General features: G+C 66.4%; 48 protein-coding genes, 1 tRNA gene and 2 pseudogenes (2 of these 51 running past the window's edge). 34 read left to right on the plus strand and 17 right to left on the minus strand.

All coding sequences use genetic code 11. From position 1 onward, the window contains the following. On the minus strand, window positions 1-635 hold the 5' portion of the coding sequence (locus BLS85_RS10690; RefSeq protein WP_218128385.1) for an ABC transporter substrate-binding protein. 505 nt of this gene lie to the left of the window's left edge; the window shows 635 of its 1,140 coding nt (coding positions 1-635); its start codon is at window positions 633-635; the stop codon falls past the left edge of the window. A 200-nt stretch (window positions 636-835) separates the two neighbouring features. On the opposite strand from BLS85_RS10690, the gene BLS85_RS10695 reads away from it, so the two are divergent. Further along, a complete protein-coding gene (locus tag BLS85_RS10695; RefSeq protein WP_092786085.1) occupies window positions 836-1,831 on the plus strand; it encodes a phosphotransferase enzyme family protein in 996 nt (331 codons plus the stop codon). Window positions 1,832-1,887: 56 nt separating this feature from the next. Continuing rightward, window positions 1,888-3,222, plus strand: coding sequence for an aspartate aminotransferase family protein (locus BLS85_RS10700; RefSeq protein ID WP_092786087.1), 1,335 nt, complete (start codon window positions 1,888-1,890; stop codon window positions 3,220-3,222). 25 nt (window positions 3,223-3,247) lie between these two features. On the opposite strand, the gene BLS85_RS10705 is transcribed toward BLS85_RS10700, so the two are convergent. Then, window positions 3,248-4,072, minus strand: a complete 825-nt coding sequence (locus BLS85_RS10705; RefSeq protein WP_092786089.1) for a DeoR/GlpR family DNA-binding transcription regulator — start codon at window positions 4,070-4,072, stop codon at window positions 3,248-3,250. 98 nt (window positions 4,073-4,170) lie between these two features. On the opposite strand from BLS85_RS10705, the gene BLS85_RS10710 reads away from it, so the two are divergent. Continuing rightward, window positions 4,171-4,842: a cysteine hydrolase family protein gene (locus BLS85_RS10710; protein WP_092786091.1), complete on the plus strand. Its 672-nt coding sequence runs from the start codon at window positions 4,171-4,173 to the stop codon at window positions 4,840-4,842. A gap of 146 nt (window positions 4,843-4,988) precedes the next feature. Here BLS85_RS10710 and BLS85_RS10715 read toward each other — a convergent pair whose 3' ends face one another. Next, on the minus strand, window positions 4,989-5,687 hold the full coding sequence (locus BLS85_RS10715; RefSeq protein ID WP_176793611.1) for a GntR family transcriptional regulator: 699 nt from the start codon (window positions 5,685-5,687) through the stop codon (window positions 4,989-4,991). Window positions 5,688-5,834: 147 nt separating this feature from the next. Here BLS85_RS10715 and BLS85_RS10720 point away from each other — a divergent pair, with 147 nt between their 5' ends. The 8 genes from BLS85_RS10720 (at window position 5,835) to BLS85_RS10755 (ending at window position 16,175) form a co-directional block, all read left to right on the plus strand. Next, window positions 5,835-7,274: an aldehyde dehydrogenase gene (locus BLS85_RS10720; RefSeq protein ID WP_092786095.1), complete on the plus strand. Its 1,440-nt coding sequence runs from the start codon at window positions 5,835-5,837 to the stop codon at window positions 7,272-7,274. Between the two features lie 44 nt (window positions 7,275-7,318). Beyond that, complete coding sequence (locus tag BLS85_RS10725; RefSeq protein ID WP_218128386.1) at window positions 7,319-8,347, plus strand: NAD-dependent epimerase/dehydratase family protein; 1,029 nt, start codon at window positions 7,319-7,321, stop codon at window positions 8,345-8,347. 39 nt (window positions 8,348-8,386) lie between these two features. Further along, complete coding sequence (locus BLS85_RS10730) at window positions 8,387-9,334, plus strand: tripartite tricarboxylate transporter substrate binding protein (protein ID WP_092786099.1); 948 nt, start codon at window positions 8,387-8,389, stop codon at window positions 9,332-9,334. Window positions 9,335-9,416: 82 nt separating this feature from the next. After that, window positions 9,417-9,890, plus strand: a complete 474-nt coding sequence (locus BLS85_RS10735) for a tripartite tricarboxylate transporter TctB family protein (protein ID WP_176793613.1) — start codon at window positions 9,417-9,419, stop codon at window positions 9,888-9,890. Window positions 9,891-9,897: 7 nt separating this feature from the next. Then, window positions 9,898-11,397 carry a tripartite tricarboxylate transporter permease gene (locus tag BLS85_RS10740; protein ID WP_092786103.1) on the plus strand — a complete coding sequence of 500 codons (1,500 nt, stop codon included), beginning with the start codon at window positions 9,898-9,900 and terminating at the stop codon, window positions 11,395-11,397. Window positions 11,398-11,449: 52 nt separating this feature from the next. Beyond that, window positions 11,450-12,742 carry an ATP citrate lyase citrate-binding domain-containing protein gene (locus BLS85_RS10745; RefSeq protein WP_092786105.1) on the plus strand — a complete coding sequence of 431 codons (1,293 nt, stop codon included), beginning with the start codon at window positions 11,450-11,452 and terminating at the stop codon, window positions 12,740-12,742. Window positions 12,743-12,756: 14 nt separating this feature from the next. Further along, on the plus strand, window positions 12,757-15,468 hold the full coding sequence (locus tag BLS85_RS10750) for a CoA-binding protein (protein WP_092786107.1): 2,712 nt from the start codon (window positions 12,757-12,759) through the stop codon (window positions 15,466-15,468). Window positions 15,469-15,494: 26 nt separating this feature from the next. Beyond that, window positions 15,495-16,175, plus strand: a complete 681-nt coding sequence (locus tag BLS85_RS10755; RefSeq protein WP_092786109.1) for a 4-carboxy-4-hydroxy-2-oxoadipate aldolase/oxaloacetate decarboxylase — start codon at window positions 15,495-15,497, stop codon at window positions 16,173-16,175. A gap of 600 nt (window positions 16,176-16,775) precedes the next feature. Here the strand turns inward: BLS85_RS10755 and BLS85_RS10760 are convergent. Further along, window positions 16,776-16,988, minus strand: a pseudogene (locus BLS85_RS10760) (transposase family protein); the annotation flags it as partial. A gap of 189 nt (window positions 16,989-17,177) precedes the next feature. On the opposite strand from BLS85_RS10760, the gene BLS85_RS10765 reads away from it, so the two are divergent. Then, the gene (locus tag BLS85_RS10765; protein ID WP_092786111.1) at window positions 17,178-18,791 is read left to right on the plus strand and encodes an ABC-F family ATP-binding cassette domain-containing protein; all 1,614 of its coding nucleotides are present in this window, start codon (window positions 17,178-17,180) and stop codon (window positions 18,789-18,791) included. Window positions 18,792-19,042: 251 nt separating this feature from the next. Here BLS85_RS10765 and BLS85_RS10770 read toward each other — a convergent pair whose 3' ends face one another. Beyond that, a complete protein-coding gene (locus BLS85_RS10770; RefSeq protein WP_092786113.1) occupies window positions 19,043-19,483 on the minus strand; it encodes an NHL repeat-containing protein in 441 nt (146 codons plus the stop codon). 59 nt (window positions 19,484-19,542) lie between these two features. On the opposite strand from BLS85_RS10770, the gene BLS85_RS10775 reads away from it, so the two are divergent. Continuing rightward, window positions 19,543-19,872: a site-specific integrase gene (locus BLS85_RS10775; protein ID WP_092786115.1), complete on the plus strand. Its 330-nt coding sequence runs from the start codon at window positions 19,543-19,545 to the stop codon at window positions 19,870-19,872. A gap of 183 nt (window positions 19,873-20,055) precedes the next feature. Further along, window positions 20,056-21,063 (plus strand): formamidase, encoded by a 1,008-nt coding sequence (locus tag BLS85_RS10780; protein ID WP_092786117.1) that lies wholly within the window; start codon window positions 20,056-20,058, stop codon window positions 21,061-21,063. 61 nt (window positions 21,064-21,124) lie between these two features. Here the strand turns inward: BLS85_RS10780 and BLS85_RS10785 are convergent, their stop codons facing one another. Then, window positions 21,125-22,054, minus strand: coding sequence for a response regulator transcription factor (locus BLS85_RS10785; protein WP_092786119.1), 930 nt, complete (start codon window positions 22,052-22,054; stop codon window positions 21,125-21,127). Beyond that, window positions 22,041-25,448 (minus strand): ATP-binding protein, encoded by a 3,408-nt coding sequence (locus tag BLS85_RS10790; RefSeq protein ID WP_245699183.1) that lies wholly within the window; start codon window positions 25,446-25,448, stop codon window positions 22,041-22,043. The genes BLS85_RS10785 and BLS85_RS10790 overlap by 14 nt, the downstream gene beginning before the upstream one ends. Window positions 25,449-25,801: 353 nt before the next feature. Between BLS85_RS10790 and urtA the strand changes: the two genes are divergently transcribed. The 6 genes from urtA (at window position 25,802) to BLS85_RS10820 (ending at window position 31,777) form a co-directional block, all read left to right on the plus strand. Beyond that, complete coding sequence (urtA, locus tag BLS85_RS10795) at window positions 25,802-27,109, plus strand: urea ABC transporter substrate-binding protein (protein ID WP_425438479.1); 1,308 nt, start codon at window positions 25,802-25,804, stop codon at window positions 27,107-27,109. Window positions 27,110-27,224: 115 nt separating this feature from the next. After that, window positions 27,225-28,151 carry an urea ABC transporter permease subunit UrtB gene (gene urtB, locus BLS85_RS10800; RefSeq protein ID WP_092786121.1) on the plus strand — a complete coding sequence of 309 codons (927 nt, stop codon included), beginning with the start codon at window positions 27,225-27,227 and terminating at the stop codon, window positions 28,149-28,151. An 11-nt stretch (window positions 28,152-28,162) separates the two neighbouring features. Continuing rightward, window positions 28,163-29,284, plus strand: a complete 1,122-nt coding sequence (gene urtC, locus BLS85_RS10805; RefSeq protein ID WP_092786123.1) for an urea ABC transporter permease subunit UrtC — start codon at window positions 28,163-28,165, stop codon at window positions 29,282-29,284. Window positions 29,285-29,302: 18 nt separating this feature from the next. After that, the gene (urtD, locus tag BLS85_RS10810; RefSeq protein WP_092786125.1) at window positions 29,303-30,049 is read left to right on the plus strand and encodes an urea ABC transporter ATP-binding protein UrtD; all 747 of its coding nucleotides are present in this window, start codon (window positions 29,303-29,305) and stop codon (window positions 30,047-30,049) included. A 41-nt stretch (window positions 30,050-30,090) separates the two neighbouring features. After that, on the plus strand, window positions 30,091-30,780 hold the full coding sequence (urtE, locus tag BLS85_RS10815; RefSeq protein WP_092786127.1) for an urea ABC transporter ATP-binding subunit UrtE: 690 nt from the start codon (window positions 30,091-30,093) through the stop codon (window positions 30,778-30,780). 496 nt (window positions 30,781-31,276) lie between these two features. Next, entirely contained in the window at window positions 31,277-31,777 is a 501-nt protein-coding gene (locus tag BLS85_RS10820) for a hypothetical protein (protein WP_092786129.1), read from the plus strand. Between the two features lie 199 nt (window positions 31,778-31,976). Here BLS85_RS10820 and BLS85_RS10825 read toward each other — a convergent pair. The 3 genes from BLS85_RS10825 to BLS85_RS10835 form a co-directional block, all read right to left on the minus strand. Continuing rightward, window positions 31,977-32,053: transfer RNA gene (locus tag BLS85_RS10825), tRNA-Arg, on the minus strand. 570 nt (window positions 32,054-32,623) lie between these two features. Continuing rightward, window positions 32,624-32,833, minus strand: coding sequence for a cold-shock protein (locus BLS85_RS19120; RefSeq protein ID WP_092786131.1), 210 nt, complete (start codon window positions 32,831-32,833; stop codon window positions 32,624-32,626). Window positions 32,834-33,265: 432 nt separating this feature from the next. Beyond that, window positions 33,266-34,192, minus strand: coding sequence for an AEC family transporter (locus tag BLS85_RS10835; RefSeq protein WP_092786133.1), 927 nt, complete (start codon window positions 34,190-34,192; stop codon window positions 33,266-33,268). A gap of 150 nt (window positions 34,193-34,342) precedes the next feature. Here BLS85_RS10835 and lhpI point away from each other — a divergent pair, with 150 nt between their 5' ends. Next, window positions 34,343-35,308, plus strand: a complete 966-nt coding sequence (gene lhpI / locus BLS85_RS10840) for a bifunctional Delta(1)-pyrroline-2-carboxylate/Delta(1)-piperideine-2-carboxylate reductase (protein ID WP_092786135.1) — start codon at window positions 34,343-34,345, stop codon at window positions 35,306-35,308. Window positions 35,309-35,326: 18 nt separating this feature from the next. Here lhpI and nth read toward each other — a convergent pair whose 3' ends face one another. Then, entirely contained in the window at window positions 35,327-35,998 is a 672-nt protein-coding gene (gene nth / locus BLS85_RS10845; protein ID WP_092786137.1) for an endonuclease III, read from the minus strand. Window positions 35,999-36,146: 148 nt separating this feature from the next. On the opposite strand from nth, the gene BLS85_RS10850 reads away from it, so the two are divergent. The 3 genes from BLS85_RS10850 to BLS85_RS10860 all read left to right on the plus strand — a co-directional run bounded on the left by BLS85_RS10850 (window position 36,147) and on the right by BLS85_RS10860 (window position 39,601). Then, window positions 36,147-36,560 carry a hypothetical protein gene (locus BLS85_RS10850; protein ID WP_092786139.1) on the plus strand — a complete coding sequence of 138 codons (414 nt, stop codon included), beginning with the start codon at window positions 36,147-36,149 and terminating at the stop codon, window positions 36,558-36,560. A gap of 570 nt (window positions 36,561-37,130) precedes the next feature. Next, entirely contained in the window at window positions 37,131-38,393 is a 1,263-nt protein-coding gene (locus BLS85_RS10855; protein ID WP_092786141.1) for a M16 family metallopeptidase, read from the plus strand. Window positions 38,394-38,719: 326 nt separating this feature from the next. Next, window positions 38,720-39,601, plus strand: a complete 882-nt coding sequence (locus BLS85_RS10860) for a cold shock domain-containing protein (protein WP_176793615.1) — start codon at window positions 38,720-38,722, stop codon at window positions 39,599-39,601. A 624-nt stretch (window positions 39,602-40,225) separates the two neighbouring features. Here the strand turns inward: BLS85_RS10860 and BLS85_RS10865 are convergent. Then, the gene (locus BLS85_RS10865; protein WP_092786145.1) at window positions 40,226-40,876 is read right to left on the minus strand and encodes a cytochrome b/b6 domain-containing protein; all 651 of its coding nucleotides are present in this window, start codon (window positions 40,874-40,876) and stop codon (window positions 40,226-40,228) included. Between the two features lie 122 nt (window positions 40,877-40,998). Beyond that, the gene (locus BLS85_RS10870; protein WP_092786147.1) at window positions 40,999-42,639 is read right to left on the minus strand and encodes a tetrathionate reductase family octaheme c-type cytochrome; all 1,641 of its coding nucleotides are present in this window, start codon (window positions 42,637-42,639) and stop codon (window positions 40,999-41,001) included. 610 nt (window positions 42,640-43,249) lie between these two features. On the opposite strand from BLS85_RS10870, the gene BLS85_RS10875 reads away from it, so the two are divergent. The 8 genes and pseudogenes from BLS85_RS10875 to BLS85_RS10910 all read left to right on the plus strand — a co-directional run bounded on the left by BLS85_RS10875 (window position 43,250) and on the right by BLS85_RS10910 (window position 52,401). Further along, the gene (locus BLS85_RS10875) at window positions 43,250-44,914 is read left to right on the plus strand and encodes an ATPase domain-containing protein (RefSeq protein ID WP_092786149.1); all 1,665 of its coding nucleotides are present in this window, start codon (window positions 43,250-43,252) and stop codon (window positions 44,912-44,914) included. Beyond that, window positions 44,914-45,228: a circadian clock KaiB family protein gene (locus BLS85_RS10880; protein ID WP_092786151.1), complete on the plus strand. Its 315-nt coding sequence runs from the start codon at window positions 44,914-44,916 to the stop codon at window positions 45,226-45,228. The genes BLS85_RS10875 and BLS85_RS10880 overlap by 1 nt, the downstream gene beginning before the upstream one ends. Then, complete coding sequence (locus tag BLS85_RS10885) at window positions 45,225-46,673, plus strand: PAS domain-containing sensor histidine kinase (protein ID WP_092786153.1); 1,449 nt, start codon at window positions 45,225-45,227, stop codon at window positions 46,671-46,673. The genes BLS85_RS10880 and BLS85_RS10885 overlap by 4 nt, the downstream gene beginning before the upstream one ends. 27 nt (window positions 46,674-46,700) lie before the next feature. Then, window positions 46,701-47,407, plus strand: a pseudogene (locus tag BLS85_RS10890) (FGGY family carbohydrate kinase); the annotation flags it as partial. A 388-nt stretch (window positions 47,408-47,795) separates the two neighbouring features. Further along, window positions 47,796-49,463, plus strand: a complete 1,668-nt coding sequence (kaiC, locus tag BLS85_RS10895) for a circadian clock protein KaiC (RefSeq protein ID WP_092786155.1) — start codon at window positions 47,796-47,798, stop codon at window positions 49,461-49,463. A 408-nt stretch (window positions 49,464-49,871) separates the two neighbouring features. Continuing rightward, window positions 49,872-51,362: a glycerol kinase GlpK gene (gene glpK, locus BLS85_RS10900; protein ID WP_092786157.1), complete on the plus strand. Its 1,491-nt coding sequence runs from the start codon at window positions 49,872-49,874 to the stop codon at window positions 51,360-51,362. Window positions 51,363-51,389: 27 nt separating this feature from the next. Next, entirely contained in the window at window positions 51,390-51,572 is a 183-nt protein-coding gene (locus tag BLS85_RS10905; RefSeq protein WP_092786159.1) for a hypothetical protein, read from the plus strand. Between the two features lie 40 nt (window positions 51,573-51,612). Next, the gene (locus tag BLS85_RS10910; RefSeq protein WP_143027162.1) at window positions 51,613-52,401 is read left to right on the plus strand and encodes a hypothetical protein; all 789 of its coding nucleotides are present in this window, start codon (window positions 51,613-51,615) and stop codon (window positions 52,399-52,401) included. Between the two features lie 6 nt (window positions 52,402-52,407). On the opposite strand, the gene BLS85_RS10915 is transcribed toward BLS85_RS10910, so the two are convergent. Both BLS85_RS10915 and BLS85_RS10920 read right to left on the minus strand, forming a co-directional pair. Then, the gene (locus BLS85_RS10915; protein ID WP_092786163.1) at window positions 52,408-52,731 is read right to left on the minus strand and encodes a helix-turn-helix domain-containing protein; all 324 of its coding nucleotides are present in this window, start codon (window positions 52,729-52,731) and stop codon (window positions 52,408-52,410) included. Continuing rightward, complete coding sequence (locus BLS85_RS10920) at window positions 52,718-53,116, minus strand: type II toxin-antitoxin system RelE/ParE family toxin (protein ID WP_092786165.1); 399 nt, start codon at window positions 53,114-53,116, stop codon at window positions 52,718-52,720. Before BLS85_RS10920 ends, BLS85_RS10915 begins: the two co-directional genes overlap by 14 nt. Window positions 53,117-53,510: 394 nt before the next feature. Between BLS85_RS10920 and serB the strand changes: the two genes are divergently transcribed. Next, window positions 53,511-54,485 carry a phosphoserine phosphatase SerB gene (gene serB / locus BLS85_RS10925; RefSeq protein WP_092786167.1) on the plus strand — a complete coding sequence of 325 codons (975 nt, stop codon included), beginning with the start codon at window positions 53,511-53,513 and terminating at the stop codon, window positions 54,483-54,485. Then, window positions 54,482-55,909 carry an FAD-binding oxidoreductase gene (locus BLS85_RS10930; protein ID WP_092786169.1) on the plus strand — a complete coding sequence of 476 codons (1,428 nt, stop codon included), beginning with the start codon at window positions 54,482-54,484 and terminating at the stop codon, window positions 55,907-55,909. The genes serB and BLS85_RS10930 overlap by 4 nt, the downstream gene beginning before the upstream one ends. Before the next feature lie 30 nt (window positions 55,910-55,939). On the opposite strand, the gene BLS85_RS10935 is transcribed toward BLS85_RS10930, so the two are convergent. After that, the gene (locus BLS85_RS10935; protein WP_092786171.1) at window positions 55,940-56,638 is read right to left on the minus strand and encodes a pirin family protein; all 699 of its coding nucleotides are present in this window, start codon (window positions 56,636-56,638) and stop codon (window positions 55,940-55,942) included. 192 nt (window positions 56,639-56,830) lie between these two features. Next, a protein-coding gene (locus tag BLS85_RS10940) for a M16 family metallopeptidase (RefSeq protein ID WP_092786173.1) crosses the window boundary here: on the minus strand, window positions 56,831-57,178 show its final stretch. Its footprint extends 996 nt past the window's final position; only the last 348 of its 1,344 coding nucleotides appear in the window; its start codon lies off the right edge, out of view; the stop codon is at window positions 56,831-56,833.

The raw sequence follows: 57,178 nt of genomic DNA on the forward strand, positions 1-57,178 counted from the left end.
GTCTCCATCCCGGCTTCGTCGATGGGGGCGAACGGGTTCTGGTCCCCGGTCAGGCACATGTGGATGATGTTCCAGTTGTCGTAGGTCAGGATGCCGAAGCGATCCTTCATCGCCGGGTCGAGGAACAGCTTCCAGCCCTGTTCCTCGGCGGTGGCGCGGCTGATCTTGTCGGTGTTGACCACGAACGAGAACGGCCCATAGCGTTGCGGCATGCCGATGAGGTTGCCGTCGTCGGCGAAGGCCAGCGGATAGGGCTCGGCGAACGTGGGCGACATGCGCTCGAAGAACGGCAGGAACCGGTCCTTGTCGAGCGGCTTGATCAGGCCCTCCGGATAGAGCCGTCCCCGCGCCCACGGCTGGTTGACGTTGATCAGATCCCAGACGTTCACCTCGCCGGCGCGCAGCTTGTTGATCATGTCCGGGTCGGACGTGCCGCTTTCCGCGCGCAACGTGGCGCCGGGGTGCCGGTCGCGAAACGGGCTCAGCACGTCATCCGTGTTGTAGCCCTCCCAGCACAGAATATTCAGCTGGTCCGTGCGCTGGGCGTGGGCGTGACGCAAAGGTCCCATCGCGGCCAAGCCGGCGATGGTGGCGGAACCCAGGGTGAAGGAGCGTCGGGACAAAGTCATGGTCATGGCAGGGCCTCTCCTGATGCAGCGGACGGAGGGACGGATACCGCGACGGTCCCGAGCCGGAACGCGCCGTGGCGGAGCAGGGCTTTTGACATGCATCCCTCAAAATCTCGGCGAACGCAACAGAAAAATGTTGTAAGTTCCACATTCTGCCGTTACCGTCCGACGACATTCTTGGTGCGGTCGCCGATCCGGAGTTTCACATGGCGGGATTATACAACCACGAGTTCATCGAGGCGCTCCGTCGCGGCGCGGAAACCCTGACAGCGGCCTGGGGACTTTCCCCCCGCACCGAGGTCTCGCTGCTGACCATCTCCGAGAACGCCACGTTCCTGGCCAACGATCCGGACGAGGGGCGGCGTGTGGTCCTTCGCGTCCATCGACCGGGGTATCACACCCGCGCGGAGATCGAATCGGAGCTGGCCTGGATCACCGACCTGCGGACGCGGCAGGTCGTGGATACGCCGGAACCCCTGACGGTGGCCGACGGGGGGCACATCGCCACCTTCGATCTCGACGGCACCCATCGCGAGGTGGTCGCCTTCAGCTTCATGTCCGGCGCCGAGCCCGACGCCTCCGAGGATCTGACGGACGGCTTCCGCGCGCTGGGCGCCATCAGCGCCCGCCTGCACGACCACGCCCGGGCCTGGCCCCGGTCCGACGGCTTCGTGCGCAAGACATGGACCTGGGAAACCACGGTCGGCCCGGCGCCGCACTGGGGCGACTGGCGCGACGCGCTGGGCCTGAATGCCGATGGCGCGGCCCTGCTGGAGCAAACCAGCGCCGAACTTCGGCGCCGCCTCGACGCCTACGGCACCGCCCCGGACCGGTTCGGCCTGATTCACGCCGACCTGCGACTCGCCAACCTGCTGGTCGAGGGGGAGCGCCTCGGTGTCATCGACTTCGACGACTGTGGATTCGGCTGGTTCGGCTACGATTTTGCCGCCGCGATCAGCTTCCTTGAGCACGAGCCCTACATCCCGGCGCTCCAGGACGCCTGGGTCGAGGGATACCGCAGCGTCGCCCCTCTGGCACCGGAAGACGAAGCCCTCCTGCCCACCTTCGTGATGTTGCGCCGCCTGCTGCTGACCGCCTGGATCGCCAGCCATGCCGAGACCCCCACCGCCCAGGAACTGGGCGCGCCCTACACCCATGGCACGCTGACGCTGGCCGACCGTTTCCTGACCTCGGCGGGCTGATGCCGGATCAGCCCCGGTCCGCCACGCCAGACCCCTTCCCTCGGAGCTATGACCCCATGTCCCCGACCATCCGTCCGATCCTGGACATGAACGCTTTCGACGCGACCCGGGACAAGGGGGCGGTCAGCGCCCTGCTGGGCCGCCGGCAACGCAACGTCGGGGCCGCGTCGGTCCTGTTCTACCGTCACCCCCTGGAAATGGCCCGGGCCAGCGGGTGTTGGATGGAAGCGACCGACGGAACCCGCTTTCTGGATTTCTACAACAACGTTCCCTCGGTCGGGCATTGCCATCCACGCGTGGTCGCCGCCATCTCGCGGCAGGTGGCGACGCTGAACATCCATACCCGCTATCTCAACCGGCCGACCGAGACCTACATCGAGGCCCTCAAGGCCACTCTGCCCGATTCCCTGTCCAATGTGGTGCTGGCCTGCACCGGCAGCGAAGCCAACGACCTGGCCATGCGGATCGCCATGAGCGGGACCGGCGGCACCGGATTCGTGGTGACCGAGAGCGCCTACCACGGCAACACCTGGGCGGTGACGGACATCTCACCCTCCGCCCTGAAACAGGGCGCGCCGCCCCCCCATGTTTGCATGGTGCCGGCGCCTGGGTCGGCCAACTTCGGCGAGGACATCGCCGGCGGCTTCCAGACCGCCGTGGAGAAGGCGATCGTGACGCTCGGCGAGCGTGGCCACACCCCGGCCGCCCTGATCTGCGATTCCATCTTCTCCAGCGACGGGGTGTTCGCCGATCCCCCCGGATTTCTGGCGCCGGCGGTGGAAACCATGCAGGCCGCGGGCGGCCTGTTCATCGCCGACGAGGTGCAGCCCGGCTTCGCCCGCTCCGGGGATGCCTTCTGGGGGTTCGACCGCCATGGCGTGACGCCCGATATGGTCACCATGGGCAAGCCGATGGCCAACGGATATCCGATGTCCGGGGTGGCCACGCGGCCCGACCTTCTGGCCAGGTTCTGCGAGGGCGTCGGGTACTTCAACACCTTCGGTGGCAACCCGGTGGCCGCAGCCGCCGGGCTGGCCGTGCTGGAGGTGATCGAGACGGAAGGTTTGCAGGCCAACGCCAGGAAGATCGGTCATCACATCATGACCCGCCTTGGGGAGTTGGTCGCGACGGACGCGCGGGTGACCGCCGTGCGCGGTGCCGGCCTGTTCATCGGCCTCGACCTGTGCCGCGACGGCGACCCGGACCTTCCCGATCCGGAACTGACCAGCACCGTCATCAACGGACTGCGTGACCGGCGTGTGCTGATCGGCGCCGCCGGCCGCTATGGCCATACCCTCAAGATCAGGCCGCCCCTATGCCTCACCAGGGATGAGGCGGACTTTTTCGTCGATGCGCTTACCGATACCCTTGCCGCGATCCCGTCGGCCTGAACGCCGCCAGCGGGCCGCCGGCCGCTCAGCCGGTTGGCGTGTTCAGGGTGGTGTGTGGTTTGGAACGGCCCGGATCCTCGCCGTCGAACTCCGCCACGACCCGCGTTCCGTCGGCGGCGATGGCCTTGGCCAGAGCCCCCTTCGGCGGAGTCTCGGTGACGAGAACGTCGATGTCATCCCAGTTCGCGTACCGGGCCGGAAAGGGCTCATCGAACTTGGAACTGTCGGCGACCACCATGACCTGGGCGGCCCGCCGCATCATCGTGGCGTAGACCTCGGCGGCCTCGATCAGGGCATCGCTGGCGCCATCCTCCTTCAGTCCGCTGGCTCCGAGGATGGCCCAGTCCGCCCGGAATCCCTCCAGGAAGCGCGCGGTCTGGGCGCCGTGCACGGCGCCTTCCTGGGCATGATAGACGCCCGGCGCCATCAGCACGGTGATGGTTGGATTGAGCGCCAGAACCGTGGCCACACCAAAGGAATGGGCCACCACGGTCAGGTTGTTCATCTCGAACGCCAGGCGCTTCGACACATGCACGGTCGTCGCGCCGGAACCGATCATGATGTGTTTCGCGCCGGCCAGGAAGGGAACCGCCAGGCGGGCAATGCTCTGGCGTTGAGGCACCAGCAGGGCGTGGCGCTCGTTCAGGCCCGGCTCAAGCGACAACCGACGCACGGCGCCGCCGTATGTCCGGCTGATGAGGCCACGGCCCGTCAGGTCATCCAGGTCACGCCGGACCGTTTCCGTCGACACCCCGAGTTGCGCCGCCAGATCGCTGACCCGCAAGGTCGGTTGCGTGCCCAGGATCTCGAGGATCCGCCGCTGGCGTGCTGTTTTCTTTCCGATGGCCATGAGCCTTACGCTACTCCTTCGGTCGCGCGAGTGCCAGTTGACCGTCGCTCCGTTCCCCCCACGCAACATCGCGGCATCCCTGGACGAAAGGATCATCCATGAGTTGGAACTGGAAGACGGCCTACCGCTCTTTTTACTACGCGACCGCTCCCGAGCCCGAGGATCTCACGCTGGACCCGGCCGCCACTGCCGTGCTGGTCATCGACATCCAGAACACGTACGTCACCGAACCCGAAGAGCCGGCCGAGGCCGAGCGCTGGCGCCCGTTCCTGGAGCGCATGCGCGAGACCGTCATTCCCAGGACCGTGGCCCTGACCGAACGGGCCCGGCGGCGTGGGATCGAGGTGCTCTTCGCCCGGATCGCCTGCCTGACCGAGGACGGACGCGACCGTTCACTGAGCCAGAAGAAGCCCGGGTTCAACAACCTATTGCTCCCCAAGGCCGGGCACCCCAGCCAAATGGTGCCGGCCCTCACGCCGAAAGGCGACGAGATCGTGGTGCTGAAAACCACGGATTCCGCCCTCACGGGCACCAACCTGAGGTTGATCCTTCACAATCTCGGGATCCGAACGGTCATCGTCGCGGGAATCTTCACAGACCAGTGCGTCTCCTCCACGGTTCGAAGCCTAGCTGACGAAAGTTTCGAGGTCATCGTCGTCGAGGATTGCTGCGCGGCGGCCACCCAGGCCCTGCATGATCACGAACTGGCGGTGCTGAATATGATATACGCGCACGTCGTGCGCCTGAGCGACCTGGACGTGCTGCTGTGACCCTGCCTTGAGTGCGGTGCGACCCTGCCTTGAGTGCGGTGCGACCCTGGCGTCGCTTCGCGACGCCAGCTTTTCAGAAACGGGACCGGCGCCGCGAAGCGGCGGAGGCGATGGAACGGACGAGTCCGTTCCATCGCCGACCGTTGTCAGGTCCCGTGGTCCGTCGCCAGCCCATCGGCTGGCACCGGCGTTGGCCCACAGAACTGTTCCTCATAATGCCGCCGCGCCGGTTGCATGTGGTCGATGCACTGGCGGGCCAGCGCGGTCAGATCCCCGGCCTTGAGGGTTTCGATCATGGCCCGGTGCTCGGCGCACGCCTGATCGAGGAAAAGCTGGTGTTTGAGCGCGTGTGATCGGACGCAATGCGTCAGCGCATTCGAATATTCGATGGCCTGCACGAAATACCCGTTGGCCGTCCCCTGAAACAGGGTGTCGTGGAACGCCTTGTTCGCGTTGAACACGGCGACCAGATCGCGAGTCGCCACCGCCGCCTCGTGGTCCTTCTGCGTCCTTTCGAGATCCTGGATCCAGTCCGCGTCGTGCAGACGCCGGATGCGTAGCGCCGCCTCCCGGTGCAACACCTCCCGCACCTCATAGAGGTCCCGGACTTCGTCGCGGGTGTACAGACGAACCGAAGCCCCCTTGTACGGCTCACGCATAATCATGCCGAGCCGTTCGAGCTCCATCAATGCGTCACGGGCGACATGACGCTTCACATGCATACCGTGCACGATTTCGTCTTCTGTCACGCGTTGACGCGGCAGAATGCGACCAAAAATGATCGCGTGTTCCAGCTCCCGAACTACGGCGGCGACTTTGCCGTGACTTGTCGTTTTCTCGCTCATAGACAGCATTCACATTGTCAACAATCCGGTCGACACCTTCGTCGGCCGAAAAGTCGATAAGATTCAACTTGCCCGTCGGCGCTCGCTCTGCCCCCTAATGGGCCATGAAATGGATGTGTCATATGGTCACAGTGAGGCAAAGGATAAATGGTCACTCCGCTGTGGGTCTGCGGTCAACCCGAGATGACGGACGAAACCCTCGTCAGCATCAATCCGGCCGACGGGACGATCGCTGGGGAAGTCTGCATCGCCAGCCCGCGACTCGTCGATCAGGCCGTTCGCGCCACCCATGACGCTTGGCGCCGGTCCGACTGGCCGCACCGCCTGCCGCACGAACGCGCGCGGGTCCTGGTGCGGGTGGCCGAACGGCTGGAGGCGGAGCGGGAGTCGCTGGCCGAGTTGCAGATGCACGACAGTGGCAAACCGCTCGCGGAATGCCGCAAAATGGTGACGACGGCCGCCGGCAGTTTCCGTTTCTTCGCCGCTGTCCTGGAGACCGAGGAAACCGAGGTCACACCCCCGCGCGGCTCCTACGTCTCGATGACCGTGGTGGAACCCTACGGCGTGGTGGCGCTCATCACGCCCTGGAACTCGCCCATCATGCAGGAGGCCCAGAAGGCCGCGCCGGCCCTGGCGACGGGCAACGCGGTCATCATCAAGCCGTCCGAAGAAACGCCCCAGCTTGCCTTTCACTTGGCCAGAATCTGTGCCGATGCCGGCGTGCCGCGCGAGCTCGTAACGGTGCTGCCCGGCACCGGCGAAACGACCGGCGCCGCCCTGGTCGCCCATCCGCTGGTGCGCATGGTGTCCTTCACCGGAGGGACGGAAACCGGGCGGGCGATTGGCGCCGTGTGTGCCGAACGCATCATCCCGGCGGCGCTGGAACTGGGTGGTAAAAGCCCGCACATCGTTTTCGCCGACGCCGACCTGGACCGGGCCCTGGACGCCGTGGCCAGCGGCATCTTCGGTTCGGCCGGCCAGTCCTGCGTCGCGGGATCACGCCTGCTGGTCGAGGAGTCCATTGCCGAGCCCTTCATCACCCGGTTGGCCGAGCGCGCCGATGCCTTGCGGGTTGGACACCCCGCCGACCCCGCCACGCAGATGGGCCCGTTGGTCTCGCAGCATCACCGGGACCGGGTCGAGTCCTACATCCGCATCGGGCTGGAGGAGGACGGCGGACGTCTGCGCGCCGGCGGCGTCCGGCCGGACGACCCCGCGCTGGCAAACGGCGCCTATGTCCGGCCCACGGTGATCGATGGCGTGAGCAACGACGCCCGGTGCGCGCAGGAAGAGATCTTTGGTCCGGTGATCGTGTGCGTCCCATTCCGGACCGAGAACGACCTGATCGAGATGGCCAATGATAGCGTCTACGGCCTCGCCGCCGGGATCTGGAGCGGCTCGTTCGACCGTGCGTGGCGGGTCGGCCGTGCCGTCCAGGCCGGGTCGGTGTGGATCAACTGCTACAAGCAGTCCAGCATCTCCTCGCCTTTCGGAGGCTTCAAGGAAAGCGGCCTGCTGCGGGAGAAGGGACGACAGGGTCTCAGGCTCTACGGCGCCCTGAAGTCGATCTACCTTGGGTTGCAATGAGTTCTAATCAACGACAATCGGACAGCATGAGGACGGGACAGCCGATGCCAAATCATCTCGCGGGGGCTCGCATTCTGGTGGCGGGCGGCGCATCCCTGGTCGGCAGTCATCTCACGCGCGCGCTGCTGGAGCGGAACGTCGCAGAGGTGATTATTTTCGATCCGGTGGCCTTCGACGCCCAGGACTCGCTGGGTGATCTCAAACAGGACCCGCGCGTGCGCATGGTCAAGGGCGACCTGACCCGCCTGCCGCAGATCATCGACCATATGGACGGGGTCACCCGGGCCGTCAATCTGGCGGCGTTCATGACCATCGGCGTCTCGCGCGATCCCTCGGCTGCCCTGGAACTGAACATCCAGGGCCACCTTAATTTCCTTGAGGCGGCCCGCATGTGCGGTGTCGGCAAGGTCGTGCTGGCCTCCTCGAACGGCGTCTATGGATACGGGATCGGTGGCGCCGTCGCCGAAGACGAACCGCATCACCACAACGGCATCCCGCCGGCTGCGGCGATCTATGGCAGTTCGAAGATCATCGGCGAGCATCTGTGCCGGATGTGGAAGTCCAAATACGGGCTGGACTACCTCGTGTTGCGGTTTTCGACGGTTTACGGGGAAGGTCAGCACTATCGCGCGGCCAACGCCTTGTACATCATCGAGACATTTGACCGTCTGATGGCTGGCCAGCCGCCGCAGCTGTTCGGCGACGGCAGCGAAAGCAAGGATTTCGTCTATGCCGGCGATGTGGCAACTGCCCTGTGCCTTGCGCTTGATGGCGACCAGACCGACGAGATCGTCAACACCTCGGGCGGTCAGGGCATTTCGACCAAAGACTTGGTCGACATGGTCTGCCGTGTGGCCGGCCGCCGAATCGACCCGGAATACGTAACCGAAAGCGGCCGCGTCCGTCTGCCCACCGGTCCCGGCCTGCACTTCACCAACGCCCGGGCCAAAGAGGTGCTCGGGTGGGAGCCCCGGATGCCCCTCGAAGAGGGGATTCGGCGGCTCCTCAAGGATCACGTCCAGCGCAAGGGGCTCGACCCCGCGACCGTGCCGGACGCGACCCTCAAGGCATGAGTTGGACACGCGTCAAACACAATAGGGAGGAATAGACCCATGCGTACAATCCGCACCGCCTTGCTGACCACCGTGGCGGCGATTGCCTTCGGGACGACCGCCCATGCGGAATGGCCGGAACAGACCGTCAACCTCATCGTCTCCTACAGCCCGGGCGGCGGCACGGACACCACCGCGCGCACGCTCGCCCCGCTGCTGGAAGAGGAACTCGGCACCGACGTCGTTGTCGTCAATCGGCCGGGCGCCGGCGGCGAAACCGGCCATACGGCCATCGCCACGGCCGAGCCGGACGGCTACACCATGGGCATTCTGAACATCCCACCGGCGATCACGATCCCGATCACCCGGGACGCCCGCTTCACGCTGGAGGACTTCACCCCCCTGGGCAATCTGATCCAGGACCCGTCGGCCTTTTCGGTGGCCAACGACAGCCCGTTCGACTCCCTGGCCGACTTGGTGGCTTACGCGAAGGAAAACCCGGCCTCGGTGACCGTGGCCATCACGGGCGTGGGCACGGACGACCACCTCGCCGTGGTCTACTTCGAGCAGGCCGCCGGCATCGACCTGACCCCGGTGCCGTTCCCGGGCTCGGGTCCGGCCCGCATCGCGCTGATGGGCGGGCACGTGTCGATGGCCGCCATCAACCTGGGCGGCATGATGCCGTACACCGACAAGGTGCGCATCCTGGCGCACCTGGGCGACGAGCGCACGGACCTTGCCCCGGACGTTCCGACCGTCAAGGAATCCGGCTGGGACGTCAGTATGAAGTCTGAGCGCGGCATCGTCTTCCCGGCCGGCGTGCCGCAGGAGGTCGTCGACAAGGCGGCCGCGGCGGTCGAGCGCGCGGCGACGTCCGACGCCTGGAAGGCCAAGCTCAACGAGCAGTTCACGGTCTTCAACTACATGGACGCCGATGCGTTCGCCGCGCATCTGTCGGATCTCGATACGTCCTATCGCGCGCTGTGGGACGAGAACCCCTGGCAGTAACATCGGTTTAAGCCATGATGGCGGGCGCCCGACACTGCAGGCGCCTGCCGCTGGTTTCGGTCCATTCGCGCGCGAGGTCCCCATGCGACCGGATCTCCTGACATACCTCGGGGTCGCGGCCCTGGGCGGCTATGCCATGGTCGAAGGCCTGCGGCTGGGCGGATCATCGGGTATGTTCCCCGCCGCCCTTGGCATTGTCCTGGCCACGGCGGCCGTCATCGGCCTGGTTCGCGCATGGCGCATGTCCTTGCCGAAGCCGGCCGGACCCGACGCCGGGACTGACACGGGGGGCACGGACGACACGCACCCCAGCCTACACCCCGGCCGGGTCCAGGTCGTCGGACTGCTGTTGCTGGCCGGTTACGTCATGGCGGCGGAACACGTGGGCTTGCTGACGGGCGCGCTGCTGTTCATGCCGCTTCTGGCCTGGATCGGCGGGCACGAACGGCGTTTGCAGCGTCTGCTGCCCGTCACCGTCCTTTTTGTCGGCGCGATGTACGTTGTCTTCTCGCTCCTCCTGCGGCTGCCTTTGCCGCAGGATGTGATCTTCGGATAGGCCCCTCATGGACCTGCTTTTCGCCGCCCTCCCGCTGGTCCTGGACCCCGTCGTCGTGCTGTCGATGGCGGCGGGTGTGATCGCCGGGATCGTGCTCGGGGCGTTGCCCGGCCTGACCGCCACCCTCGGAATCGCTGTTCTGCTGCCGTTCACCTACGGCATGCCGCCCATCCATGCCCTGGCCCTGATGGCCGGCATCTACAACGGCGCCATGTACGGCGGCGCAATCCCGGCCATCCTCGTCGGCATCCCCGGCACGCCATCGGGCGTTGCGACCACCTTCGACGGGGTCCCCATGGCCCGCGCGGGCCAGGCGCGGCTGGCATTGCAGGTGGCGCTGGTTTCCTCGGTGATCGGCGCGATCCTGAGCGCCGTCGCCCTGATCATGGTGGCGCCGCTGCTGATCCGCTTCGCGCTCCAGTTCGGGCCGGCCGAGTACTTCTGGGTCGCCGTGTTCGGCCTTGTCTCGATCGCCGTCCTGATGTCGGGAGACCCCATCAAAGGGCTGGCGTCCGCCGTGATCGGCGTCCTGGTAGGGCTGATCGGCATCGACCAAATCAGCGGCCAGGAACGGCTGACGTTCGGCCTGGATGCCCTGGTCGGTGGCGTCAACCTCATCATCCTGCTGACCGGGCTGTATGCCATCCCGCCAGCCCTCGACTTGCTGCTGGATGCCCGCCGCCGGGCCGCCGCCCCGGACTCGGCGGGCGCGGTCGACGCCCGTGCCGGTCCGGCGCTGTCCCTGTCCCTGACCGCGCGCCTGGTGCCGACCTGGCTGCGGTCCGGCGTGCTCGGCGTCATCATCGGCATCATTCCCGGTGCCGGGGGGAACCTCGCCAGCTTCCTGTCCTGGACCCAGGAACGGCGTTGGGTACGCCACGACAACCGCTTCGGCGAGGGCGACCCGCGCGGCGTCGCCGCCTCGGAATGCGGCAACAACGCCGACAACGCGGCCGCCATGATCCCCGCCCTGACGCTCGGCGTGCCCGGAAACTCGGTGGCCGCCATGATCCTGGGCGGCCTGATGATCCACGGCCTGCAGCCCGGCCCGGCGCTGTTCCGCAACAACCCCGAGGTCGTCTACGGCTTCATGTGGGAGATGCTGCTGACCGCGCCGTTGATGCTGCTGATCGGCGCGATGGGCGCCGGCCTGTTCGCGCGCGCGATGCGGATCCCGCCGGCCCTGATGGCGCCCATGATCCTGGTGGTCACCACCGTCGGGGCCTTCGCCGCCCAGAACGCCATCGAGGATGTCTGGATCATGTGGGCCTTTGGCGTGTTGGGCGTTTTGTTGACACGGAGCGGATTTCCGTTGGCTCCGATCATCATTGGCGCCATCCTGGGGCCGATGGCGGAAGCCAATTTCCGTCGCGCGGTCCTGTTGATGAACATGGACGAGACCATTTTCGTCGGTTCGCCCATCACTTGGGCGCTGATCGCCATGACCGCGGCCGCCATTCTCGTTCCCCTGGTGCGTCGCTGGCGCGGCAGGCAGGGAACACAATGATGCCCGACGCGCGCGCTCTTTCCCGGGACGCCACCGAAGAGGACCTCCGCCGATGCAACTGACCGGACTCATGCATGGCGCGCGGTTGCTGCGCTACGTGGACTTTCCCGTGACCGAGGTGCTGGGCCCCGGCGCCAGCGAGGACGAGATCCAGGACCTGCTGGCCCGACACGGCACCATCTTCGTCAAGCCGATCTTCAAGGGCGGCGTGGGACGCAAGGGCAAGGCCGGCCTGGTCGGGCAGGCGCGCGACCTGAAGACCGCGCTGGCGGAGAAGGAGCGCCTGTACTTCGCCGAGCACCGCCATGGCACGACCCTGGCCAAGGCCAACGGCGTGACCTTCGAGGGCGCGGTGCCGGCCGAGCACGAGGTCTACTTCTCGATCACCGACGACACCCGCTACCGGGCGCCGACCGTGACCATCACCCACAAGGGCGGCGTCGAGATCGAGGAACTGAACAAGGGCGAGCTGGCCACCATCCCGTTCGAGGCGCTGACCGGCCTGAAGGCGTTCGTGGTGGCCAACGCGCTGTCCGACCTGGGCGCGCCGCGCGAGATCATCTCGCCGCTGGTGCAGCATCTGCCCAAGCTGTGGGACCTGTTCCACCACTACGGCATGACGACGCTGGAACTAAACCCGATCCGCCTGCGGCCGCAACCGGGCGGGCGCCTGCTGCCGGTCGCCTGCGATTTCAAGGCCGGCTTCGACCGCGACGACCCGCGCATGGCGCGCCTTGGCCTGCCCGCGCACCTGTTTGCCGGCGACGTCTCGGAGTTCGAGCATGAGGTGAACCAGCTCCGCACCTACCAGGGTCAGTCCGACGTGTTCGTCATCAATCCCAACGGCACCATTCTCGCGCCCACCTTCGGCGGCGGCGCCAACAGCCTGGTGACCGAGGTGCTGGGCGAGGCGGCCATTATCTCGTCGGACTTCGGCGGCAACCCGCCCTACGAGAAGATGAAGGACGTGGCGCGCATTTGCTATCGCCACTTCCTGCCGCAGACCAACGTGCTGTTCATCATCGGCGGCAAGGCCAACAACACCGACATCCACGAGACCTTCCGCGCCATGGGCGACGCCCTGCGGGAGTTCTTCGCCGAGCGCGGGCCGACGCCGCTGCACGTGGTGGTCGGGCGCGGCGGCCCCAACCTGATCCGGGGCTTCGGCACCCTGGCCGAGACCTGCGACGCGCTGGGGCTGCCGTACCGCTTCTTCGGCTTCGACAGCGCCATCAGCGAGGTCGTGGCCTACGCCCGCAAGGTGGACGCGTGGATGACGGCCGGCGGCCGCGACGTGGTGGCCCGGCACATGGGCATCAGACCCAATCTCGAAACAAGCGCCTGATAGGGAGACGCAGCATGTATCGTCAGGGCATCGAGGGGGTCAACTACTACCTCGGCATCCGGTCCCTGGAGCAGGTGGCGTCGCGGTCGGACCGGGTCTGCGTGCTCAACATCCTGGGCAACGAATCCCGCACCGTGACGCCGACCAGCCACGCCTTCTCCGGCGGCAACGTGGTGTTCGGCACCGCGCCGGGACGCGGCTCCCAGGTTCTGGAAACGCCGATCGGCGACATCCCGGTCTACAACAACGTCCGCGAGGGCCTGAACGCCGGCCACACCTTCAACACCGGCGTGGTCTACCTGCCGCCAGCGGGTGTTCGTGATGGCGTGGCCGAACTGGTGCGGGTCAACCCGGCGTTGGAGAAGATCATCATCATCACAGAGAAGGTCGCGGTTCACGACGCGCGCGAGATCCGGGCCATGGCCCAGGCCAACGGGGTGGACGTGATCGGCGGCAACTGCCTGGGCGTGGCGGACGCCTGGAACCGTGTGCGCCTGGGCGGCGCGCTGGGCGGCGACCATCCCGAGGAATCCCTGCTCAAGGGGTCGGTGGCGATTTTCTCAAACTCCGGCGGGTTCACGACCACCATTGCCCAGTACCTCGCCACCGAGGGCTGGGGCACGACGACCCTGATCTCCTCCGGCAAGGACATCTACATTCACTACGCCGCGCGCGACTTCGCTCATGCGCTGCGGACCGACGACCGCACCAAGGCGGCCGTGTTGTACGTCGAGCCCGGCGGCTACTACGAACACGGCGTGGATTTCGGCAAGCCCACCGTGGCCTGCGTGGTCGGCCGCTGGAAGAGCCGGCTGACCCGGGCGGTCGGTCACGCCGGCGCCATGGCCGGCAGCGGCGACCGGGCCGAGGACAAGGAGCGCTGGTTCCGGGAGGCGTTCGGGGTGGACGGCCTGTTCACGCCCGAGACCCCGCATGCCTCGAAGACCGGCGCCGTGGTGGTCAACATCGCCGACATTCCGGCGGCCCTGACGGCGGTGATGGCGCTGAACGGCGCCGCGCCGGACTTCGCGCCCGCCGGCTCGCTGGCGCTCAAGCCGTGGATGGCCAATACGCAAGGCATCCCGATCCCAGAGGACATCGACCTGCCCGTGGTGCCGGCCCGGGACCCCTACGACGGGCAGATCCAGGCGCTGCGCCAGCAGATCGGCGCGGTCATCGCCCGCCAGGGCATGAAGGACGCGTCTGGCGCCTCGGTCATGGATCCGAAGACGCAGGTCACCTCGGTGCACGGGCATGCCGTGCTCGACCTCGCGCTGGAGCCGCTGGAGGCCACCTTCGCCCTGCCGCTGGTGCACGAGATCGCCTGCGAGAACGACCGCGCGCTGCTCGACGTCGCCGTGGCGGCCGAGGTCAACCTGGTGGGCGAGCCCATGCTGATCGCCGCCGACGCCGCGCGCGAGGCCGGCAACGCGCCCAACGCCATCATGGCGGCGGCGGTGTGCCTGGTCGGGCCGAAGCGCGTCGAGCGGGCCTTGGCGTGTTCGCGGGCGTTGATCGACCTGTTCGCCCAGTCCGGGCTGCGCGACGGGCGCGACGAAGGGTTCGATCTGTCTGGCCTGACCATGGACGAGTCGACCCGGGCGCTGTTCCTGGCCACGCCGGAAGAGGCCGAACAACCGCGCCCCCGGGCCATGCTGCAAGCGGTGCGCGACCGCGGTGGCCACTCGGTATTCCTGCGGTTCCTGGAGACGCTGGGCGGGCCGCCCTCCCGCGACGCCATCCTGGCCGCCATCGCAACGACCATCGCCTGGGGTCCCCTGATGCGCAAGCGCATCAGCCGCCTGACCGCCGAGACGCTGCCGTGGTACCTGCGCCTGTACGGGGTGATGGTCGGCGCCTCCATCGAGGGGCGTCACCATCAGCGCGGCAGCCTGCACGGCATTCCGCGTCAGGAACGGTTCAGCGAATGGACCGTGGCCGACCTGTGCTACTTGGCCATCACCGGCAAGCGCCCCGAGGGCGACGACGCCCGACCCCTGCAGTTGCTGATCGGGCTGCTGATCTCCAACGGGCCCGGCGCCATCTCGGCTCAGGGCGCCAAGGGCGCGGTCTCCGCCGACGGTCCGCAGACCCCGGGCCGGGTGCAGATCAACAAGGGCATGGCCGGATTTCTGACCCACACCGGCTACAGTCACGGCGGCAATGGGTTCGAGGGCATGGCCTTCCTGCTTGAGCAGTTCCGCGGCAAGGGCCTGGACGACCCGACCGACCCGAACCACGGCTTCGACCTGAAGGCGATGGCGACGGCGTTCGCCGAGGCCTATCAGGCCGAGAAGCGCCAGGCCAAGGAGGTGGGGCAGGAAACGCGGGCGCTGCCCGGCGTGCATCACCCCGTGTTCCGGGGCAACCCGGTCAACTACGACCCGCGCGAGCGGTTTATCGCGCGGTTTATGGACGAGCGCGGAGAGTACAACATCTTCCACGCGTTCTATCGGGAGCTTGTGCAGGCGCTCTATGAGGTCGGCGCCTCGCCCTACGTGTTCTGCGTCAACGTCGACGCGGTCATCGCCGCACTGCTGCTGGCCCTTCTGTGGAAGGACTACCGCTCCGGCGCGCTGACCGAACGCGACCTGGAGACGGCGGCGTTCAACGTATTCCTGTACGGCCGCATGATCGGCGCCGCCGCCGAGATCGACGACCACCTCAACCGGGGTCGCAACATGGACACCCGCTCGCCCGCCTCCGCCTGCCGGTTCGTGGCCTGACGAAACCCCGATCGGGAGGGATTTGGATGAGCATTGTCGTGACGGACGCGGCCCGCCCCGACGCCGAGGTTGTCGCTGGGCTGGCCGCCTGTGGCGTCGCCACGGTGGACGAAGCACAGGGGCGCGTCGGGCTGATGGACATGGCGCTTCGGCCGGTGTTCCCAGGCACCCGCATCGCGGGACCGGCCGTGACGGTCGCCGCGCCGCCCGGCGACAACTGGATGATCCATGTCGCGATCGAGCAGATCCAGGCGGATGACATCCTGGTGGTCGCCCTCGACACACCGTGCGCGGTGGCCTATTGCGGCGAACTGCTGGCCACGTCCATGCAGGCGCGGGGCGCGGCCGGGTTGATCGTGGACGGCCCGGTGCGGGATGCCGCTGCCCTGACCGCCATGGGCTTTCCGGTGTGGTCGCGCGGCCTGTGTGCGCGCGGACCGGTGCGCGAGACCCTGGGATCGGTCAACATCCCGGTCGTCTGCGCCGGGGCGGCCGTCCGGCCGGGTGACATCATCGTCGCGGACGACGACGGCGTGTGCGTGGTCCCGCGCGACCTTGCCGAGACGGTCCTGCGCGCCGCCCGGGCCCGGGAGCAAGCCGAGGCCGACCGCCGCGCCGCCCTGGCCGGCGGCGAACTGACACTCGACCTGGACGGCATGCGCCCGCGCCTCGCCGAAAAGGGACTGACCTATGTGCCGACGCTTTAACCCGGGATCCGTCACCGGTCGCCGGGCCGCTCCGGCCATCACCGACAATAATATGCAGACGTCTTGATTAAACCCGACGCCGGGATGAGAGCTGGCCGGGGAAATTTGGACAGGGCGATAAGTGGATCGCGGGCCTGAGAACGGCGAGAATACCGAGACAAGGAGCCTTTGTGGCGAGACGACCGCGCCGCTCCCTTTGACCAAGCGGCATCGCGTAGCGGTGCCGGGGCGCACCGGCCGTCAAGGCGAAAGTGGAGCCGTCGTGCACTCAGATTGAGCCAGAGCCACTTTTGGACGCCGATTGACATCCAGGGCGTGCACTTCAGCGCGTCGACGTTCAGGGGCGTGGCGCGGTGATAAGCCGATCCCATGCCTGCAACGCCGATGGACGGGTTTCATTCGCCCTGCGGATCGGCGTCAGGGTGACCGTGAAACGAGACTCGATGTCGGCTGTGAATCGACGGTAGGCCACGCCGCAACGCCGCAACGCCGCAACGCCGCAACGCCGCAACGCCGCAACGCCGTCAGCGAGGACGGCAGGAAGACGAGGCCATCGCCCGCCGCCACGCCGGCCAGCAGGACGTTGATGTCATCGGGCTCCACCCAGACGGTGACCCGCTTGCCGTGGATGGGCAGATCACGATAGGGAACATCACGCTTGCCGAACCGCACGAATTCACCCTGCACGCCGCACTCCTCACAGGCGATGGGATCGGGCGCTTCCACCTGGAAGGGCATCTCGTCGTCGGTGGATTTGCAGCCCAGAACCTGGTACTCAGGCAGATAAAGGATGTTGTCGGGCATCTCGGTCATGAGTTTGTCGGTTCAATTAGTTGAAAATAATGCATTTTCCATTTGTGAAAGTGCTTGTACAATAATCAGCCTATTCCTTCCAATATGAGGTGTTTGTCCAATGCGCCATTGATGCCGCCGTTGTTATGACGGCCAGTCTCCACCAGCCCCCATTAGCAGGGGGAGCTCTTGGCATCGTTGGAATAGAGCATGGCGAATACCCATCTCGTACTGAAAAACGTATCCCACGTTCTGCCAGACGGCAGAACTCTTTTCTCCGACCTTCACGAGCAGTTCGATATGCGCTCAACGGGACTGGTCGGACGCAATGGTGTCGGCAAAACTTTGCTCGCACGCATCTTGGCTGGGTTGTTACAACCAACCACCGGCCACTGCCAGTGCTCCGGCAGCGTGCATTACCTCGCCCAGCAAGTGGTGCACCCTGATGGTTCTACAGTGGCCGACTTGGCGGGGGTAAAGCACACGCTGGATGCGCTAGCACGTATTGAGTCAGGCAGTACAGCACCGGAGCATTTCGATGCCGTAGGAGATCACTGGGACATACGCCAGCGACTCCGCTATGACCTTGAGCGCAATAACTTGAGCCACCTTGGAACAGACACGCCTGCCAGCATCCTAAGCGGCGGTGAGGCGATGCGAATTTCTTTGATTGGTGCCATGCTCTCGGATGCAGACTTCTTGATTCTTGATGAGCCGAGCAACCATCTCGATCGACCGAACCGACAGGCGCTGATCGAACAACTACAACGCTGGCCGCGTGGGCTGATCGTGGTCAGCCATGATAGGCAATTGCTGGAGTCCATGGCGCGCATCGTGGAATTGTCTTCCCTGGGGCTGCAAAGCTATGGAGGCAACTACTCATTTTACGCCGAGGCTAAGGCACACGAACGACAGAACGCCCTACAAAACCTGAGTGAGCGCAAGCTTGAACGCCAACGGCAGGAACAGGCGATGCGGAAGCAGCGTGTACGGCAGGAACAACGGCAAGCGCGCGGTAACCGGCGAGGCAAAGAGGCCAATCAAGCCAAGATCTTGTTGGATCGTCAGAAAGAGCGCAGCGAAACATCGTCAGGCGCGCTGCGCCAGAAACAGGCCTCCAGCCGGGCGCAACTCAACCAAAGAGTGCGTGAGGCCGCACAGCACGTTGAAGATGAGTCGCACATAACACTGCATGAAATACCAATCACGCAGGCCGCAAAGCGTCGCGTGGCCGAATTGAATGACGTGGAGTTGCCGTACGTATCGGGAGCAACCCGGACCATAAGCCTGATCCTGGGTGGGCAACAGCGTATAGGCGTAGTCGGCCCGAACGGTTGTGGTAAATCCACGTTGCTTCGAGTGTTTGCAGGCCAAATTTCGCCTTTGGTTGGGGTATCCAAGGTAACGCCGGAGAGCGCATATCTCGATCAGCGATTAGAAAATTTGGATCCAGAGAATACGGTACTAGAACAGTTACAATTAGCCAATCGCACAGCTACCGAAGGGGACCTACGCATGCGCTTGGCTCAACTAGGACTTGACGCGCAGACGATAGCGACACCCAGCGGGTCGCTGAGCGGCGGTGAGCGTCTAAAGGGAGCTCTCGCTTGCATACTCTACGCCGATTCACCACCGCACCTGTTGTTGCTTGATGAACCGAACAACCACCTTGATTTGCCCTCAGTACAGGCATTAGAAATCATGTTGCGTAGTTACCGAGGCACGTTGGTCGTAGTGTCGCATGATGACTCATTTCTGGGAAACCTCGGACTCACAGAACGCTTGCTTGCTACTGAACAAGGCTGGAGGTTGGAGCCACTTTGACGGAAATGTCATGTGTCTCACGATAAACCATATTTTCCGCTGCTCACCTGATTTCGACTTTTGAACGCCAACGCACGTATCAACCAATTAATCCGAATACCCAGAATTCGGACACCCCCATCGCGCCGAAGGAGATGGCCGATGCCGCAAAGCCGTTGCCCAGCTGCCGCATCGGCACCGTGCTGGTCCGTGTGGTCATGTCGCGTCCTTCGTTTGACGTCGGGTTCGATCGGTTTCGCGGTCGCCCGCGATCAGTCGATGCAGACCCGGTCCAGCGTGCCCCCACCCCAACTGCCCACGCGCAGCGACCCGTCGGGCGCCACCGCGAGGTCGACCGGGCGGGAGAACGCCTCCGCCACGGGTTCGAGCGTGGTGTCATCGACCAGTTCGAACAGGGACGACCCGCCGTCGTCCTGCACGAAAACCCGGTCGTCCGGCGTGACCACGATGCCGGGCGCCGGTTGCCGCAGCACGCCATCGATGTCCGTCCGTCGGCCCTCGGCGTCGATCACGGTGATGTCCCCGGCGATGTTGGAAATCACCAGCGATCCGTCGGACCGCTCGACGACACCGACCGGAGACGACAGACCCGACAGCATCAGGGACGGCTCGCAGGAACCGGCCCCTGCCGCACCGCTCGCGCCCGCCGCCACGATGGCTGTGAGGGCGCCCGCCAGAATCATCTTTCGCATCGGCTAACCTCCAAAAGTCTGTGGTGGATCGGACCACCACGGAAAGAGGCCCGGAGCGGGTGACCGAAATCACGCGCGACGACATCCAGCCGGGGCGGGTTCATGACATCCGCCGAACCGTCGCCTCCGGGATGGCGCGCCTGGGCATCAACATTGCCACCATCGAGAAATGCCTGAACCATGTCTCGGGCACCGTTGCCGGGGTGGTCGGGGTCTACCAGCATCACGATTTCGCGACCGAAAAACGCATGGCCTGGGACGCCTGGGAGGCGCACGTCATGTGGCTGGCTCAGGGCACCGAGGCCGGTGACAACCCGGACCCCTTTCCAGGGGCAGGGCCAATAGGACTCCAACAAACCGGCCTCCGGCAAACACGGGGCGGTTCATGACCGGCGACCTAGCGCTCATGCCCGGGGCGCCTACGCTAAACCACGTATTCAAGCCGCGTTTCGGTTCGAAGAGGATCGGGGTGGTCTCGAGAAGGGTCTGGGTGTCGACGTAACGGAGTCCGTCCCCATGGCATCCCGGTTTTGGCCCTTGCCTCACAGATACACCGAAACGGAGGAACCGACATGGGTAGCACTGGAAGCGTAAGTTCCTGGGACGAGGCATTGCTGACGGCGATGATTCAATACCCCGTCCCGGTCATTCGCGGTCCCGAGGATATCCAGGTCCAGGTCGACAAGATCTGCAAGACGGTCGACAACACGAAGGCGGGCTACCCCGGCCTCGATCTCATCGTGTTCCCGGAATACTCGACGCAGGGTCTGAACACCAAGATCTGGACCTACGATGAAATGCTGCTGACTCTGGAAAGTCCGGAGATCGGGCGTTTCCGCGAGGCCTGCAAGCGAAACAGCGTCTGGGGCGTCTTCTCGCTGATGGAGCGCAACGAGGACCCCAAGAAGCCGCCCTACAACAGCGCCATCATCATCAACGCCGACGGCGACATCGCGCTGCACTACCGCAAGCTCCAGCCTTGGGTGCCGATCGAGCCGTGGTCGCCGGGCAACTACGGCATGCCGGTGTGCGACGGTCCGAAGGGCTCGAAGCTGGCCGTGTGCATCTGCCACGACGGCATGTTCCCCGAACTGGCGCGCGAGGCGGCGTACAAGGGCTGCAACGTCTACATCCGCATTTCCGGGTACTCGACCCAGGTGAACGACCAGTGGATCTGGACCAACAAGTCCAACGCCTGGCAGAACCTGATGTACACCCTGGCCGTGAACCTGGCTGGCTATGACGAGGTCTTCTACTACTTCGGCGAAGGCACCGTCTGCAACTACGACGGCAATGTGATCCAGCAGGGCCACCGCAACCCGTGGGAAATCGTCACGGCGGAACTCTTCCCGCGGCTGGTCGACAAGGCCCGCGAGAACTGGGCCCTGGAAAACAACATCTTCAACCTCGGTTGCCGTGCCTACGTCGGCAAGCCGGGCGGCGAGCGCGAGAACTACCTGACCTGGGTCCGCGATCTGGCCGAGGGCAAGTACAAGCTGCCCTGGGACGACAAGATCAAGATCCGCGACGGTTGGGAATACTACCCCGACGGTGTCAAGCTCGGCCCCATGCCGAAATGACCCTTTCCGGCCTCCGGCGGTTCCAACCGCCGGAGGCTTCCGTTCTTTCGAACCGGCTGCGTCAGATGGCCACCAGGCAGCTGACCGCGATGCCCACGGCGGCCGTCCGGTTCTCGACGCCGATCTTGGCGTAGACCTGCTCCAGATGCTTGTCGACGGTGCGCGGGCTGACCGACAGGATGGCGGCAATGTCGCGGTTGCTCTTGCCGCGCGCCAGCCACATCAGGACCTCCGCCTCGCGCCCGGTCAGAGACAGTCCCTCCCGCAGGCGGCGGCGGTCGCGATCCGGATCCGCCGTCACGAGCCGGAGCAGAAGCTCGTTGGGGCCGATGCGGTCGATGAACGTCAGGCCCCATTGCCCGTGCAGCGCCGACGGCGGCAGATCGACCGGCGGCGGCACGGCCGCCGGGGACCCGTCGGCGTACGCGCACTCGGACAGCCACCCCAGGCACGCATCGGGCAGCCGGCGGGAGCCGGGACCGCCGGCCAGAACCGAATCCAGCACGGCGGCGGCGCGCGGCGTCGCCCACAGCACCGTTCCCCCCGGCGTGACCGCCATCAGATGCCGCCCGGTGGCATCCAGGGCCACCCGCGCGCCGTTGGCCGTGCGGGCATTGGCCAGATGCACCCGGATGCGGGCGATCAGTTCCTCCGGCACGATCGGCTTGGTGACGTAATCGACGCCGCCGGCCGACAATCCCTCAATGACGTGTTCGGTCTCCGTCAGGCCGGTCATGAACAGCACCGGAACATGGTCCATGTCCCCGCGGGCCTTCATCGCGGCGCAGGTCTGGAACCCGTCCAGGCCCGGCATCACGGCGTCCATGAGGATCACGTCGGGAACGACGCGGTCCAGAAGCGCCAGCGCGGACTCGCCATCCGTCGCGACCAGCACGCTCAGGCCGGCGTCCTCCAGGGCCTCGGTTAGAAAGCTGAGCGATCCGGGTGTGTCGTCCACGACAAGGACCAGATCGCGATCACGTCTCTTCATGGCAGGTCTCTTGAGCAGTCACGGACCGAGCCGAGGCAGCCGCCCGAACGTCGGCGACGGCCTCGGCCAGATCCGCGAGGGAAAAGTTGGTCAACAGATTGCGGAGGGCAGCCGTCCACGAGGCCGCGTCCGGACGCACCGCCTCGATGGCGTCCAGGGCGGCGGCGACGCCGCGCACGTGGCCGATCGCCACCGCGTCCGCCAGGCCGGTCACCAGCGCCGCCGGTAGGTCCGCGGGCGGCGTGAGGTCCTCGACCTCGCGGGGCTCGGCGTCCACCGTATCGTCGGCCCGGATCCACTCCAGGCGCAGCAGGTCGCCGACCGTTTCGACCAATTGCGACAGGTCCACGGGCTTGACCAGGAAGGCGTCATGCAGGTCGCCGAGTTGACCGCGCGGTCTGTATTCCTGGGCGTTGGCCGAGACCATGACGATGGGTGTGGCGGTGAACCCGCCGCGTCGCAGGTCCTCCGCCAAGTCCCAGCCGTTTCCGCCCGGCATGGAGATGTCGATCAGGAACAGGTCCGGCCGCATCTCGACCACCAGCCGGCGGCAGATCTCGGCGTCCCCGGCGACGGCCACGTCGAACCCGAGCGGCTGCAGGACGTCCAGCATCATGGCGCGGTGCGATGGCTCGTCGTCGACGACCATGAGCAGACGCCGGGCGCCGCGATAGCCCTGTGGCGGGCTTGCGTAGCGCTGGCGGGGGACCGGAGACGAGACCTCCGGCAGGAACAGCTTGACGAAGAACCGGCTGCCGCGGCCTTCCTCGCTGGTGACCCCGACCGCGCCGCCCATGACCTCGGTCAAAAGGCGCGTGATGGTCAGGCCCAGCCCCATGCCGGGCACCCGGCGCGAGGCGGTCCCCGCGCCGCGCTCGAACGGCTCGAAGATGCGCTGCAGGTCCGTGGCGGGAATGCCGGCGCCGGTGTCCTCGATGACGAACTCGGCAACCTCGCTGCGCATGCGCAGGCGCAAGGCCACATGGCCGGTCTCGGTGAACTTGACCGCGTTGGTCAGCAGATTGAACAGGACCTGACGCAGGCGCTTCTCGTCGCAGTGGACCACCGCCGGCAGGCTGGGCGGCGGATCGTAGATGAAGGTCAGCCCCTTGGCCTGCGCCTGCATGCGGAACATGTCGGCGAACTGATCGAGAAGATCGGCCAGGTGGACCTCATCGTCGTTCAGTTCCAGATGCCCGGCCTCGATGCGCGAGATGTCCAGCAACCCTTCCACCAGCCCCGTCAGGTGCTGCGCGCTCTGGTGAATCACATGGATGGCGTCGCGGCGGTGGGACGGGATGGTCCGATCACGGGCCAGAAGCTGGGCGTAACCCGAAATGGCGTTGAGCGGCGCGCGGATCTCGTGGCTGATCCCGACCATGTAGCGGCTTTTGGCCACGTTGGCGGCCTCGGCCGCGTCCTTGGCCTTCTGTAGCTTGGCGTCGGTGCGCTGGTGGGCCTCGATCTCGTGCATCAGCAGGGCCGTCTGGCGTTCCGCCTCCTCCAGCGCGGTCCGCCGGCTTTCCCGGGTCAGCATGAACAGCAGCGAGGCCACGCCGGCGACCAGCGCGAAGACCAGGAACGTCATCCACAGGGCGCCGGCCACGGCGGCGCGGGCGGCGCCGTCCTCCTGCGCGGTCTGGAGGTAGATCAGCGTCAGGATCACCCCAACGACGAGGAGCGACGCCGCGAGCCCGAGAATCAGCAGGCCGATGCGGGTGGTCAGGGGCCGCGCGAGCCAGGACGGCATACTGGCGCGGATGAAGGCGGGCAGCAGGACCCCGGAACGCGCCTCGCGCGGCTTGCATCCATCGTGGCAGCGGGCATCCAGGGTGCAGCACAGGGAACAGATGTGCCCGCCATAAGCCGGGCACCACGCCATGTCCTCGGCCTCGAAGGTGTGCTGGCAGATGCTGCACTCCAGCCCCGCCTCCGGCACCGGGCCGAGGTCGCTCTGCCGCGCCAGGTAGAACCGCCCGCCCGTCGCCCAGGCGATCAGGGGCGCGGTCGCCAGTGCGACGCCGAAGGCGACGAACGCGCTGAACGCCCGGGCCGTCTCGCCCAGCACACCGAAATAGACCAGGACGGCGGCGGCGACGGCCAGGATCATGGCGCCCATGCCGACGGGGTTGATGTCGTAGAGGTGCGCCCGTTTGAACTCGATGTGCGGGGGGCTGAGGCCGAGCGGCTTGTTGATCACCAGATCCGCCACCAGGGCCCCGACCCAGGCGACGGCCACCACCGCGTACAGCCCCAGGATCTGCTCCAGGGCGCCGTATAGCCCCGACATCATGAGAATCAGGGCGATGGCCACGTTGAACACCAGCCACACGACGCGACCGGGGTGGCTGTGCGTCAGGCGGGAGAAGAAGTTCGACCAGGCGATGGACCCGGCATAGGCGTTTGTGACGTTGATCTTCAACTGAGACAGGACCACGAAGATCCCGGCGACGGCGACCGCCACGGCCGGCGAATCGATCATGCGACCGAAGGCCAGGCGGTACATCTCGGTCGGTTTGGCGGCGTCCTCGACCGGCGTTCCTGCCGCGAGGCACAGCGAGACCAGATAGGACCCCGCCAGCAGCTTCAGCGCCCCCGGCACGATCCACCCGGGCCCGGCGCTCAGCAGCGAGCCCCACCACGCCCACCGCCGCTCCGGCCGGTAGCGGGGCAGGAACCGCAGGAAGTCCACCTGCTCGCCGATCTGCGCCACCAGGGAGGCCACGACCGTGGTCGCCGCGCCGAACGCCAGGATGTTCAGGCCGTCGCCGGCGACCGGCGAGCGGCCCTGCATCTGCGTCCAGTCGCCGAACGTGTCCGGCTGCATCACGCCGAGGTAGAGGAATGGGGCCAGATGCAACAGCACCCAGACGGGCTGGGTCCACAACTGAAACCGGCTGATGACCGTGACGCCGTAGGTGACCAGCGGGATCACGACCAGCGCACTCAGCACGTACCCCGCCATCAGGGGAAGCCCCAGCCACATCTCCAGGGCCAGGGCGAGAATGATCGCCTCGAGCGCAAAGAAGATGAACGTGAAGGAGGCATAGATCAGCGAGGTGACGGTCGAGCCGATGTAGCCGAACCCCGCGCCGCGCGTCAGAAGGTCGATGTCGACACCGTAGCGCGCCGCGTAATAGCAGATGGGCAGGCCGGTCAGAAAGATCAGGACGCTGACGGCCAGGATGGCGGCCACCGCGTTGTCGAACCCGTAAGCCAGCGTGACCGCACCGCCGATACCCTCCAGGGCCAGAAAGGAAATGGCGCCCAGCGCGGTATTCGCGACCCGGGCCGACGACCACCGGCGCGCCCCGGTGGCGGTGAACCGGAGCGCGTAGTCCTCCAGCGTCTCGTTGGCGACCCAACGGTTATAGCGCTGCCGGATCCGCAGCACCCTTTGACGCGCCGGTATGGCCGGTCTTTCCTGTTCCGCCACGTCCCTATGACCTCGTCATGCCCGACAGACGGCCTCGGTCTGTCGACGAATGAATGCAAGTGACCGGACGTTCCCTCGCGCTTTCCGGAAAAACCCGGAAATGGTGCGCTATCCTTCTCCATTACCTGGAGTTTGCCGTTTCGTCGGCTGGATCTACCGCAGTCCACGCAATCACAACATACGCGGAACTGCGTATTTTGCTCCGCACAATAACACATCACGGTCATGGGCCATGGCATGGCTCGGCGGCACGCCGCCCGCCGCCATCCGATCGGCATCCGCTCCATACGCACAACGGGGAGAGCCCAGACATGACCGACACGAACACCCGGCCCGTCCGCCGGAGCCTCCAAGTCCATCCGGACCAGCCGGCCTCCATGGAGCGCCGCAAGCTTCTGGGTGGTGCCCTCGGCCTGGCCGCCCTGCCGCTGGCGGCCTCCCTGCTGCCGTCTCGCGCTTTCGCGCAGGCGCCGCTCACCAGCGCGGTGAACACCACCGGCCTAGCCGTCACCGACAGCACTGTGAAGGTCGGCATCCTGCACTCGATCACCGGAACCATGGCCATCTCCGAGACCGGTTCGGTGCAGGCGGAAAAGCTGGCCATCGACCAGATCAACGCCGCGGGCGGGGTGCTGGGTCGCAAGATCGAGTTCGTGCAGGAGGACGGGGCCAGTGACTGGCCGACCTTCGCCGAGAAGGCCAGGAAGCTGCTGGTGGAAGACAAGGTGGCGTCCGTGTTCGGCTGCTGGACCTCGGCGTCGCGCAAGGCCGTGCTGCCGGTCTTCGAGCAGTACAACGGTATGCTCTACTACCCGACCTTCTACGAGGGCCTGGAGCAGTCGCCGAACGTCATCTACACCGGCCAGGAGGCGACTCAGCAGATTCTGGCGGGGATCGACTGGGTGGTGAAGGAGAAGGGCGCGAAGAGCTTCTACCTGATCGGGTCCGACTACATCTGGCCGCGCACCTCCAACAAGATCGCGCGCCGGCACATCGAGAAGCAGGGTCTGTCGGTTGTCGGCGAGGATTACTTCCCGCTCGGCCACACCCAGTTCAACTCGGTCATCAACAAGATCAAGCTGAAGAAGCCCGACGTCATCTATGCCATCGTCGTCGGTGGCTCCAATGTCGCCTTCTATAAGCAGCTGAAGGCGGCCGGCATCGACATGACCCAGGAACACCCGCTCCTGCTCACCATTTCGGTGACCGAGGACGAAATCCGGGGCATCGGCGGCGAAAACATCGAGGGCGCCTACGCCGCCATGAAGTACTTCCAGTCGCTGGACAATGAGAACAACAAGGCCTTCGTCGCCAACTTCAAGGAGATGTGGGGCGACGACATGGTCATCGGCGACGTCACCCAGGCCGCCTATCTGGGTGCGTGGCTGTGGAAGGCGGCGGTCGAAAAGGCCGGCAGTTTCGACATCGACAAGGTGCGTGAGGCCTCTCCGGGCATCGAACTGACCACGGCCCCCGAAGGCTACGTGCGGATCCACGAGAACCACCACCTGTGGAGCAAGACGCGCATCGGTCACGCCAAGGCCGACGGCCAGTACGAGGTGGTTTACGAGACCGCCGACCTAATGGAGCCCAACCCGTTCCCCGAGGGCTACCAATAAACCGCCAATCTGCGGGTGGTCGGGGAGGAGCGTGCTCCTCCCCGCGCCCCCGGTCCCGGTCCACGATCCTTTTCATCGTCCCCGAATCCCTCGTCCGCCGCGAAGGAGCGAGACCATGTTCGACGGCTACACCATGGGTGAAATCGGCGCGATCTTCGCCATGCAGGGGTTCGCCGGCCTCATCCTCTTCTCCGTGTTCGTGCTGATGGCACTCGGCCTGGCGATTATCTTCGGCCAGATGGGCGTCATCAACATGGCGCACGGCGAGTTCATGATCCTGGGCGCCTACGTCACCTATCTGTGCTCAAACTTCTTCGCCGACTACATCCCCGCCCTGTTCGGCATCTACTTCTTTGTCGCCATGTTTCTGGCCTTTCTGGCCGCCGGAGCCCTGGGCGCGCTGGTCGAGTGGGCGATGATCCGACACCTCTACCGGCGCCCGCTGGATACCCTGCTGGCGACCTGGGGCCTCAGCCTCATCCTGCAGCAGACCTACCGGTCGATCTTCGGGGCCCGCGAGGTCGGCGTCACCCTGCCGGACTGGCTGATGGGCTCGTTCGCCCTGACCGACATCATCGACGTGCAGATCAACGGCCTGTTCGTCATGGGCCTGACCCTGCTCATCACCGTCGGCGTCGGCCTGCTGATGTTCAAGGCCCGCTTCGGCCGCCAGGTCCGCGCCGTGATGCAGAACCGCATGATGGCGGGCGCCGTGGGCATCGACACCGAGAAGGTGGACCGCAAGACCTTCGCGCTCGGCTGCGGCATCGCCGGTGTCGCCGGCAGCGCCTTCACCATGATCGGCTCGACTGGGCCGACCGCGGGCCAGCTCTACATCGTCGACACCTTCCTGGTGGTGGTCTTCGGCGGCGCCCAGAGCCTGCTCGGCACCATCGCCTCGGCCTTCACCATCTCCCAGTCTCAGTCGGCGATGGAGTTCTTCCTGTCCGGCTCGATGGCCAAGGTCCTGACCCTGCTCACCGTGGTCGGCATCCTGATGCTGCGCCCGCAGGGCCTGTTCTCCCTCAAAGTCCGCCGCTGAGGAGCCCCGTGATGGCGCGTATTCTCAACATGGACCGCACCCAGCTCCTGGGGTTCGTCCTTCTCGCCGCCCTGGTTTTCCTGGTCCTGCCGCTGGCGCTGGATGCCTTCAGGCTGAACATGGTGGGCAAGTACCTGACGTACGCGTTCGTCGCCGTCGGGCTGGTCCTCTGCTGGGGCTACGGGGGCATCCTGAGCCTGGGCCAGGGCGTGTTCTTCGGGCTCGGCGGCTACTGCATGGCCATGTTCCTGAAGCTGGAGGCCTCGACGCCCGAGGCCACGGCCATTCAGTCCACGCCCGGCATTCCCGACTTCATGGATTGGAACCAGGTCACGGCGCTGCCGTGGTTCTGGGAGCCGTTCCACAATCTTGCCTTCACCCTGTTCGCCGTGATCGCGGTGCCGGTGGCGTTCGCCTTCATCATCGGCGTCGCCATGTTCAAGCGGCGCGTCGGCGGGGTCTACTTCGCCATCATCACCCAGGCCGTCGCCGCCATCCTGTCCATCCTGATCATCGGCCAGCAGGGTTACACCGGCGGGGTCAACGGCATCACCGACCTGCGCACGCTGCTCGGCTGGGACATCCGCACCGACAGCGCGCGCACCATCCTCTACTTCGTCAATGGCGGGCTTCTGTTCGTCTGCCTGTTCATCGCCGCCTGGATCAAGAGCACCAAGTTCGGCCGCATCCTGGTCGCCATGCGCGGCCGCGAAGACCGCGTGCGGTTTTCCGGCTACGACGTGTCGGCCTTCAAGATCTTCGTCTTCTGTGTCGCCGCCGGCATGGCGGCCGTGGGCGGGGCCATGTTCACCCTGCAGGTGGGGTTCATGTCGCCGACCTTCGTCGGCATCGTGCCGTCCATCGAGATGGTGATCTTCTGCGCCGTCGGCGGGCGCCTGTCCATCCTGGGCGCGGTCTACGGCACCCTGCTTGTCAACTGGGGCAAGACGACCTTTTCCGAGACCTTCCCCGAGCTTTGGCTGTTCGCCATGGGGGCCGTGTTCATCGGGGTCGTGCTGGCGTTCCCCAACGGGCTGGCCGGATTGTGGACCGACCATGTGGCGCCGCGCCTGCCGCGCCGGCTGGGCGGACGCCCGCGGCCGGAGGCGGCGCAGCCCGCACCGGCGGAATAGGGAGAGGGAGACAACGCCATGCCCAACGCAACGGACTTCCTGCTCGCGGTCGAGGACCTGACCGTCTCCTTCGACGGCTTCAAGGCCGTCGACAACCTGAGCTTCTATGTCGACGAGAACGAGCTTCGCGTCATCATCGGCCCCAACGGCGCCGGCAAGACCACGGTGCTTGACCTGATCTGCGGGCGCACCCGGGCCACCGCCGGCTCCATCCGGTTCCGCGGCCGGGAACTGACGGCCTTGCGGGAATACGAGATCGTCCGCGCCGGCGTCGGCCGCAAGTTCCAGAACCCGTCGATCTACGAGGACCTGACGGTGTTCGAGAACCTGGAGATCTCGTTCCCCCGGGGCCGCAGCGTGTTCGGCGCGCTCGCCTTCAAGCGCGACGCCGAAGTCATCGAGCGGGTCGAGGCGGTCGCTGAAAGTATCTTCCTCGCCGACCAGCTCAACCGCCGGGCCGAACTCCTCAGTCACGGCCAGAAGCAGTGGCTGGAGATCGGCATGCTGCTGATCCAGCAGCCCGACCTGTTGATGCTGGATGAACCGGTGGCCGGCATGAGTGTCGCCGAGCGCGTCAAGACCGCCGAGCTTCTGCACCGTATCTGCGCCGACCGCGCCGTGCTGGTGATCGAGCACGACATGAAGTTCGTCGAGGACATCGCCCACAAGGTCACGGTGCTGCACCAGGGCAAGCGCCTGTCCGAAGGTCCGATGCACGCCGTAAAGACCGATCCGAAGGTGATCGAGGTCTACCTCGGACACTGACGGGGCCACTGAACCGGCCACTGAAGACGAAGGATCCCGCCATGCTTTCCCTTTCCAACCTGCACGTCGCCTACGGCCAGAGCGAGATCCTGCACGGTCTGGATTTCTCGGTCGCCCCCCGGGAGATTGTCGCCATCATGGGCCGCAACGGCATGGGCAAGACGACGCTCATGAAGTCCCTGATGGGCGTCGTCGGCGCCTCCGCCGGCGACATCAGGCTGGGCGAGACGTCCGTCACGGGCCTGAAGAGTCACGAACGGGTCGCCGCCGGCTTGGCCTACGTGCCCCAGGGCCGCATGATCTTCTCCACCATGACGGTCCAGGAGAACATCGAAACCGGTCTGACGGTCACCGGCGAGACGAGGGTCCCCGACGATATTTACGACCTGTTCCCGGTGCTTCTCGAGATGCGCAAACGGCGGGGCGGAAATCTGTCCGGCGGTCAGCAGCAGCAGCTGGCGGTCGCCCGCGCCCTGGTCAGCCGGCCCAAGGTGTTGCTGCTCGACGAACCCACCGAGGGCATCCAGCCTTCGATCATCAAGGACATGGCCCGCACGCTGCGCCGCATCCGTGACGAAAAAGGGCTCAGCATCGTGGTTTCCGAACAGGTACTGAGCTTCGCCCTGGACATCGCCGACCGCGTGCTGGTGCTGGAAAACGGGCGCCTTGTCCACGAGAGCCCGCGGGCCGGGATCGACGAGGAGAAGATTGCCCGCTTTCTGTCGGTGTAGGGCGTGTGTGGACGCCCCTTGGAAGGCAAGCCTTTCTTTGGTCAGGGCTGGCATGTGGTCAGGTGCGGTCGTGTGTCCGGCCTGGTGATGCGGCTGGTCATGCGCTGCGGGCCCGTATGGAGATGCGCGGATCAGGTCCAAATCGGATTTGCGGGCTGTGTGCCCATCGGTCCTAATTGGTCCGTCTGACCGCGCGCCATGTGCGGCGGCTGCTGTCCGACCTGACCGTGCGCGGGGAACTGGCTTTGGTGGGCCGGCGACCGGGTGGGGGGTCCCGCTGCCGGATCGCGCTTCAACCCACGCCACGGAGCAGATCGGAAACGTCCCCTGGGGGTGACATGAAGGACAGGGGAGGGGGTGACACCCACGACAGGGGGGGATGACATCCATGTCACCCAACCCGTCAGGGAACCGTCAGAGAGGGGGGACGTCATCATCCTCTGAGGCAGAGCGTTCCGAAGGCAAAACGGAAGACGATGAGGCCTCCCCATCGAAATTGAGCGCGGATGTTGCCGCCATTCTGGCTGCCGCCATTCTGGCTGCCGCCCACGCCGGGCTGGCCGCCGGGGGCGTATCCTTGTCGCGTCGGGCCGCGCCGCGTGATGTGGACGCGGTCCGGGCCTGGATCAACGCCGGGGCCACGCCCTCCCTGGTCCGGCTTGTGGGGCGGTTGGTGGCGCACCGCGTTGCGCATGCCGGGCTGGAGGCGCCGCGCTCCCTGGTTTACCTGGACCGGGCCGTCCGCGAGGCCCTGGCGGGCTCCGACGGCACGCCGGATGATGGCGACCGGTTGGCCTCGCTGATTGACGCCGCCATGGATGGCCTGACGCGGGGCGGGGCTCGCTCAGCCGCCCGGGCCGGTGGACGTGGTGCGCGCCCGCGCATGGCTCCGGAACGGCGCCACGCCCCCCATGACGACGGCCGCGCCGTGCCGCTGGATATGCGGCGGCGCGTGCTGACCACGACTGACCGGGGGCGGGCACTTTCGGTGGACTGAACTGGCCCCGGTCGTTCGGACAGGTCCGATGGGTTCTTAAGCTCTGAAGGGCTCCCTGCGTCCACGTCCACCGTCGCAGAGGCTTGTTCTTGCGGGCGGTCGGGGTCACGCCCTGCACGGACCGTTACCCATGTGTTAGCCAGAATCGAAAACGGCGGCCCGAAGGCCGCCGTTGCGAGACGTAAATGTCTGAAAATAATGGCGCGCCCGAGAAGATTCGAACTCCTAACCTTCTGATCCGTAGTCAGATGCTCTATCCAGTTGAGCTACGGGCGCTCTGGGGTCCGGGCCCACCTGGGGCCGTTCGAGCCGCATTTCCCGTCGCGTTGCCGGGGCGTTACGGCTTCCCGTCGTCGCGGGAGGGCGTTTCATACAGAAATCGGGCCCCCCATGCAAGACCGAAGTACAGCCTGAAGCGCGGGTAGATGACAGCCCACTCCCCCAGCCGAGACGGGACGCCGAGGGGGCAGAGACGAACGCGACCGCGCTGCGTCGGGCGTGGTCCCGTCATCGACAGCAAATCCCGAGCGATCCGAAACGGATTGCGACGACGATTTGCTCCCGGATTGACAGCAAATCCCGAGCGATCCGAAACGGATTGCGACGACGATTTGCTCCCGGATTGACAGCAAATCCCGAGCGATCCGAAACGGATTGCGACGACGATTTGCTCCCGGATTGACAGCAAATCCCGAGCGATCCGAAACGGATTGCGACGACGATTTGCTCCCGGATTGACAGCAAATCCCGAGCGATCCGAAACGGATTGCGACGACGATTTGCTTCAATGACAAATGGCGAGGGCGCGTTGGGTGAAACAGATCTCACCCAACGCGCCCTGAGCACTTAGGCCAACTGCAGGTTGACGGCGGACGATTTACCGCGCTTCTGATCAACCTCGATCTCGTAGCTGATGCGCTGCCCGTCCGACAGGCCGTGCAGGCCGGCGCGCTCGACGGCGCTGATGTGGACGAAGACGTCGGCGCCGCCGCCATCAGGCGCGATGAAGCCGTAACCCTTGGTGCTGTTGAACCATTTGACCGAACCCGTATTCACGTCGGTCTCTCCTTTTCTTGTGGAACGAAGGTGTCTTGGGGTTGGGGAAAAGCGAAAGGCTCCCGTCGGGACCGACTGCCCGCGCGCCGCAGCGTGGCCACGACGGACGGCTCGGACACGCCGAGCTTTGGATGCCGAATGTGCGGGGGACCTTCCTCCGGTCGCGTCCGTCCCAAGCGGCGGACTGGCGACACATGTTGTCTGTTTCTTAAACGTGGTGCTCTTCTTGGCCGGCGCCGCGCGGATCCGTCGCCTGTGTCGGATATGGCAACGATCGACGCGGGCACAAGGTCCCGGGCGCATGGTCGCCGGGCCATCCCACCGCCGACGATGTCATTCGTCATCCACGCGCGGTTCCGTCCGGCCCTCTGTCTGTCTTCAGAACACATTTCCGGGGCCGTGGCAACGGGTTTCGAGTCCGGCGCGCGCGGACTATCCCCCAAACCATGCCAGCACCGACACCGTGACCACCGAGGCGAGGGTCTGCGCGGTGATCAGGCCGGCCATCAGCGGCGCGTCCCCACCCATGCGCCGGGCCAGCACATAGGACGAGGCCGAGCATGGCAGCCCGGCGTACAGTACGGCGACCGCCGAGGTCGGCCCGTCGAGCCCGGCCATCAGGCAGCCGCCCCACACCAGCACGGGCAGGCCGGCCAGCTTGATCGCCGATGCGGTGACCACGGGTGCGAAGGCTTGGCGCAGGTGGTGGAACGACAAACCGGCCCCGACCGCCAGCAGCGCCACGGGCAGGGCGGCCCGGCCCAGAATGTCCAGCGTCGGCCCGATCACCGGCGGCAGCCCGAGTCCGCTGACGTTCAGTCCGATCCCCAGCAGGCAGGCCAGGATCAGGGGATTGGTGGCGATGCCCCGGGCAATGCCGAGCGCAGAGGCCGACTGTCCGCGCCCCAGCCACGCCAGACAACTGACCGACAGCACGTTGACCAGGGGCACCACCACCGCCACGCAGATCGCGGTCAGGGTCACGCCCATCTCGCCGTACAGGGCGGCGGCGACAGCCAGCCCGACGTAAGTGTTCGGCCGGATGAGGCTCTGGAACACACTGGAGAAGGCCGCCGGATCCAGGCCCAGGCGCGCGCTCAGCGGCCGGCGCGCGGCAACCGCCGCGCCGGCTACGATCAGCACGGCCAGCGCCTGCACGGTCATCAGCGGCGCCCAGGCCACGGTCGTCATGTCGGCCCGGGCGAGATTGGCGACCAGCAGCGCCGGGAAGGTGACGGTGTAGGTCAGGCTTTCCGCCGGGGCCCAGAACGCGTCGGGCACCCAGCGGGCTTTTTTCAGGCCGAGACCGATCAGGATGACGAGGAAGACGGGCAGGACGGCCGTCAGGGAATCGGTCATGGGGGAACGCTCCGGACGCGGGGGACCACTGAGCCTACGCGCCGTCCGGCCCGCGACGCAAACCGGACGGAGTCGGCCCCGCTTGACAGGCCGGTGCGCCGCCGTTCAGCCTCGCGCTCCATCGCCGTGCCGTGAAGGAAGGACCGCCCCATGCACCACCTGGACGCCGACGCCCTGGCTCGCGCTGTCACGCCGCGCGCGCTGGTGGAGGCCCTGCGCAGCCTGTTTGCCCAAGGCGCCGAGGTGCCCTTGCGGCATCACCACACCCTGCCGTCGGCGGGGGACGAGCGGCCGGGCACGCTGTTGCTGATGCCGGCGTGGCAGGCGGACGGGGCGGGCTACATCGGCGTCAAGGTGGCCACGGTGTTCCCGGACAACCCGGATCGGCGCGACCTGTCGGCGGTGACGGCGCTGTACTACCTTGCGGAGGGGGGCAGCGGCCGGCCTCTGGCGCTGATCGACGGCACGCTTCTGACCCGGATGCGCACCGCCGCCGCCTCCGCCCTGGCCGCCGACTATCTGGCCCGGCCCGACGCGGCGACGCTCCTGATGGTGGGGACGGGCGCCTTGGCGCCGCACTTCATTCGCCACCATGCCGCCGTGCGGGAGTATGCGCGGGTGCTGGTGTGGGGGCGCGATGCGGCCAAGGCCGAGGCCGTCGCCCGCGCCGTGGCCCCGGACCTGCCGGATGCCGAGGTCTCGGCCGTCGCCCGTCTGGCGGAGGGTCTGGAGGCGGCCGACGTCGTTTCGTGCGCCACCTCCGCGAGCACGCCGGTGGTGCCCGGCGAGGCTTTGCGTCCCGGCCAGCACCTCGATCTGGCCGGCGGATTCACGCCGTTGATGCGGGAGGCCGACGACGCGGCCATCCGCCGGGCGCGGGTGTTCATCGACACCGACGGCGCCACGGTGGAATGCGGCGACATCCTCGATCCGTTGAACGCGGGCGTGTTGCGCCGCGAGGACATCCAGGGCGATCTGTTCCAACTCTGCCGGGGTGAGCGCGCCGGCCGGGGCGGTCCCGGCGAGATCACCCTGTTCAAGTCCGTGGGCACGGCGCTGGAGGATCTGGCCGGGGCCGCGCTGGCCTACGAACGGCACATCGCGGCGGGGGCGTGAGCCCTCCTGCGGTTGGGATCAGCCGGACGCCGCCGTCTTGTCCGGCCAGCCGCACAGATCGGCCACGGGGCAGGTCGGACAGGCGGGCTTGCGTGCCTTGCAGACATACCGCCCGTGCAGGATCAGCCAGTGATGGGCGTGGCGGCGGTATGTCTCCGGCGTGATCCGCTCCAGGCCGTCTTCCACCGCCCTCACCGTCTTGCCCGGCGCCAGCCCGGTGCGGTTGGCGACGCGGAAGATGTGGGTGTCCACGGCGATGGTGGGCAGGCCGAAGGCGACGTTCAGGACCACGTTGGCGGTCTTGCGACCCACGCCCGGCAGCGCCTCCAGCGCCTCCCGATCCGCCGGCACCTGTCCGCCGTAGTGCTCCACCAGGGTCTTCGACAGCGCGATGATGTTCTTCGCCTTGCTGTTGAACAGGCCGATGGTGCGGATGTGCGCCTTCAGCCCGTCCTCGCCCAGGGAAAGCATCTTTTGTGGCGTGTCGGCCACGGGAAACAGCGCGGCCGTGGCCTTGTTTACACCCTTGTCGGTGGCCTGGGCGGACAATACGACGGCGATCAGCAGGGTATAGGGATTGACGTAGTTCAGCTCGCTGCGCGGCTCGGGCAGCGCGGCGGCGAGGCGGGCGTACAGCGCCTCGACGGTTTCGGGCGGCAACGGTGCGGGAGCGGTATCGTCTTGGGTCATGGCCGGGCGACCCTACACCGGACGACCGCGAACACAAAGCACGGCGGGGCCTCCGGGAGCGTTGACGCTGCCCCGGCGCCGGCCCATTCTGGCGCCGCTTGAACGTCAACGGCGCCCGGATGTCCGTCCGGTGTTTGGGAGAGGGTCGATGAGACGACAGAACGAGAATCCGCTGTTCGATCCGGCTTATCTGGGCAAGTCCGGCCGCTATCCGGCCCGGCATATCGAGATCCTGTGGAACCGGGCGGAGAATTTCCATGTGTGTGATGTCGAGGTGGCCCTGGCGCCGCTGGCGTTGCGCGAGGACGCGGCGAAGTGGGACCGCTACATCAGTTGGCGCAAGAGCTGGGGCGGCAGCCTGGGGAACTCCAGCGACGAGTGGATGCAGCCCAACGGCATGACGCCGGCGGAGGTCTTCGGCGTCCTCCTGAACAGCGGCTTCGTTGATGCCCTGGAACTTCAGGTGGCCCTGCGCGAGTTTTCGGGCATCGAGGAATGCGACTGGGCGCGCGAAATGTTGAACGGCCTGCCGGTGGAGGAGGACGCGCCCGACTGGGCGTGATCGGGCGCGACGGTCGCGCGCTGCGGCAGGTCTCATTTTGGTCGCGTGGCCTGCGAAGGGTCCTGCCGGGAGTTCCAGGCACGAACCAAACTCCCTCCCCTGGATGGGCTATCGCATTCACACGTCTTTCCGCCGAAGCGGGGGCTCTTCGCTCACGCGACATCTTGACTCGTCATTGCGAACCCTCGTCGCAAGACGAGAGTGAAGCAATCCAGAGCATGGAACACTGAGGCTCGCCCTGGATTGCCCCATGTTTTAATTTGGGCTGCGCTCCTCGCCATGACGAACAAAAGTAGAGTTGTGTGAATCAGATAGCCTGGATAGGAGAGGGCTGGGGTGGGGTTGAAAAAAGGCCCGTGGGGTTGACGCGGCAAGCGGGGTCCGTGCGGACATCACCTCGCCCCCCTCCCGACGTCCCCCCGCAGGGGGGAGGAGAACAGGCCGGCACCAGCCGCAACCGGTGTTTTCCCTCTATCCTGAGAATTGCTGCGCCCGGCGCCTGCGCATTGACGCCCAGTCCCCCGCCGTGGCAAGGGTCCTCAAACTGCGGTCGGTCGGCATGGAGCGAACATGACAATACCGGAAATCCGGGAAACCAGACTGCCCGGGGGGATGCGGGTGGTCACCGATCCCATGGACACGGTCGAGACGGTGTCCGTCGGCGTGTGGGCGGACGTGGGCGCGCGGCATGAGCCGGCCGAGATCAACGGCGTCTGCCACATGCTGGAGCACATGGCCTTCAAGGGCACGCGTCGGCGCTCGGCGCTGGACATCGCCGTCGAGATGGAGGACGTGGGCGGCCACATGAACGCCTATACCTCTCGCGAACACACCGCGTTCTACGCCAAGATGCTGCGTGAGGATTTGCCGCTGGCCGTGGACATCCTGGCCGACATCGTGCAGCACTCCGTGTTCGATCCGGAGGAACTGGCCCGCGAGCAGGGCGTGGTGATCCAGGAGATCTTCCAGTCCATCGACACGCCCGACGACATCGTGTTCGATCACTTCCAGGCCACCGCCTATGGCAATCAGCCGCTGGGCCGGCCGGTGCTGGGCACGGTGGAGAGCGTCGGCCGGCTGAGTGCCGAGGTGATCGGCGGCTTCCGGCACGCCCACTACAGCGCCGACCGCCTGGTGATCGCCGCCGCCGGACGGGTCGATCATGATGCCCTGGTGGATCTGGTCCGGACCCATTTCACGGACCTGACCGGGCGCCCGCCGCCGTCGCCGCAGCCGGCCCGCTACACCGGCGGCGCCTATCAAGAGCCGCGCGACGTGGAACAGGCGCACATCGTGCTGGGCTTCGATGGCGTCTCGTATTCGGACCCCGACTATTACGCCAGCGTGATCCTGGCCACCCTGCTGGGGGGCGGCATGTCCTCGCGGCTGTTCCAGGAGGTGCGGGAGAAACGCGGTCTGGCCTATACCGTCAACGCCTTCGCCAGTTCCTATGTCGATGGCGGGCTGTTCACGCTGTATGCCGGCACGGGACCGGACCAGGTGGCTCAGTTGATGCCGGTTCTGCGCGGGGAGATCGACAAGGTGCGCGCGGCCGTGTGTGCCGACGAGGTGGCCCGCGCGCGCGCCCAGCTTCGCGCCGGTATTCTGATGGGACAGGAAAGCACCAGCGGCCGGTGCGAGCAACTCGCCCGTCAGATCCTAGTCTACGGCCGGCCCGTGCCCAATGCCGAGGTGCTGGCGGAACTGGAGGCCGTGGACGAGGCCGCAGTGACGCGCGTTGCCGAGCGGCTGTTCTCGTCGCCGCCGACGCTGGCGGCCCTGGGCGCCATCAAGGGGCTGGAGTCTCTTGAGCCACTGACCGGGCGGCAATAGGGCGCGGCCGCGCCCCGTTGCATCCGATTCGCGGGTGATCAATCCATCGGCGACAGCGTCGCGGTGAATTCGATTATAAGTAGTCGGATCGCGCGCCCGCCGCGCCTGTTCGCGCCCGCGCAATCCGCCACCCCTCCTTCCAAAGAAGGAGGTATCCTCCTTTTTGCGATTGACTCTGACCGCCGAAACAGGTGGCCTGAAGGAGTGCCCTGAACGATTTCAGGGGTAATTTCGGTCTGCGGGCTTGTCATCGCCTTGGACGGTCCTGCATGTTTTATGGGCGCTTGGTGTTGGAGCGCTCATTCCGTGGGCGGAGGGGAAGAGGGATGACCCAGGTTTCAGTGAAATGGTACAACCCGAAAAAGGGGTTCGGGTTCGTTCGTCCGGATGAGGGAGAACCGGACGCCTTTTTGCACGTGTCGGCTGTGGAAGCTCGTGGGTTGGACCGCCTACCGGAGGGAACGCGGCTCGACTGCACCCTGATCGAGGGACCCAAGGGCTGGGAAGTGCAGAGCATCGACGCGGTTCTGGCCGTTCCGGAACCGGCGCGTCCGCCGGAGCGCGTCACCCTTGAGGATGGGGTCTCCGGCGTCGTCAAGTTCTTCAATGCATACAAGGGGTTCGGGTTCGTCACGCGGGACAGCGATCAAGCCGACGTGTTCGTTCATGTCCGCACGCTGGAACAGTGCGGGTTGTTCGACTTGACGGAGGGGCAGGTTGTGAGCATGTCGGTCAGCGAAGGGCCGAAGGGGCTCCAAGCCGACAACATCGTGGTCGTCGCCGAACCCGCGCGTCCCTCCGGACCGCTGCTGCGCTGGCGCGAGGCGTTCGATACGGGACACGAGGAGACCGACCGGGAACATCGCGATCTGGTGACCATGGCGAATGCCCTGCATGATCGTTGGGCCGCCAATGCCAACCGTGACGAAGTCGCCCGGTTGCTTGACCGGCTGGTTGCCGGCGCCGTCTGTCACCTGGATCAGGAGGACATGCGTGCCGGACGCGGGGCCGGGGAGCCGCTGCAGGCCGGCCGCTGGCATTGGATGAAGGACATGCTGGACTTCCGCCGCCGGCACCTGTCCGAGGCCCGCCCCGTGCGCTTCACCGAGGATATGGCGGAGTTTCTGCGCGCCTGGGTGACGGCCCACATCCTGGCCGAGGTCGGCACCCAGCCCCGCGTGGTGGAAGCCGCTGCCGCCCAGGCATAGCGCCGTCAGTCCTCATGGCGCGGTCTCGTCTCCCCGGGCGGGTGCTCCGCGCCCGACCCGGTGGGGGCGCCCCGGTTCATGCGCCGTTTGTTTGATTTGCCAACGAGTTCGCAGACCGTGGTCGATGAAACGGGCGCATGACGGCGCGGCTGGCGCGGCGCACGGTCCGCCGCGTCGCGGCGGTCGAGTGCGCCCTATGACGTTGTCTCTTCCTGGACCGCAGGGCGGGTGACCGAAGGGCACCCGCCGCCCCGCGCACGTCTGTCCCCGATCCGTAGGTTGGGGTGAGAGGCAACGCCCCGAACCCCAACGGGTCCGGCCAACAGCTCCGGACGGTGTTGGGGTTCGCTTCGCTCACCCCAACCTACGGGCTGAAGGTCGTCATTGCGAGGAGCGCAGCGACGAAGCAATCCAGGGCAAAGACAGCGTTTCAACGCCCTCGATTGCTTCACCCTCGTCTGATGACGAGGGTTCGCAATGACGGGTTACGTCGCCACACGAACGACGGGCGTCCGATTTGGCCGGAAAACGTGCAAATCGGAGAACCTGTCGTGGGAGGCGCGGTTCGCGCCATCCGCAAGCATATCGTCGTCGCGATCCGTCGCGGATCGCTCGGGATGCGCCCTACGACTTGCGGTCCCCGTCGGCCTCCGGGTTGATGTAGAGCAGGTCGTAACCGGTGATCATGGCCTTCAGGTAGGCGTAGAACGGCTTGCCGGCAAAGGCCGCGAGATAGACGTGGCCGACGAAGAAGATCAGCATGGCGAAAGCTGCCGCCGTGTGCACCAGGGCCACGTCGCCCAGGCCGACGGGGCCGTCCAGGCCGGTGCGGTACCAGTCATTGTAGAACATGTACAACAGGCCGGAAATCCAGATGACCGGCGAGATCAGGACGTTGAACGCCAGATAGGCCAGCCGCTGCAACGGGTTGTGCTTGGCCATGCGGGTCTTGCGGTAGGGGTGCGGCACCGACGGGTCCAGAATGCCGGCGGTATAGTACTTGGCCACCGCCATGATGCCCCGGCGGGTGGGGATGTACTGCTTCCACTCCCCTGTAATGGCGTGCCAGACGATGACGAACACCCACAGCCCGATCAGAAACCACGCGGCGAAACGATGCCACTGTGCGGCCTGTTCGTAGCCCAGCCACTGATAGGCGCCGTTCACCTCGAAGCCGGTCACCATCATGGCAATGATCAGGATGGCCTGGGACCAGTGCCAGAACCGCTCGAAGCGGCTGAACACCATCACCAGTTCCTTCTTGTTCCTGGGCATGGTCGGAGATCCTTTCGTGAGGCCCGGGGCCGGCCCGCCCGCCCGCCCGGCGACCGTCGTGGGGACGTCGCGGGGCAGGGGAGGGGGGGCCGGTCGGGGGCAAATCGTGGAGGCGGCGGCGATCAGCCGGCGCGGCGGCGCAGGGTGGCGATCAGGCGCACCAGCCCGTGAACGATGGTGCCCAGCAGGGTCAGCCCGGCAAGACTCCAGCCGATCAGAGTCAGCCATGGATAGGTGTCCCGCCCCGGCATGTAGAAGCCCGTCAGCGCCCCCAGCCGTCCGCCCTTGGTATGGCATTCGTTGCAGCCGACGGCGTCCTCCTTGGGGGCCACCATGTGGGTGATGGGCCAGTAGGTCTCCGTCTCCACGAAGTCATAGTCGCCGGAAAAGCGGATCGGCTGCGCGGCCATGCCGGCCTCCAGCGCCTTCGGCCAGTCGAAGTTGTTCCAGAACGACGTGTCGTCCTTGCCGAACACATGCGGCAACGCCAGAACGCTGTGCCCCACGTCATAGGGTTGGCGGCTGCGCATCACCTTGAACGGCCAGATGCGCGCGTCCGGGTCATCGACGTCCCCGGACGGTGTGTTGATGGTCACCGTCCCGGACGGGTCGATGGTTTCGCCCATGCGGACGTATTCGACGATGCCGTTGAACCAGCGGTACTCCGGCGTCATGTTGGAGGCCCAGGCGAAATCCCCCTTTTTCGACGTGTAGAGGATGTAGCCGCGTTCGTCGCGGATCGTGATGGGAGAGCCGTCTTCGTCGAGGCGTCCGGCCGTGGACCAGTCCCAGCCAACCTTGGTCAACCGCTCGCCCCGAGCGTATTCCGGAATGTGGCAGGTCTGGCAGGCAACGCGGTCGGTATGGTCGTTCAGCTTGGAGTTATCCGGGTGGGGCTCCAGGCCGTGACAGCTTTCGCAGGTTGCGCGCGTGTCATCCGTGTGGCCCGGATAGTCGATGCCGACGCGGTCCAGGGCATTGGGAGCGTAACGGCTGCCGGTCACCTCGTGGCCACCGGTGGTGTGGCAGGTGGCACAGGAGAAATTGAGCCCCTCGGCGTCCATGTGGACGTCCAGCGCGAAATCCGGCTCGTTCAGGGAGGTGTCGAGATCACCGTGCTTGACGCCGTCCTCGCCGCCGCCGTTGAAATGGCAGGCGCCGCAGTTTTCGCGTGAGGTCGGGCCGACGTTGCGGGCCACCTCGACGAGGTCGATGGCCGGATCGGGGCGGCCGGCTTCGGTCGGGACCTTGTGATAGGTGCCGGTGGTGTCGTGGCAGACGAGGCAGTCCACGGCCGTTTCCGACGTGAAGTCGAAGCTGTCGTCCTCCCAGCCATACCCGATGTGGCAACTCGTGCATCGCGGCCAATTGCTCTCGATGGAGATGCAGAAGTTGTTGACCACGTTGCGCTTGCCCAGGTCCATCTGCCCGCTGCGCTCGTTGTCGTAGTGCCACGTCCAATGCGTGGTGTCGTGAAGCTGTTTGGCCGCATTGGTATGGCAATGCAGGCAGGCTTCCGTGACCGACGGGCCGTCCGGAAACGGTCCCTCAAGCTCCTCGAACTTGGTATGATCGGCGGTGGATTCGGACGGTGGCCCACCCCATCCGCCGGTGGAGGCAATACCGCCCCGGGGCGTGGCGTCGGCCCCATCGGGAACCAGCCAGGCAAGGCAGACACAGCAGAAAAGGACGATGGCCCACGCACGGATCGCGGCGCGACGGACGCCCGGTGGGGGCGAGGAACCGCAGAGTCCTCCACTCATCTTGGCGTTCTCCCTGTTGGCCGCCGCTTGGTTGTTTGTTGAGTTGTTCGTTGAGTCCCGGCCCCTTCAGGCCCGGCGGCCGGTCGGAGGGACGGTATGGATCATCAACGCGGTCAGATAAGCCGACACGCACGCGAAACGCATTGACGGAACGCACTCAGGCGGGCGCATCCATCGCGTGGACTCGGCGGACCACATGGCAGGGTTGGGGTGGCGGGAAAGCCCCGGACTGTCGCGCCAGCAGTTCTCATTTTGGCCGCGCGGCCTCCGAAGGGAACGGCTGTGAGCCCCAGGCGCGAACCGAACGCCCTCTCCTGGATAGGGGAGGGCTGGGGTGGGGTTGAAAAAAGCCCGTGGGGTTGATGCGGCAAGCGGGGGTCCGTGCGGACATCACCTCGCCCCCCTTCCAACCTCCCCCCAAAGGGGGGAGGAGAACAGGCCGGCACCGGCCGCAGCCGGTGTTCTTCCTTCATCCTGAGAATTGCTGCTGTCGCGCAGTTTTTGTCGCGTTTCTGTCTTGTTATGGAGTACTCTATCACTTACGTTCGCCGCGATCAGGTTGCACGCGGAAAGGGACTTATCGGGAGTTTTTCTCCCAGGGTTGAGGGCTATGGGGTTCAATCAGGTTTCGACGGGCGTTCCCGGGCTGGATGCCATCCTGGCCGGAGGGTATCTGGAGGCGTCTCCGACGCTCGTCATGGGCCAACCTGGGTGCGGCAAGACGCTGTTCCTGCTTCAGTTTCTGGCCGATGGCGCATCCCGGGGGATACGCTCGGTCTGCGCCACCTGTACCGAGGCGCCGGAACGCCTTGACGACTACATGCGGGCGCTCGGTCACCCCGTGGACCAGTGGACGGCTGACGGCCTGTTTTCCATTATCGATTTGCGTCCGGTGCCCGGCGAGGTCATCAACGGGACGATGGACCAGTCCGTGGTGAAGGTCCGCCTGGACGCCGCCCTGTCCGCGAACGGGGGCGCCCCGGCCGACGGTCGGCTGGCCATCGACGAACTCAATCGGCTTGCCTACGCGTTCGATCCCCTGGGCGTGGCGCGGGACCAGACCCTGTCCCTGCTGCGGGAGTTGCGCGACTCGGGCATCACCACCCTGATCTCGTCGGCCGACACCCAGGCGGCCCGCGACAGTTTGGTTGATTACGCCGTCGATGCCGTGATCGAATTGTGCCAGACGGTGGAGAAACGCCTGATGACCCGCACGCTGCGCGTTACCAAGATGCGCGGGGTGGCCCACGGCACCAACGAGTATCCGTTCATGATCGACGAGAGCGGACCGTCGCTGATGCCGGTGACGAACCTGGAGGGGCACCACCGCTCCCGCTCCGGCATGGTCGGCACGGGTCATGACCGTCTCGACGCGCTGCTCGGCGGCGGCCTGTACCGGGGCGGATCGCTGATGATCACCGGCACCTCGGGCTGCGGCAAGAGCACCCTGTGTGGACAACTGTCCGCCGGCCTGTGCGCGGCGGGCCTGAGCCTCGTTTACACGACCTACGAGCAGGACCAAGGCGAACTGCTGCACGATTTCGCCGGCGTGGGCATTGATCTGCGCCCCTGCCTCACGAATGGCAAACTGCGCATCGAGCGCGCCCGCTCCGTCGATTGCGGCCTGGAGGAGCACCTGATCCGCCTCGCCCGCATGGTCGAGAAAGATCACCCGGACGCCCTGATCATCGATGCCGTCACCTCGATGACCGACCTGGGCGATCCGATCACGGTCAAGAGCATGCTTTTGCGTCTGGTGGACATCTGCAAGAGCCGGGGCGTTCTGATCATCATGGTCGAACTGCTGAGCGACTCCCAGGACAGCGTCAGCCAGATCGGCATGTCATCGCTGCTCGATACCTGGATCCGCCTGGAACTGCACCGTCAGGCGGGCGAATACGTGCGCCTGATCCGCGTGCTCAAGAGCCGGGGGGCGAACGCGTCGCAACAGATCAAGGAATTCAACATCACCAGCCAGGGCGTTGTGATTGGCGATCCGTATGCGGGTGGCGGCAGCTTCGTGTTCGGCACGGAAAAGCTGGTGCGCGAGCAGGCCGAACGCCAGGAGTTCGACCAGAAACGCCGGCGCCTGGAGCGCCTGAAACAGGAACTGGAGGTCCTGCCCAACACCTTCAGCGCCCGCAACGCCCAGACCAACATTGAGCGCGACAAGACCCTTGACGCCCTGCGGGCAGAGATCGAAGACCTGGAACAGGCCATGGACGCGGCCGGCCGGGATGCCCGCGTCGTATCCGAGGCCAGGGGAGGGACCTGATGGGCAGCCCCTTTCCCCCGTCGTCCTGCAAGGGACAGGCCCTGCGGCTGTTCGTGTTCGGGCAGTCCGAAACCATGCGCCGCGCCATTAGAAACGCCAAGGCGCTGGGGCCGGTGGACGTGATCGATGTGCGGGAGAACCCAGCGGCGGCCGAGGCGGATCGGATTCTGGCCACGCCCACCCTGATCCGCGCCGATGAGATGCCCGCCCGCATCGTCGGTGATCTGCGCGATCTTGCGGCCGTGCGCCTGCACTTGGGACCGCCCTATGACGCGGACCTTACCGGCGACGCCAGCGAGTCCCCCCACTCATGATGTCCGACGCAACCCTGTCCGTCCTGGTGCTCGACCATCTCGCCGAGGGTGTCCTGCTAATCGATTCGGACGGCCGCATCGTCTACGCCAACAAGCGGGCCAGTGCCCTGTTGGGCCGGGACGCCGGCGCCCTCCTGGGCACCACGTTCTCGGCGCCCATCGAAACCGACACGCCGGTCGAGATCGCCTTTCCTCATACCGACGGCGAAATCCTGATCGCCGACATGCTGGTGGTCGCCCTGGAAACCGAGGGGAACCGGCTGTCGCTGGTGTCGTTGCGCGACATGACCACTCGATACGAGGCCGAGGCACAGTTGCGCGAGCGCGAGGCGACTTACCGGGCCGTTATCACCTACGCCAACGATGGCTTCTGGTTGACGGATCGCACCGGTAAGGCGCTGGAGGTCAACGACACCTATCTGCGCATGACCGGGTTCTCGCGGGAGGAGTTGTTGGGCCAACGGCCGGACTATGTCGATGCCGAGGAAGACGCGGAGATGGGGCGCGCGCGCTTGGCGCGCATTCTGAAAACCGGCGGCGACCTGTTCGAGACCCGCCACCGCACCCGCGACGGTGGCGTCATCGATGTCGAGGTCAGCGCCAGCTTCACTTCGACCATCGCCGACGGGCGAATGTTCGTGTTCATCCGCGACATTACGCCGCGCAAGCGGGCGGAGGCCTCGATCCTCGCCGCCAAGACCGCCGCCGAGGAGGCCAACCGCGCCAAATCCGAGTTCCTCGCGGCCATGAGCCACGATCTGCGCACGCCTCTGAACGCCATTCTCGGCTTCACCGAGGTCATGCAGATGCAGACGTTCGGCCCGCTCGGGGAGGCGCACTACGCACAATACGTCAATGACATTCACGACAGCGGCGCGCTGCTCATCAGTCTCGTGGACGACCTGCTCGATCTCGCCAAGGTGGAGGCGGGGAAATACGAGATGCACGAGGAACCACTGGACGTGTCGGCGGTCATGACCCTGGCCCGCCAGCAGACGGCGTCCATGGCCGCCGATGCCGGGCAGACCGTCACTATCGACACCCCGGACGGCCTGCCCCGCTTGATGGCCGACCGCCGCGCCCTGGTCCAGGTGTTCACCAACCTTCTGACCAACGCCATCAAGTTCAACCGGCAGGACGGCGCCATCCGCTTTTCGGCCGAGGCGTCGGAGACCGGCGGTCTGTTCGTCCGGGTGGCCGACGAGGGCATCGGCATGACCGCCGTGGAGATCGAAAAGGCGCTCCGGCCCTTCGAGCAGGTGGACAGCGCCCACGCCCGCAAGCATAAGGGCACCGGTCTGGGCCTGTTCCTGTGCGGGCAGATCATGCGCCTGTTCGGGGGCCGCGTGCATGTGGACAGCACGCCCGGGGTTGGAACCACGGTGACGCTGCGCTTTCCGCTTGATCGTGTGGGACCGGGTCCGGAGGCGCCAGAGGAGTCCTGACGATGCGCCAAGGGGGAACCGCGCGCCATGACCCGCCACATCCTGGCCCTTGACCAGGGCACCACGTCCACCCGTGCCATCGTGTTCGACCGGGACGGCGCGGCCGTCGCCAGCGCGCGCCGGGATCTGACGCAGTACTATCCGGCCGACGGCTGGGTCGAGCACGACGCCGCCGAAATCCGCGATCATGCCGTCGCGGGCGGTCACGAGGCCCTGGTCCGGCGCAAGACCGGCCTGCTGCTGGATCCCTACTTTTCCGCCACCAAGGTGGCCTGGACGTTGGAGCACGCGCCGGGCTGCGCGCCCGCGCCGAGGCCGGAGATCTGTGCTTCGGCACGGTGGACTCGTGGCTGCTGTGGAGCCTAACGGGCGGGGCCGTGCATGCCACCGATGCCACCAACGCCGGGCGCACCCTGCTGTTCGACATCCGCACCCAGCGCTGGGACGGCGACCTGCTGGCGCTGTTCGACATTCCCCGGGCGCTGTTGCCGGAGGTCATAGACAACGCCGCCGATTTCGGCACCACGCGGCCGGATCTGCTGGGCGGCGCCATTCGCATCACCGGGATGGCCGGGGATCAGCATGCCGCCGTGGTCGGTCAGGGCTGCTTCGCGCCGGGTATGATCAAGTCCACCTGTGGCACCGGCGCCTTCGTCCTGCTCACCATGGGCGAGACCTTCGTGGAAAGCCGCAACCGCCTGCTGACCACCCTTGCCTGCCGCCTCGACGGACGTCCGGTGGGGGCGAGGAGCCGCAGAGTCCTCCGCTCATCTTGGCGTTCTCCCTGTTGGCCGCCGCTTGATTGTTGTGTTGCCCCCATTCCAGCCCGGCGGCCGGCCGGAGGGGCGATTCGAGCCATTAACGCGGTCAGATAAATCGACGCGCACCCGAAACGCATTGACGGAACGCACTCCCTCTGCCCGTGTCCCTCGGCAAGGCCTTCGGCGGCACCGCGCGTCGGAACATCGCACAATCCGGCTCCTGTTCGGTCCGGTGCGCCGCGCCGGTCAAAGGCGCCTCCATATTGAGTTTTTCCCTCATAAGTGTTTCACTCAGGGATGGTTCCCCGCCAGCTTTCCCCGTTAATGGGCGTATGTTTCCTTCGAAGCGTTAGGAGTGAACATGGAATTCCAGCAAGCGACAACGGGCGTGCCGGGGTTGGATAAGGTCCTGAACGGCGGCTACCTGAGGGGGTGCCCGACTCTTTTCATCGGACAACCTGGGTGCGGCAAAACGCTTTTTCTCCTGATGTTTCTTGCCGAAGGCGCGCGCCAGGGCATGCGCTCGGTCTGTGCCACGTGCACCGAGACGCCCGAGCGTCTGCAGGCATACCTGCGTGCCCTCGGCCATCCCGTGGACGACTGGCTGACCGAGGGCACGCTCGCGTTCGTGGATCTGCGGCCTCTCCCGGGCGAAGTGATGCACGGCGGGCTTGATCAGGAAATCGTCATGGTTCGTCTGGCCACCGCGCTGAAGAAGGACGACGGAATCTGCCCGGGGGCGCGTCTGGCGATCGACGACATGACTCGCCTCGCCTACGGCTTTCATCAGGCTGACGCCGTGGCGCGGGAACACACACACAAGCTGCTTCAGCTTCTGCGGGGCTCCGAGGTCACCACGCTCATCTCGGTCTCGGATACCGTGGCGACCCGAAACACCCTGGTGGATTACGTCGCGGACGCGGTGATCGAACTGAGCCAGTCGGTCGAAGGCCGTCTCATGACCCGCACGCTTCGGGTCATGAAGATGCGCGGCGTCAACCATGGCACGAACGAATACCCGTTCATGATCGAAAGTCAGGGCCCCATGCTTGTGCCCGTCACGGCCCTGAACGTAGGGCACGCGTCGCGAAGCGGCATGATCAGCACCGGGCACGAGCGCCTTGACGGCATGCTGGGTGGCGGCCTGTACCGCGGCGGCTCCATGATGGTCAGCGGGACGTCGGGAACGGGAAAAACCAATCTATGCGGCCAAGTCGCGCTGGGGCTGTGCTCCCAGGGTCTGCGCACGCTGTACCTGTCATTCGAGCAGGATCAGTCCGAACTGCAGCATGATTTCAAGCGCATCGGACTGGACACGGAGCCGAAGGTCAGGGACGGCTCGCTGAGTTTCGCCCGGTTCCGGTCGGTGGATCACGGTCTCGAGGATCACCTGATCCGGATCGCCCATCTTCTGACGACGACCGAGGCGGATGCGATTGTTATCGATGCCATAAGTGCCTTCGCCGACCTCGGGGATCACAGGGCTGTCAAGAACATGGTATTGCGTCTGGTCGACCTGTGCAAAACTCGCGGCATCTCGTGCATCATGACGGAACTGCTCTCCAATGAGAACGAAGCCACCAGTTCTCTTGGCCTGTCCTCTCTCCTTGATGTTTGGGCGCGTCTCGAGCTTTATCGACAGAAGGGCGAGTACATCCGACTGATCCGGGTCCTGAAAGGGCGCGGCGCCAATACCTCCCAGCAGATCAAGGAATTCCGGATCACCGAAAACGGACTTGAAATCGAGGACCCATACGTCGGCAGCGGCAGTTTCGTGTTCGGAACGGAAAAATTGATCCGGGAACAGGCGGAGCGGCATGAAAACAATGCGGCCGCCGCGCGTCTTGAGCACCTCAACCGCCAGCTTGAGGCCATTCCCCAGTCCTTTGACGCGCGTTTCGCCCAGGTCCAGCTGGAACGCGACGAGGCCCTGAACAGCCTCCGATCCGAAATCGCGCGCGTCGAACTGGCGCTGAACGCTGCCGCTAAGGATGCGCAATCCATTTTACTCGCGCGTGGCGGGAATTGATCGACACTCCGAAGGGGCCGCCGGACCGCCCACGTGTTCGCGATCAGACGCCCGCATAACCGCGCGGCGGGCCGGCGCGAACGCGCGGACGCCGGGACCGCCGTTCGAGTCTCCCGGCCATGCAGGCACACCCGGCCCCGATGATCCATGAGGCGCCCCGGCCCGCACCGATGCTGGACCGTCAGGCCAAGAACCTTCTCCCGCTCGATTCAGGGCGGCGGATCGGCTATGCCATGCAACGGACCAGCGCCCAACCGGATCAGGCACCCCAGGCAACGGCGGGCCCCCCCGTTCCCGGAGCCGATCCGCTCCGGCGCACCGGTGCCGGTCGCCCTGCTCCGTCGGGGAAGGATGTGCCCGGACGCCGACGATGCCTGACGGCGCGTGAAAGGGGGAGGACCGGACGCCATGACCCGCCACATCCTGGCCCTGGACCAGGGCACCACGTCCACCCGCGCCATCGTGTTCGACCGCGACGGCGCGGCCGTCGCCAGCGCGCGCCGGGACCTGACGCAATACTATCCGGCCGACGGCTGGGTCGAGCACGACGCCGGCGAGATCCGCGACCACGCCATCGCCGTCTGCCGCGAGGCGCTGGCGGGAGCCGGCCTTTCCGCCGCCGACGTGGCCGCCATTGGCATCACCAACCAGCGCGAGACCGCCGTGCTGTGGGACCGCGCCACCGGCGAGCCGGTGCACCGGGCCATCGTCTGGCAGGACCGCCGCACCGCTCCGATGTGCCGCGACCTGCGGGCCGCCGGTCACGAGGCCCTAATCCGGCGCAAGACCGGCCTGTTGCTGGACCCCTACTTCTCCGCCACCAAGGTGGCCTGGATGTTGGAGACCGCGCCGGACCTGCGCGCCCGCGCCGAGGTCGGGGACCTGTGCTTCGGCACGGTGGACTCGTGGCTGCTGTGGAGCCTGACCGGCGGCGCCGTGCATGCCACCGATGCCACCAACGCCGGGCGCACCCTGCTGTTCGACATCCGCACCCAGCGCTGGGACGGCGACCTGCTGGCGCTGTTCGACATTCCCCGGGCGCTGTTGCCGGAGGTCATGGACAACGCCGCCGATTTCGGCGTCACGCGGCCGGATCTGCTGGGCGGCGCCATCCCCATCACCGGCATGGCCGGGGACCAGCATGCGGCCGTCGTCGGTCAGGGCTGCTTCGCGCCGGGCATGATCAAGTCCACCTACGGCACCGGCGCCTTCGCCCTCATCACCATGGGCGACACCTTCGTGGAAAGCCGCAACCGGCTGTTGACAACGCTGGCGTATCGTCTCGACGGCCGCCCCACCTATGCCATGGAGGGCGCCATCTTTGTCGCCGGCGCCGCCGTGCAGTGGCTGCGCGACGGCCTGGGGATCATCGACACCGCCGCCGACAGCGAAGCCCTGGCAGCGTCCGTGCCTGACACCGGCGGCTGCTATCTGGTGCCGGCCTTCACCGGGCTGGGCGCGCCCTACTGGGATCCGGACGCGCGCGGTGCCTTGCTCGGCCTGACCCGCGACACCGGCCGCGCCCACATCGCCCGGGCCGCGCTGGAGGCCCAGGGGTATCAGACCCGCGATTTGATGGAAGCCATGACCGCCGACAGCGGCACGGCGCCGGTCTCGCTGCGGGTGGACGGGGGACTGGTGGCCAACGACTGGGCCTGCCAGTTCCTGGCCGACGTGCTGGACGTCACCGTGGAGCGTCCGGCGGTGATCGAGACCACGGCCCTGGGCGCGGCGTGGCTGGCGGGGCTGCGCGTTGGGCTGTACAAAAGCCTCGACGATCTGGCGGGCCGCTGGCGGCCGGATCGGGCCTTCACCCCCGCCATGGCGGCCACCGACCGGGAGCGGTTGTATGCCGGATGGACCGCCGCCGTCGGGCGGGTTATCACATCGGGTCGGTAGAAAGGGGGACATCAAACGATGCCGAGGATGGGAAAGCTGAGCGCCGAGGACAGGGCAGCGCTTGTCGATGCCATCAGAACCGCGCGCATCCTGCCCGCGACCGTTGACGAGATCGCCGAGGGCAACGAGGAGGGCCACCGGAAGATTCGCATCGCCCGCAACGATCTGTGGCGGATTCGGGTCGTCGATGGTCTGGAGATCGACGACTGAGCCGGAGTGGGACGGAACCGGGACAGAGGGACAGGTTGAAATGGCCAAGAACACTGCCGTTCAGGAAGAGTGGCTGGAAGGGCATCTTGCCCTTGTCAACACCGCGCGAAAACCGGAGCACCAGGACAAAAGAACAGGACACAGGGTCCGCCGATCCTCAAGAGCGGTCATTCTCAACGATTCCGCTGCCCATATGTGGGCGCTGCTGGACTACGGCCTGAACAGGTCCGAGATCAAGGCCATCTACAGGGAAGCGATTACGGGGTACAAGGCCAGATACATCAACCGGGGCGTTGACGAGGTCTACGATGCCCTGCTGCGCACCGGCATGATCACAGACACGCGCGAGGCCATTGTGCGGAGCCTGCGCGCGGTGTTGCTCCGCGTCGGAAGCTGGTACGTGCTGAGCGCGCTGGCCATTGGCTGGCTGATGATGCTGGTGGACACCGGTCCGACCCGGGACGCGCTGGCCGGGATCGCGGGCGCGGTGGCGCCGTGGCTGCCCGTGCCGTACGTCGATGTCGAGGCGCTGCTTCTGGGCTTCCTGACCGGCTTTTCGGGAGCCATCAGTGCCCTGCTCTGGATTCCGGCTTTTGCCGCCTGCACCGTGACGGTCGTGTTCCTCTGCCGGCTGGCGTTGCGCGACTTCGTCCGCCGGGCGCGGGTGAGGCGCATTCTGCTCATGGCGGCGGTGATCTTCTATCTGCCGTACCTGATCGTCACCTTCGACACCCTCACGAACACACCGCTGCTGGCCACGTTCGGCGACACCGCGCTGTTCTCGTGGTGGATGTCGCTCCACGAGGCGGTGTTCCTGCCCTGGCGATGACGGGGGCTAACTCAGCACCTCCAGCCCCTTTCGGTCCACCAGATCCAGCAGCTTGCGGGCCGTCGGCCCCGGCTTCCGGTCGCCGGCCTCCCAACCGGCGACGGCCGTTTTCGAGACATTGAGATAAGCCGCGAAGACCGGCTGGCTGACCCGGCAGCGCGACCGCAAGGCCTTCACCTGTTCGGGTGTAAAGGCCGGGGGCGCGGGCAGGCACAAGGCGTCGAACTCGCGCATGGTGACGTCGTTGAGGAGGCCGGCATCGTGCAGGCCCGTGGCCGTCTCATGGACCATGTCCAGGATCGGGCTCGTCTCGGTCTTACGTACGGTCATGGTCTGGTTGCTCTTCACGTTCGGCCACATCGACGAGCGCTCCCGACTGGATGGCCCGGATCGTCTGGGAGTCATCCAGTCGCAAGAGCTCGGCGGCCAACTTCGCCAGGGCGGACTTTTCTCTCTTGGATAAAGACGCCTGCCCCGACTTTGGAAAGACGTAGAGAAGAACGGCCCTCTCGCGCGCTCGGAACGCCAGGACAGCCCTGTAGCCGCCACGTTTGCCGCTGCCGGGGCGGGCTATCCGCTGCTTGACGAGCCCACCTCCCAGGTCCGCATGAACAAGGCCCTGGTTCAATTCGTCGACAGCCGCTCGGATGGAATCGCCTGAGAGGCCTTCTCTCCGCAGGAATCGGGCCGCCTCTCGGGTTGCGAAGATTCGCATGGGAATATCTTCTTAACGAATGTTGTTTCATTGAATCACTCCAGTTCACTATCATAAGATACACAATTGAAATAAAGCGACCGTAAGAGGCTCGGAAAACCAAACGTTGTAGACTAAACGTTGAAGATGCGTATAGCGACCATAGGCTGTATGACGATCAGCGCCTCCCTCGTTGTTCTGTTCAACTATGTTGCATAGAACCTTTCCAGTGTCAAGGTGCTGTGTCGACACACCAACAGCCTTTCCGGGCTCGTCAGTTTTCGTTCAGCGTCGCCGGCGCGTTCCTGCCCGAACCCACCCACCACATTGCCAGCCGCCCCCGTTCCGCGTTAAAGGACCGTGCCCGTCCCGCTCGGGGGGCGGGCGCCCCCGCCACTGCCGGAGCGCGCGCCGCATGGACACCCCGCCCCCGTTCCGTACGCTGACCGATCTCGGAGAGGACGATCCGTCGCCGGGCGCGCGCGGGCTCGACCATGTGCTGACGCTGATCGCGGCCCCCGGCTCCGCCGCCCTGACGGTCGAGCGGGTGGAGGCCGTGCGCACGGCCCTGGGCGGCCTGGGGGCGGAGACCGACCGGCCGCGCTGGCTGGCACCCGGGGAGGCGTGTGACATCGCCTTCGCCGGGCTGGCAATGGAACAGGCCGAAGGCAGTGCGCGCGCTGTCCTGGCGGACCTGCCGGTCGACCTGCTGGCCCAGCCCGTGGCCGACCGGAAAAAGGCGCTCCTGATCTCCGACATGGATTCCACCATCGTCACGTCGGAGACGCTGGACGATCTGGCGGAACACGCCGGCCTGCGCGACGCCATCGCCGCCATCACGCGGCGCGCCATGAACGGCGAGCTGGATTTCGCCGAGGCCCTGAGAGAGCGGGTCGGCATGCTCGCCGATCTGTCGGAGGAGGCCTTCGCCCGCACCTGGGCCGACACCCGCCTGACCACCGGCGCCCGCGCCCTCGTGGGCACCATGAAGGCCAACGGCGCCCGTTGCCTGCTGGTGTCGGGCGGGTTCCGGTATTTCACGTCCCGGGTGGCGGACCTCTGCGGCTTCGACGATCATGTTTCCAACGATGTGGTGATCGAGAACGGGCGCCTGACCGGCGCCGTGGTCGAGCCGGTGCGCGACCGTCAATCCAAGCTGGCCACGTTGATGGCGGAGGCCGGCCGGCTGCGCCTGCCCATGTCGCGGACGCTGGCGGTGGGCGACGGCGCCAACGATCTGCCGATGCTGCTGGCGGCCAGCCTGGGGGTGGCCTTTCACGCCCGCCCCGCCGTCGCCGCCGAGGCCCGCGCCGTCATCCGTCATGGCGACCTCACGGCGCTGCTGTTCGCCCAGGGCTACACCCGCGAAGAGTTCACGGAGAGCGCATGACCGCCGACCCCCTTATCGACCGTCTCATCGAGATCGTCGGCCCCGCCGCCGTGCTGACCGAGGCCGCCGACATGGCGCCCCACCTGGAGGAGCCGCGCGGGCTGTTCCACGGCAAGGCCCGCGCCGTGGTCAAACCGGCCAGCACCGACGAGGCCGCCGCCGTCGTCGCCGCCTGCCACGGCGCCGGGGTGCCGATGGTGCCCCAAGGCGGCAATACCGGGCTTGTCGGCGGCAATGTCCCGTTCGAGCACGGCCGCGAGGTGGTGATCTCCACCGCGCGGCTGAACCGCATCCGCGATCTGGACCCGGTCAACCTGACGGCCACCGTCGAGGCCGGGGTGATCCTCGCCGACCTGCAATCCGCCGCCGCCGACGCGGACTGCCTGTTCCCGGTCAGCCTCGCCGCCGAGGGCTCGTGCCAGATCGGCGGCGCCATCGCCGCCAACGCCGGCGGCACCGGCGTGCTGCGCTACGGCAACATGCGCGAGCAGGTGTTGGGGCTGGAGGTGGTGCTGCCCGACGGTCGCGTCTGGACCGGTCTGCGCCGCCTGGGTAAGGACAACGCCGGGTACGCCCTGCGTCACCTGTTCATCGGGGCCGAGGGCACGCTGGGTCTGGTGACGGCGGCCACGCTGAAGCTCTATCCAAAGCCGGTGGCCACGGCGACGGCCCTGTGCGGCCTGGACGCCCTGGACAAGGTCACCGCTCTGCTGCGTCACGCCCGGGCGTGGTCCGGCGACGCCGTGACGGCGTTCGAGTTCCTGCCCCGGTTCGGCGTTGGGATCACCTGCCGGCACATGCCCGGCTGCACCGATCCGCTTGAAGCGCCGTGGCCGTGGTACGTGCTGATCGAACTGTCGAGCCCGCGTCCGGACGCCGGTGGGGACGGGGGCGTGCGCGAGGACCTTGAGGGCCTGCTGGCCGAGGCTCTGGAAACGGACATGATCGGCGACGCCGTGCTGGCGGAAAGCCTGGATCAGCGCGACGCCCTGTGGCGGCTGCGCGAGAGCCTGCCGGAGGCCCAGGGCTTCGAGGGCGGCTCGATCAAGCACGACGTCTCGCTGCCGGTCTCCTCGATCCCGGCCTTCATCGCCCGCGCCGACGCGGCGGTGGCCGAGGCGATGCCGGGCATTCGGCCCTGTCCCTTCGGGCATGTCGGGGACGGCAACGTGCACTACAACCTCACTCAGCCCGAGGGCCTGGACAAGGCCGCCTATCTGGCGCGATGGGACGAGATCAACCGGATCGTCCATGACATCGTCACCGACATGGACGGGTCCGTCGCCGCCGAGCATGGCGTGGGGCGCCTCAAGGTGGGCGAACTGGAACGCCTCAAGGCCCCGGTGGAACTGGAGATGATGCGCACCATCAAGCACGCGCTCGATCCGGCGGGCCTGTTCAACCCCGGTAAGGTGGTGGTGTAGCGGGGGCGCGGGGGCGCGCCCCACACAGGGCTACGGCGTGTCGACGAGAACGATCTCGCTGTCCCTGATTGCCGTGAGGGCGATGGTGTCGACCGCCTCAACGGCGACGCCGTCGCGTTCGTTCGCGGCGACGCCGTTGACCTCGACCGCGCCGACAGCCGGGACGAGGTAGGCCTTGCGCGCCTCTCCCAGCGTCCATTCGGCCCGTTCGCCGGCGCGCAGCGTGATCCCGGCGACCCGGGCGTCGGTTCGAAGCATCAGGGCGTCCCCGTCGCCGTCCATGCCGCTGGCGAGGATTGCCCAGTCGCCGGCCCGCTCGCCCTTGGGAAAGGGTTTGGCGCCCCAGTGCGGGTCGCCGCCGCGTGCCGTCGGCTCGATCCAGATCTGAAACAGGCGCGTTTCCTCGTCTTCCCGGTTGTATTCCGAATGCCGGATGCCGCTGCCGGCACTCATCACTTGGACGTCCCCGGCTTCGGTGCGGCCTTCGTTGCCCAGACTGTCCGTGTGGGTGATGGCGCCCTGCCGGACGTAGGTGATGATCTCCATGTCCCGGTGCGGATGGGGCGCGAAGCCCGTTTGCGGGTCGATCTGATCGTCGTTCCAGACCCGCAGCCGGCCCCAGCCCATGCGCGCGGGATCCTGATAGCCGGCAAACGAAAAGTGATGACGGGCCTTGAGCCAGCCATGGTCGGCGTGCCCCAGGCTTTTGAACGGACGGATTTCGATCATGAAGAAACTCCGGTGAGAATGCGTTTCATTCCAGATAGGCATTCGAACCACGGCATGTCAGAGTCTTGGGTGTCGGAAATCGACCCACCGCGTTCTGCACAGACCGACGCCTCCGGGCCGTCCAGCCGGAATCTGGGCGCCACGGCAGAGACCCTGTCGTTCTTCATGGGGCTTGAATAGGCGCCCGGTCGGTCAGTTCGCCGTCGCCGTCACACCCTCCGGCTGACCCACGACGACGGTGGTCAGAGCCTCCGGGTCAAGCAGGCGCGCCGCCACTCGGCGGGCGTCGTCCAGGGTCACCGCCTCGATCAGGCTGTTGCGCTCGGTCAGGTAGGAGGGCGGCAGGTCCGCGTCCTGCATCGCCACCAGGATCCGCGCGATGGCGTCCGATGAGGAGAAGCGCAGCGGCCACGCGCCCGTCAGGTAGGTCTTGGCGTCGGCGAGTTCCTCGGTGGTCGGTCCTTGCTCGGCCATGCGGCGCCACTCGGCGGCGATTAGATCCAGGCTTTCGGCCACACGGGCGTTGCCGGTGGCCACACC

It is taken from the genome of Rhodospira trueperi (assembly GCF_900101965.1).
GTDB classification, from domain to species: domain Bacteria; phylum Pseudomonadota; class Alphaproteobacteria; order Rhodospirillales; family Rhodospirillaceae; genus Rhodospira; species Rhodospira trueperi.

Excerpts from the sequence above, each read along its gene's own strand:
- BLS85_RS10695 (WP_092786085.1), top strand. The coding sequence starts at position 836 with ATGGCGGGATTATACAACCACGAGTTCATCGAGGCGCTCCGTCGCGGC.
- BLS85_RS10700 (WP_092786087.1), top strand. The coding sequence starts at position 1,888 with ATGTCCCCGACCATCCGTCCGATCCTGGACATGAACGCTTTCGACGCG.
- BLS85_RS10705 (WP_092786089.1), bottom strand. The coding sequence starts at position 4,072 with ATGGCCATCGGAAAGAAAACAGCACGCCAGCGGCGGATCCTCGAGATC.
- BLS85_RS10710 (WP_092786091.1), top strand. The coding sequence starts at position 4,171 with ATGAGTTGGAACTGGAAGACGGCCTACCGCTCTTTTTACTACGCGACC.
- BLS85_RS10715 (WP_176793611.1), bottom strand. The coding sequence starts at position 5,687 with ATGAGCGAGAAAACGACAAGTCACGGCAAAGTCGCCGCCGTAGTTCGG.
- BLS85_RS10720 (WP_092786095.1), top strand. The coding sequence starts at position 5,835 with ATGGTCACTCCGCTGTGGGTCTGCGGTCAACCCGAGATGACGGACGAA.
- BLS85_RS10725 (WP_218128386.1), top strand. The coding sequence starts at position 7,319 with ATGCCAAATCATCTCGCGGGGGCTCGCATTCTGGTGGCGGGCGGCGCA.
- BLS85_RS10730 (WP_092786099.1), top strand. The coding sequence starts at position 8,387 with ATGCGTACAATCCGCACCGCCTTGCTGACCACCGTGGCGGCGATTGCC.
- BLS85_RS10735 (WP_176793613.1), top strand. The coding sequence starts at position 9,417 with ATGCGACCGGATCTCCTGACATACCTCGGGGTCGCGGCCCTGGGCGGC.
- BLS85_RS10740 (WP_092786103.1), top strand. The coding sequence starts at position 9,898 with ATGGACCTGCTTTTCGCCGCCCTCCCGCTGGTCCTGGACCCCGTCGTC.
- BLS85_RS10745 (WP_092786105.1), top strand. The coding sequence starts at position 11,450 with ATGCAACTGACCGGACTCATGCATGGCGCGCGGTTGCTGCGCTACGTG.
- BLS85_RS10750 (WP_092786107.1), top strand. The coding sequence starts at position 12,757 with ATGTATCGTCAGGGCATCGAGGGGGTCAACTACTACCTCGGCATCCGG.
- BLS85_RS10755 (WP_092786109.1), top strand. The coding sequence starts at position 15,495 with ATGAGCATTGTCGTGACGGACGCGGCCCGCCCCGACGCCGAGGTTGTC.
- BLS85_RS10765 (WP_092786111.1), top strand. The coding sequence starts at position 17,178 with ATGGCGAATACCCATCTCGTACTGAAAAACGTATCCCACGTTCTGCCA.
- BLS85_RS10770 (WP_092786113.1), bottom strand. The coding sequence starts at position 19,483 with ATGCGAAAGATGATTCTGGCGGGCGCCCTCACAGCCATCGTGGCGGCG.
- BLS85_RS10780 (WP_092786117.1), top strand. The coding sequence starts at position 20,056 with ATGGGTAGCACTGGAAGCGTAAGTTCCTGGGACGAGGCATTGCTGACG.
- BLS85_RS10785 (WP_092786119.1), bottom strand. The coding sequence starts at position 22,054 with ATGAAGAGACGTGATCGCGATCTGGTCCTTGTCGTGGACGACACACCC.
- urtA (WP_425438479.1), top strand. The coding sequence starts at position 25,802 with ATGACCGACACGAACACCCGGCCCGTCCGCCGGAGCCTCCAAGTCCAT.
- urtB (WP_092786121.1), top strand. The coding sequence starts at position 27,225 with ATGTTCGACGGCTACACCATGGGTGAAATCGGCGCGATCTTCGCCATG.
- urtC (WP_092786123.1), top strand. The coding sequence starts at position 28,163 with ATGGCGCGTATTCTCAACATGGACCGCACCCAGCTCCTGGGGTTCGTC.
- urtD (WP_092786125.1), top strand. The coding sequence starts at position 29,303 with ATGCCCAACGCAACGGACTTCCTGCTCGCGGTCGAGGACCTGACCGTC.
- urtE (WP_092786127.1), top strand. The coding sequence starts at position 30,091 with ATGCTTTCCCTTTCCAACCTGCACGTCGCCTACGGCCAGAGCGAGATC.
- BLS85_RS10835 (WP_092786133.1), bottom strand. The coding sequence starts at position 34,192 with ATGACCGATTCCCTGACGGCCGTCCTGCCCGTCTTCCTCGTCATCCTG.
- lhpI (WP_092786135.1), top strand. The coding sequence starts at position 34,343 with ATGCACCACCTGGACGCCGACGCCCTGGCTCGCGCTGTCACGCCGCGC.
- nth (WP_092786137.1), bottom strand. The coding sequence starts at position 35,998 with ATGACCCAAGACGATACCGCTCCCGCACCGTTGCCGCCCGAAACCGTC.
- BLS85_RS10850 (WP_092786139.1), top strand. The coding sequence starts at position 36,147 with ATGAGACGACAGAACGAGAATCCGCTGTTCGATCCGGCTTATCTGGGC.
- BLS85_RS10855 (WP_092786141.1), top strand. The coding sequence starts at position 37,131 with ATGACAATACCGGAAATCCGGGAAACCAGACTGCCCGGGGGGATGCGG.
- BLS85_RS10860 (WP_176793615.1), top strand. The coding sequence starts at position 38,720 with ATGACCCAGGTTTCAGTGAAATGGTACAACCCGAAAAAGGGGTTCGGG.
- BLS85_RS10865 (WP_092786145.1), bottom strand. The coding sequence starts at position 40,876 with ATGCCCAGGAACAAGAAGGAACTGGTGATGGTGTTCAGCCGCTTCGAG.
- BLS85_RS10870 (WP_092786147.1), bottom strand. The coding sequence starts at position 42,639 with ATGAGTGGAGGACTCTGCGGTTCCTCGCCCCCACCGGGCGTCCGTCGC.
- BLS85_RS10875 (WP_092786149.1), top strand. The coding sequence starts at position 43,250 with ATGGGGTTCAATCAGGTTTCGACGGGCGTTCCCGGGCTGGATGCCATC.
- BLS85_RS10880 (WP_092786151.1), top strand. The coding sequence starts at position 44,914 with ATGGGCAGCCCCTTTCCCCCGTCGTCCTGCAAGGGACAGGCCCTGCGG.
- BLS85_RS10885 (WP_092786153.1), top strand. The coding sequence starts at position 45,225 with ATGATGTCCGACGCAACCCTGTCCGTCCTGGTGCTCGACCATCTCGCC.
- kaiC (WP_092786155.1), top strand. The coding sequence starts at position 47,796 with ATGGAATTCCAGCAAGCGACAACGGGCGTGCCGGGGTTGGATAAGGTC.
- glpK (WP_092786157.1), top strand. The coding sequence starts at position 49,872 with ATGACCCGCCACATCCTGGCCCTGGACCAGGGCACCACGTCCACCCGC.
- BLS85_RS10905 (WP_092786159.1), top strand. The coding sequence starts at position 51,390 with ATGGGAAAGCTGAGCGCCGAGGACAGGGCAGCGCTTGTCGATGCCATC.
- BLS85_RS10910 (WP_143027162.1), top strand. The coding sequence starts at position 51,613 with ATGGCCAAGAACACTGCCGTTCAGGAAGAGTGGCTGGAAGGGCATCTT.
- BLS85_RS10915 (WP_092786163.1), bottom strand. The coding sequence starts at position 52,731 with ATGACCGTACGTAAGACCGAGACGAGCCCGATCCTGGACATGGTCCAT.
- BLS85_RS10920 (WP_092786165.1), bottom strand. The coding sequence starts at position 53,116 with ATGCGAATCTTCGCAACCCGAGAGGCGGCCCGATTCCTGCGGAGAGAA.
- serB (WP_092786167.1), top strand. The coding sequence starts at position 53,511 with ATGGACACCCCGCCCCCGTTCCGTACGCTGACCGATCTCGGAGAGGAC.
- BLS85_RS10930 (WP_092786169.1), top strand. The coding sequence starts at position 54,482 with ATGACCGCCGACCCCCTTATCGACCGTCTCATCGAGATCGTCGGCCCC.
- BLS85_RS10935 (WP_092786171.1), bottom strand. The coding sequence starts at position 56,638 with ATGATCGAAATCCGTCCGTTCAAAAGCCTGGGGCACGCCGACCATGGC.